At 37.6% G+C, this 57,671-nt stretch carries 36 protein-coding genes and 1 tRNA gene (2 of these 37 cut by a window edge); 21 read left to right on the forward strand and 16 right to left on the reverse strand.

The window, feature by feature from the left end:
* Positions 1 to 297, forward strand: the end of a protein-coding gene (locus B5V81_RS04590) for an ATP12 family chaperone protein (protein ID WP_212112319.1). Its footprint begins 501 nt before the window's first position; 297 of the gene's 798 nt are visible here — the last part of the coding sequence; its start codon lies off the left edge, out of view; its stop codon occupies positions 295 to 297.
* A gap of 24 nt (positions 298 to 321) precedes the next feature.
* Here B5V81_RS04590 and B5V81_RS04595 read toward each other — a convergent pair whose 3' ends face one another.
* From B5V81_RS04595 to uvrA, 4 genes are all read right to left on the reverse strand, one after another.
* Complete coding sequence (locus B5V81_RS04595; RefSeq protein WP_212112320.1) at positions 322 to 867, reverse strand: hypothetical protein; 546 nt, start codon at positions 865 to 867, stop codon at positions 322 to 324.
* Between the two features lie 154 nt (positions 868 to 1,021).
* A complete protein-coding gene (glnA, locus tag B5V81_RS04600; RefSeq protein ID WP_212112321.1) occupies positions 1,022 to 2,431 on the reverse strand; it encodes a type I glutamate--ammonia ligase in 1,410 nt (469 codons plus the stop codon).
* A 57-nt stretch (positions 2,432 to 2,488) separates the two neighbouring features.
* On the reverse strand, positions 2,489 to 2,827 hold the full coding sequence (locus B5V81_RS04605) for a P-II family nitrogen regulator (protein WP_212112322.1): 339 nt from the start codon (positions 2,825 to 2,827) through the stop codon (positions 2,489 to 2,491).
* 1,042 nt (positions 2,828 to 3,869) lie between these two features.
* Positions 3,870 to 6,785, reverse strand: coding sequence for an excinuclease ABC subunit UvrA (uvrA, locus tag B5V81_RS04610; RefSeq protein ID WP_212112323.1), 2,916 nt, complete (start codon positions 6,783 to 6,785; stop codon positions 3,870 to 3,872).
* Positions 6,786 to 7,119: 334 nt separating this feature from the next.
* On the opposite strand from uvrA, the gene ssb reads away from it, so the two are divergent.
* From ssb to B5V81_RS04645, 7 genes are all read left to right on the forward strand, one after another.
* Entirely contained in the window at positions 7,120 to 7,626 is a 507-nt protein-coding gene (gene ssb / locus B5V81_RS04615; protein WP_212112324.1) for a single-stranded DNA-binding protein, read from the forward strand.
* Positions 7,627 to 7,856: 230 nt separating this feature from the next.
* On the forward strand, positions 7,857 to 10,640 hold the full coding sequence (gyrA, locus tag B5V81_RS04620; protein ID WP_212112325.1) for a DNA gyrase subunit A: 2,784 nt from the start codon (positions 7,857 to 7,859) through the stop codon (positions 10,638 to 10,640).
* A 24-nt stretch (positions 10,641 to 10,664) separates the two neighbouring features.
* Positions 10,665 to 11,183, forward strand: a complete 519-nt coding sequence (gene coaD / locus B5V81_RS04625) for a pantetheine-phosphate adenylyltransferase (protein ID WP_212112326.1) — start codon at positions 10,665 to 10,667, stop codon at positions 11,181 to 11,183.
* A complete protein-coding gene (locus B5V81_RS04630) occupies positions 11,173 to 11,775 on the forward strand; it encodes a peptidylprolyl isomerase (protein ID WP_212112327.1) in 603 nt (200 codons plus the stop codon). Before coaD ends, B5V81_RS04630 begins: the two co-directional genes overlap by 11 nt.
* 18 nt (positions 11,776 to 11,793) lie before the next feature.
* Complete coding sequence (locus B5V81_RS04635) at positions 11,794 to 12,306, forward strand: peptidylprolyl isomerase (RefSeq protein WP_212112328.1); 513 nt, start codon at positions 11,794 to 11,796, stop codon at positions 12,304 to 12,306.
* A gap of 1,510 nt (positions 12,307 to 13,816) precedes the next feature.
* A complete protein-coding gene (gene tgt, locus B5V81_RS04640) occupies positions 13,817 to 14,935 on the forward strand; it encodes a tRNA guanosine(34) transglycosylase Tgt (protein ID WP_212112329.1) in 1,119 nt (372 codons plus the stop codon).
* Between the two features lie 1,129 nt (positions 14,936 to 16,064).
* Entirely contained in the window at positions 16,065 to 17,264 is a 1,200-nt protein-coding gene (locus B5V81_RS04645; protein ID WP_212112330.1) for an MFS transporter, read from the forward strand.
* Positions 17,265 to 17,306: 42 nt separating this feature from the next.
* On the opposite strand, the gene B5V81_RS04650 is transcribed toward B5V81_RS04645, so the two are convergent.
* The 3 genes from B5V81_RS04650 to B5V81_RS04660 all read right to left on the reverse strand — a co-directional run bounded on the left by B5V81_RS04650 (position 17,307) and on the right by B5V81_RS04660 (position 20,926).
* Positions 17,307 to 18,734: an MFS transporter gene (locus B5V81_RS04650; RefSeq protein WP_212112331.1), complete on the reverse strand. Its 1,428-nt coding sequence runs from the start codon at positions 18,732 to 18,734 to the stop codon at positions 17,307 to 17,309.
* Positions 18,735 to 18,851: 117 nt separating this feature from the next.
* Positions 18,852 to 20,066 (reverse strand): NADP-dependent isocitrate dehydrogenase, encoded by a 1,215-nt coding sequence (locus B5V81_RS04655; protein ID WP_212112332.1) that lies wholly within the window; start codon positions 20,064 to 20,066, stop codon positions 18,852 to 18,854.
* A gap of 785 nt (positions 20,067 to 20,851) precedes the next feature.
* Positions 20,852 to 20,926, reverse strand: a tRNA-Glu gene (locus B5V81_RS04660).
* Between the two features lie 1,312 nt (positions 20,927 to 22,238).
* Here B5V81_RS04660 and B5V81_RS04665 point away from each other — a divergent pair.
* Both B5V81_RS04665 and glpX read left to right on the forward strand, forming a co-directional pair.
* Positions 22,239 to 23,555: a homoserine dehydrogenase gene (locus B5V81_RS04665; protein WP_212112333.1), complete on the forward strand. Its 1,317-nt coding sequence runs from the start codon at positions 22,239 to 22,241 to the stop codon at positions 23,553 to 23,555.
* 136 nt (positions 23,556 to 23,691) lie between these two features.
* A complete protein-coding gene (gene glpX, locus B5V81_RS04670) occupies positions 23,692 to 24,678 on the forward strand; it encodes a class II fructose-bisphosphatase (protein WP_212112334.1) in 987 nt (328 codons plus the stop codon).
* A gap of 113 nt (positions 24,679 to 24,791) precedes the next feature.
* Here the strand turns inward: glpX and B5V81_RS04675 are convergent, their stop codons facing one another.
* The gene (locus B5V81_RS04675; RefSeq protein ID WP_212112335.1) at positions 24,792 to 25,898 is read right to left on the reverse strand and encodes a branched-chain amino acid aminotransferase; all 1,107 of its coding nucleotides are present in this window, start codon (positions 25,896 to 25,898) and stop codon (positions 24,792 to 24,794) included.
* Positions 25,899 to 26,203: 305 nt separating this feature from the next.
* Here B5V81_RS04675 and B5V81_RS04680 point away from each other — a divergent pair, with 305 nt between their 5' ends.
* Positions 26,204 to 26,491, forward strand: coding sequence for a hypothetical protein (locus B5V81_RS04680; RefSeq protein WP_212112336.1), 288 nt, complete (start codon positions 26,204 to 26,206; stop codon positions 26,489 to 26,491).
* 195 nt (positions 26,492 to 26,686) lie between these two features.
* Here B5V81_RS04680 and B5V81_RS04685 read toward each other — a convergent pair whose 3' ends face one another.
* From B5V81_RS04685 to B5V81_RS04695, 3 genes are all read right to left on the reverse strand, one after another.
* Positions 26,687 to 29,197, reverse strand: a complete 2,511-nt coding sequence (locus B5V81_RS04685) for an SPOR domain-containing protein (protein ID WP_212112337.1) — start codon at positions 29,195 to 29,197, stop codon at positions 26,687 to 26,689.
* Between the two features lie 150 nt (positions 29,198 to 29,347).
* Positions 29,348 to 31,105: an arginine--tRNA ligase gene (argS, locus tag B5V81_RS04690; protein WP_212112338.1), complete on the reverse strand. Its 1,758-nt coding sequence runs from the start codon at positions 31,103 to 31,105 to the stop codon at positions 29,348 to 29,350.
* 30 nt (positions 31,106 to 31,135) lie between these two features.
* Entirely contained in the window at positions 31,136 to 32,338 is a 1,203-nt protein-coding gene (locus B5V81_RS04695) for a deoxyguanosinetriphosphate triphosphohydrolase (protein WP_212112339.1), read from the reverse strand.
* Positions 32,339 to 32,449: 111 nt separating this feature from the next.
* On the opposite strand from B5V81_RS04695, the gene B5V81_RS04700 reads away from it, so the two are divergent.
* From B5V81_RS04700 to glmS, 5 genes are all read left to right on the forward strand, one after another.
* Positions 32,450 to 32,773: a HesB/IscA family protein gene (locus tag B5V81_RS04700; RefSeq protein ID WP_212112340.1), complete on the forward strand. Its 324-nt coding sequence runs from the start codon at positions 32,450 to 32,452 to the stop codon at positions 32,771 to 32,773.
* Positions 32,774 to 32,812: 39 nt separating this feature from the next.
* Entirely contained in the window at positions 32,813 to 33,796 is a 984-nt protein-coding gene (locus B5V81_RS04705) for an RgsD C-terminal domain-containing protein (RefSeq protein ID WP_212112399.1), read from the forward strand.
* Positions 33,797 to 33,845: 49 nt separating this feature from the next.
* Complete coding sequence (locus B5V81_RS04710; protein ID WP_212112400.1) at positions 33,846 to 34,631, forward strand: cytochrome c biogenesis CcdA family protein; 786 nt, start codon at positions 33,846 to 33,848, stop codon at positions 34,629 to 34,631.
* A 14-nt stretch (positions 34,632 to 34,645) separates the two neighbouring features.
* Positions 34,646 to 36,013 carry a bifunctional UDP-N-acetylglucosamine diphosphorylase/glucosamine-1-phosphate N-acetyltransferase GlmU gene (gene glmU, locus B5V81_RS04715; RefSeq protein WP_212112341.1) on the forward strand — a complete coding sequence of 456 codons (1,368 nt, stop codon included), beginning with the start codon at positions 34,646 to 34,648 and terminating at the stop codon, positions 36,011 to 36,013.
* A 172-nt stretch (positions 36,014 to 36,185) separates the two neighbouring features.
* Entirely contained in the window at positions 36,186 to 38,009 is a 1,824-nt protein-coding gene (gene glmS, locus B5V81_RS04720) for a glutamine--fructose-6-phosphate transaminase (isomerizing) (protein WP_212112342.1), read from the forward strand.
* A gap of 386 nt (positions 38,010 to 38,395) precedes the next feature.
* Here glmS and recG read toward each other — a convergent pair whose 3' ends face one another.
* Entirely contained in the window at positions 38,396 to 40,504 is a 2,109-nt protein-coding gene (recG, locus tag B5V81_RS04725; protein ID WP_212112343.1) for an ATP-dependent DNA helicase RecG, read from the reverse strand.
* Between the two features lie 374 nt (positions 40,505 to 40,878).
* Here recG and dnaE point away from each other — a divergent pair, with 374 nt between their 5' ends.
* Positions 40,879 to 44,367: a DNA polymerase III subunit alpha gene (dnaE, locus tag B5V81_RS04730; RefSeq protein WP_212112344.1), complete on the forward strand. Its 3,489-nt coding sequence runs from the start codon at positions 40,879 to 40,881 to the stop codon at positions 44,365 to 44,367.
* Positions 44,368 to 44,557: 190 nt separating this feature from the next.
* On the opposite strand, the gene B5V81_RS04735 is transcribed toward dnaE, so the two are convergent.
* On the reverse strand, positions 44,558 to 45,805 hold the full coding sequence (locus B5V81_RS04735; protein ID WP_212112345.1) for an FAD-binding protein: 1,248 nt from the start codon (positions 45,803 to 45,805) through the stop codon (positions 44,558 to 44,560).
* 46 nt (positions 45,806 to 45,851) lie between these two features.
* Positions 45,852 to 46,100, reverse strand: a complete 249-nt coding sequence (locus tag B5V81_RS04740; protein ID WP_212112346.1) for a zinc-finger domain-containing protein — start codon at positions 46,098 to 46,100, stop codon at positions 45,852 to 45,854.
* Positions 46,101 to 46,425: 325 nt separating this feature from the next.
* Here B5V81_RS04740 and B5V81_RS04745 point away from each other — a divergent pair, with 325 nt between their 5' ends.
* Positions 46,426 to 48,609: an RNA degradosome polyphosphate kinase gene (locus B5V81_RS04745; RefSeq protein WP_212112347.1), complete on the forward strand. Its 2,184-nt coding sequence runs from the start codon at positions 46,426 to 46,428 to the stop codon at positions 48,607 to 48,609.
* Between the two features lie 6 nt (positions 48,610 to 48,615).
* Positions 48,616 to 50,133 (forward strand): exopolyphosphatase, encoded by a 1,518-nt coding sequence (gene ppx / locus B5V81_RS04750; RefSeq protein WP_212112348.1) that lies wholly within the window; start codon positions 48,616 to 48,618, stop codon positions 50,131 to 50,133.
* 271 nt (positions 50,134 to 50,404) lie between these two features.
* Here ppx and rnd read toward each other — a convergent pair whose 3' ends face one another.
* Positions 50,405 to 51,559 (reverse strand): ribonuclease D, encoded by a 1,155-nt coding sequence (gene rnd, locus B5V81_RS04755; RefSeq protein WP_212112349.1) that lies wholly within the window; start codon positions 51,557 to 51,559, stop codon positions 50,405 to 50,407.
* A 132-nt stretch (positions 51,560 to 51,691) separates the two neighbouring features.
* Here rnd and aspS point away from each other — a divergent pair, with 132 nt between their 5' ends.
* Positions 51,692 to 53,485: an aspartate--tRNA ligase gene (gene aspS, locus B5V81_RS04760; RefSeq protein WP_212112350.1), complete on the forward strand. Its 1,794-nt coding sequence runs from the start codon at positions 51,692 to 51,694 to the stop codon at positions 53,483 to 53,485.
* A 1,033-nt stretch (positions 53,486 to 54,518) separates the two neighbouring features.
* Entirely contained in the window at positions 54,519 to 56,768 is a 2,250-nt protein-coding gene (gene parC, locus B5V81_RS04765) for a DNA topoisomerase IV subunit A (protein WP_212112351.1), read from the forward strand.
* A 546-nt stretch (positions 56,769 to 57,314) separates the two neighbouring features.
* Here parC and B5V81_RS04770 read toward each other — a convergent pair.
* On the reverse strand, positions 57,315 to 57,671 hold the end of the coding sequence (locus tag B5V81_RS04770) for a multidrug effflux MFS transporter (protein WP_212112352.1). 900 nt of this gene lie beyond the right edge of the window; only the last 357 of its 1,257 coding nucleotides appear in the window; the start codon falls outside the window, past its right edge; the stop codon is at positions 57,315 to 57,317.

Genomic DNA, 57,671 nt, shown 5'->3' on the forward strand with positions numbered 1-57,671 from the left:
ATGCATGTGGAACAATCACCAGAAGCCATTCAAGCAGTGAGTCATTATTTGCGTAGCGTTGAGTCCCCTTATATGCTTGCCGCACTTCATATGATGACAACCTTAACGGGATCTGCTCTTATTGCTCTTGCGGTTGCTGCAGGAAAAATTGATGCCGATCATGCTTGGTCTATTGCTCATTTAGATGAGGATTGGATGATGGAACAATGGGGAATGGATAAAGAGACGATGGCACGCCGTGCTCACAAAAAAGTTGAATTTAACGCTGCTGTTACAATTGTCACAACTTGTTTATAGTTTTTTCAGTGTGTCTTCTTCCCATTACAGTATTTTTGTGACTTTTTGAGGACTGATTTTTACTTTTTCAAGTCCAGGAAATACTTCACTGGTTATACTTAAGATTGATTCGTCATTAGCTTGAATAAAATACCATTGATTATTATGAAGTAGAGCAATAATTTCAGTTTGAATAGAGCATTTTTTTCCAGCATTTTTTGTGGTTACAAGCTCAACGGGTATAACAAAATAAGGAATGCCATTATCAAGTGTCCCTTCACGTTTTTGTTTTGAGTCAATGTGGATACTTTCAATCTTATAATTTTCTGCCAACTGTTCGATTTGGCTTTTCATGATTTGTCGAAATTGTGATTGACTGAGATTTTTTTTAGCGGTTAAGCTGTTGATGATTTCGGGAGGGATAGCATTTAAGATGGCATTTGCATCGGCATTTTTAAGTGCTTTACTATAAGCAGAAGTTGCTTTTTCAAGGGATATGAGTCTTTGGTTTGTAATTGTATGTGCTTGAGTTGTTGATGTGATAAGGGCAATGCATGAAAAAATGTAAACGAGAAAACAAATTCGCGGCATTAGAAACCTTTATAATTAATTTGAAGAGATTCAAAATGATTATAAAGGAAAAGAAGATAAGCAAAAAGACTCTTGCACTCTTACACGCGTAGAATATCCACAAAAATAGAGGCTTTCGCCTCCATTTTAAAGTCAAAAGAATGTGTACGATTGTTTAAACAGAATAGTACATATCAAATTCAACAGGATGGGGCGTTGTTTCGTAACGTAGGACTTCTTGCATTTTCACTTGAATAAAGGAATTAATCTGATCATCATCAAAAACATCGCCAGCTTTAAGAAAGCCACGATCTTTGTCGAGTGCTTCAAGTGCTTCACGCAGACTTCCTGAAACGGTAGGGATTTCTTTGCGTTCTTTTAAGGGAAGATCATAAAGATCTTTATCCATAGCATGTCCAGGGTGAATTTTATTTTTGATTCCATCAAGACCAGCCATTAAGAGGGCTGCAAATGCTAAATAGGGATTTGCTGTTGGATCTGGAAAACGAACTTCTACGCGTTTTGAATTTGGTGAAGAACTCATTGGAATACGGCAAGATGCAGAACGATTACGTGCCGAATAGGCAAGAAGGACAGGAGCTTCATAACCAGGAACTAAACGCTTATAAGAATTTGTGGATGGATTGGTAAAGGCATTAATTGCTTTTGCGTGTTTAATAACACCACCGATAAAGAATAAACAGGTTTCTGAGAGTCCGGCATATTCATTTCCCGCAAAAATGGGTTTGCCATCTTTCCAGATGGAGATATGAACATGCATTCCAGATCCGTTATCACCAAAAATTGGTTTTGGCATGAAGGTTGCTGTTTTTCCATAACTGTTTGCTATTTGATGCACGACATATTTAAAAATTTGCATCTTATCTGCTTCGCGAACAAGCGTATCAAAACGAATACCCAATTCATGTTGGCCCGCTGCTACTTCGTGATGGTGTTTTTCAACATGTACCCCCATATCTTTGAGTGCTGTGAGCATTTCAGAACGCATATCTTGGCAGGAATCAATCGGCGGGACGGGAAGATAACCTCCCTTCATTCGTGGGCGATGTCCTAGATTGCCTGTTTCATATTCCGTATCATCATTGGAAGGAAGTTCACTTGAATCAAGTCTAAACCCTGTGTTGTAAGGGTCTGTTTTATAACGTACATCATCAAAGATAAAAAATTCTGCTTCTGGACCTATATTGATTGTATCTCCAATGCCTAAAGACTTCATATAAACTTCAGCCCTTTTGGCGATAGAACGAGGATCCCTACGGTAAAACTCACCAGAGACAGGATCAAGTACGTCACAAAATATGACCAAAGTAGATTGAGCAAAAAAAGGATCAATATGCGCTGTTTTGGGATCAGGCATTAAAACCATATCAGATTCATTAATTGTTTTCCAACCAGCAATTGAAGAACCATCAAACATAACGCCATCACTAAAGGTATCTTCGCTGATTTCTGCGATATCCATTGTAATGTGATGTAATTTTCCTCGTGGATCAGTAAAACGTAAATCAACAAAACGGATTTCGTTGTCTGCGATCTGTTTGATAATATCTGATGCGGTTGTCATATTCAATTTCCTTAATATGGCGTTGAGGGTGATAAAAAAGTAAATTTTTGTTGTCTATTAAAGAGCATCGATCCCAGTTTCGTCAGTGCCTATACGAATGGCATTATCAATGGAAAAGACAAATATCTTTCCATCTCCTATATGTTTGGTTTGAGCTGCTTTACGTATTGCATCAACAGTTTGTTCCAGTTTTTCATCGGATACAACAATTTCAATCTTTACTTTAGGTAGAAAATCAACAACATATTTCGTACCACGATAAAGTTCTGTATGTTCCTTTTGACTACCAAAACCTTTCGCCTCTGTTACTGTAATACCGTGTAGTCCAATTTTTTGAAGCGCTTCTTTTACTTCATCAAGTTTGAAAGGTTTTATAATGGCTTCAATTTTTTTCATGCTGAAATTATCTCCAACGTTATTTTGTCTTTTTAGACTGCATCACATTATATTGACAACTGTAAGATGTCCAACAGATACTTTGTGCACAAAAAGTCGACAATAATGATACTTTATGCTCTTGGAGGAGATTTTTTGTAGAATTAATGTGAAATATTGTTGTTTTGGAAAAAATCTTACACTTTCTTTTGTAAAGAATTAAAATAATATAATAAGAAATTTTATTTTTTTATTGAATAATAGGTTGATTTATAAGGATAATTATACAATTTTTCATATTGAATGAGAAATGCTAATAGCGTGAGATTTTTTCATTTTAGATTTTTTTAATCGTTACTCAATCAAAACAATATCTGTGTATATCCTAAATCGTACGCGTGTGTGGATAAAAATGATTAAGAGAGAAATAAAATGCCTATAATAGATGGCGTTTCAAATATAAGGGCTTTGGGGTAGTAATGGGGACTGGCTAATTATCATAATAGCGGCGGTTTGCTCCATCATTAAGTATAAAGGTGCTGATGTACAATGATGGATGTATTAATATATCATTCACAGGAGATGTTGTTGGGAGCACTGAGAGATGTTTTTTTTAACAAGTATTTGAATTGGCAATGCAAATATATTCCGTCTGGGGTATTCTGTCTTTTCGTGAGGCGCATGATCTTGTTAGAGAATGCTATAAACCAAAGCATGAAGCAATGCGCAATTCTCATTATAAGATCTCGCTGCGAGTGCTTTTGAAAATCATCAAGATAAGAATTAAAAGGAGCTGGTAAAAATGAATTTTTTATATCCTCAAAAATTTTTATTCTTCTCAAATTAGGCTGTCTGATCGTTTCAGATAGAAGCAAACAGAGAGGAGATTCAATTATGCATGCGTTCCTATTTGGCAATATGAAAACTGAAACAGCTTATAAAGTGCTATCGTTTCAGTTTTTGTTTCAGATATATTGCTGTATTGGAATGAGATATTAATTTACAGACGACAATAAAAGTGCAGGGTTTTTTTTGTATGCCATATCTTCAAGGGTCCGCTTTTTTAAGAGTTTGAATTGTAGAGAGATTGGCGTAGTAAAACATCTTTTAGAAATTTTCCCGTATAGGAAGCGGGAACTTTAATAATGTCTTCAGGGCGTCCAATTGCAACGATTTCACCACCGCGATCTCCACCTTCTGGTCCTAAATCAATAATCCAGTCGGCTGTCTTGATAACGTCAAGGTTATGTTCAATGACGATGACGGTGTTGCCTTGCTCGACCAGTTCATGGAGCACTTCAAGAAGTTTGGAAATATCATGAAAATGTAAACCTGTTGTCGGTTCATCCAAAATGTAGAGTGTACGTCCTGTTGTTTTACGTGAAAGTTCTTTTGCAAGTTTTACACGTTGTGCTTCTCCACCAGAAAGTGTGGTTGCTTGCTGTCCTACTTTTATGTAACCCAATCCTACTTTAATAAGGGTCTTCATTTTATTATGAATAGCGGGAACAGCGTGAAAAAACTCCTCTGCTTTTTCTATTGTCATATCCAAAATATCGGCGATAGACTGACCTTTGAATTTTATTTCTAATGTTTCTCGATTATAGCGTTTTCCTTTGCAGACATCACAAGTCACATAGACATCCGGTAAAAAGTGCATTTCAATTTTGATGACTCCATCGCCCTGACAGGCTTCGCAGCGTCCTCCTTTAACATTAAATGAAAAACGCCCTGCTTTATAACCACGGGCTTTTGATTCTGGAAGTTCGGAAAACCAGTCACGAATCGGTGTAAAAGCGCCTGTATAGGTTGCGGGATTAGAGCGTGGGGTGCGTCCAATGGGGGACTGGTTGATATCGATAACTTTATCAAGAAATTCTAATCCCTCAATTTTATCATAGCGAGCAGGACTGTGATGACTTCCCATGATCTGATGTGATGCTGCTTTGAAAAGTGTTTCAATAAGAAATGTTGATTTTCCTCCTCCAGAAACACCGGTTATGCATGTGAAGGTTCCAAGAGGGATATTTGCACTGATGTTTTTAAGATTATTGCCTTTGGCGCCGATGACTTTAAGGTTTTTTGATTTTGATATTTTGCGTCGCTCAGTCGGTATTCTAACAGCCATTTTTCCTGAAAGATATTGTCCTGTGAGAGAGGCTTGATTCTCTATAATTTCTTGCGGTGTTCCTTGCGCTATGATTTTACCACCATGAACACCTGCAGCTGGCCCCATATCGACAACATGGTCTGCCGTGAGAATAGCATCTTCATCATGTTCAACAACAATAACTGTATTGCCAAGATCGCGCAAATGGCGCAGCATTTCCAAAAGGCGTTCATTATCCCGTTGATGTAAACCGATAGATGGTTCGTCTAAAATATAAAGGACGCCTGTAAGACCAGAACCAATCTGGGAGGCTAATCGAATACGTTGGCTTTCTCCCCCTGAAAGGGTCCCTGAATTCCGAGATAAGGTAAGATATTCCAGTCCTACATGATTTAAAAAAGCGAGCCGTTCGCGAATTTCTTTTAAAATACGTACCGCAATATTACGTTGTTTTTCCGTGAGATATTGATGGATATTGGCAAACCAATCATCTGCTTTTAGAATAGAAAGATCTGATATTTGTCCAATATGCATCCCATGGATTTTCACAGCAAGGGCCTCTGGTTTTAAACGATAACCATGACAGGCTGGGCAAGGCGAAGAAGACATATAACGCTCAATTTCTTCACGGGACCAAGCAGAATCGGTTTCTTTCCAGCGTCTTTCCATATTGGGGATAATTCCTTCAAAAGGCTGAGTTGTTTTATGCGAACCAGAATCGTTTTTATAGATAAAAGAGATTTCATTTCTTTTTGTACCATAGAGAATAGCTTGTTGTGCTTCATCGGAGAGTTCACACCACTGGTCTGTGAGTTTGAAACCGTAAGCTTTTCCTAATGCGTCTAAGGTTTGGCTATAATAAAGTGAATCTGATTTAGACCAAGGCGCAATGGCTCCATCTTTTAAAGTAAGATTTTTATTGGGCACAATTTTCAGTGGATCCATTGCCTTTTTGATGCCTAGTCCATCGCAAAGAGGACAGGCTCCAAAAGGATTATTGAACGAAAAAAGGCGTGGTTCAATTTCTGGGATAGAGAAACCTGATACAGGGCAGGAAAATTTTTCTGAAAAAAGAAGTCGTTTGTGCGTATCATTTTTTGACTTATGAGCAGATTCTTTTGCTGTTTCTTTTTGTGCCAAGGGTTGGTCTGCCATTTCAGCAATGGCAAGTCCATTTGCTAGCTGTAAACAGGTTTCTATACTATCAGCCAAGCGAGAGGTGATATCCTTTTGTACAACAATGCGGTCTACCACCACATCGATGTCGTGTTTATACTTTTTATCAAGAGGTGGAATATCAGGGATTTCATAGAATTTTCCATCAACTTTAGCACGTTGAAATCCCTTTTTTAAAAGTTCTGTTAGCTCTTTTTTATATTCTCCCTTTCGTCCTCGCACCAAAGGGGCCATAATAAAAATTCGCGTTCCTTCTGGTAAGGACATAATTTGGTCCACCATTTGACTTACTGTTTGGCTTTCAATAGGGAGTCCTGTAGCAGGAGAGTGAGGAATACCAATGCGAGCGAAGAGAAGGCGCATATAGTCGTGGATTTCAGTGACAGTGCCGACCGTTGAACGGGGATTGCGGCTGGTTGTTTTTTGTTCAATGGAGATGGCTGGGGAAAGGCCATCGATACGGTCCACATCAGGTTTTTGCATAACTTCCAAAAATTGGCGTGCATAAGCTGAAAGGCTTTCGACATAGCGGCGTTGTCCTTCAGCGTAAATTGTATCAAAAGCTAAAGATGATTTCCCTGATCCAGAAAGCCCTGTTATAACAATCAGTTTATCACGAGGAAGATCGAGATCAATATTTTGAAGGTTATGCTCACGTGCACCGCGAATGGAGATATATTTTTGATGAGTCATATTTTATCCTTGGCATATGTGACAACAATTAGGCCTTTAAAAATGGAATAAAACTGTTTTTTTAGAATTACAACGTGCTTAATTGCTTTAACGCAGAAAGAAGGTGTAAGTTTTGTGAAAAGAAAAATACAAATGAGTAGCTTTTTATTCTCTACTGATGGAATAAACTATGCGTTGTTATCATATTTTGTTATAATTACACAGATCCAATATTGGGAAAGGATAACAACATCCATATTGAAGGTCAATTACAGAGCTGTAAATTGAAGGTCAAGATGGTTATAACTGTTATATAATAGACTATTTTACGAATTAAAATTTTGGAGTTTATGCGATGGCTGGTAGCCTTAATAAAGTTATTTTGATTGGTAATCTCGGGTCAGATCCTGAAATCCGCCGTTTGAATTCTGGAGATCAAGTGGCAAATTTGCGTATTGCTACTTCGGAAAGTTGGCGTGATCGGAATACAAATGAGCGAAAAGAGCGCACTGAGTGGCATAACATTGTTATTTTTAATGAGAACCTTGTCAAAATTGCAGAGCAATATTTAAAAAAGGGGAGTAAAATTTATATTGAGGGGCAGTTACAGACACGGAAATGGCAAGATCAAAATGGAAATGATCGTTATACAACAGAGGTTGTTTTGCAAAAATACCGTGGTGAATTACAAATGCTTGATGGGCGAGGGGGAGTGAGTGGGGAGCAAGGCGCTAGTCAAGGGGGCAGTTATAGTGGTGGCTTTGCGGATAGTAGCTCAAATCAGAGAAATACTTTTGGTCAAAATAATAGCCAAGTAGGAGAGAGTTTTTCTCACAAATTAGATGATGACGTCCCTTTCTAAGAGTCTTTAAATTATAGTATATTACGCGTTCTTTATGGTTTATCTGTTTCAGGTTTTTGAGGTTTTGTGAAGTAAAACCTGTTTATTATTAATAACTTTTAATAGTAATAAATAAGATCTTGAAAAATATTGTTAATTTTCTTTTTTGTTATGAGAGAGAAATTAGCATTTTTGTGTGTTTTTCGATATAAATAAAGTAAAATGATTCTTTTTTTGAAAGTTGTGTAATTGTGACCGATCTTACTCCACAGCCAGAACGTGATGTGCTGACCGGTATTGAGCCAATCAGTATTATTGATGAAATGCAACGCTCTTATCTCGATTATGCGATGAGCGTAATTGTCTCGCGGGCTCTCCCCGATGTCCGCGATGGTCTTAAACCTGTTCATCGACGTATCCTTCATGCTATGAATGAGATGGGGCTTGTTTTTAATAAGCCGTATCGTAAATCTGCTGGTGTTGTTGGGGAGGTTATGGGAAAATTCCATCCCCATGGTGATGCCTCGATTTATGATGCTTTGGTGCGTATGGCGCAGGACTTCTCTTTGAGAAATCCATTGATTGATGGACAAGGGAATTTTGGTTCTGTTGATGGTGATCCTCCTGCGGCAATGCGCTATACTGAGTGTCGTTTAGAAAAAGTTTCAGAAGAGCTTTTAGCTGATATTGATAAAGATACAGTTGATTTTCAGGATAATTATGATGGACGTGAACGTGAGCCGGTTGTCTTACCAGCGCGTTTTCCCAATCTTTTGGTTAACGGATCAGGGGGGATTGCTGTGGGAATGGCAACCAATATTCCGCCCCATAATCTTAGTGAAGTTGTTGATGGTTGTATCGCTCTGATTGATAATCCCAATATCACACTCGATCAAATAATTGAAATTATTCCTGGTCCAGATTTTCCTACAGGGGGGATTATCCTTGGACGTTCTGGTGTCCGTTCAGCTTATGAGACAGGGCGTGGTTCCATCATTATGCGTGCTAAAGTTGATATTGAAGAAATTCGCAGTGGTCGACAGGCAATCATTGTGAGTGAGATTCCTTATCAGGTTAATAAGGCAACGATGATTGAGAAAATGGCTGAATTGGTGCGTGATAAACGCATTGAGGGAATCTCTGATTTGCGTGACGAATCTGATCGTGATGGATATCGTGTCGTTATTGAGTTGAAGAAAGATGTTGTTGCGGAAGTTGTTTTGAACCAATTATATCGTTATACGCCGCTGCAAACTTCTTTTGGTTGTAATATGGTTGCGTTAAATGGGGGAAAGCCTGAACAAATGACGTTGCTTGATATGCTTCGTGCATTTGTTGCTTTTCGGGAAGAGGTTGTCAGTCGGCGAACAAAATATCTTTTGCGTAAAGCGCGTGAGCGGGCTCATGTTTTGGTTGGTCTGGCCCTAGCGGTTGCCAATATTGATGAAATCATAGCGCTTATTCGCAAAGCTCCCGATCCGCAGACAGCGCGCGTGCAATTAATGGAGCGACGCTGGCCAGCGATGGATGTTGCACCTTTGATTAAACTTATTGATGATCCCCGTCATATTATTCATGAGGATAATACTTATAATCTCTCTGAAGAACAGGCGCGCGCTATTTTGGAATTGCGCTTGCAACGCTTGACAGCCCTTGGGCGTGATGAAATTGCTGATGAATTGAATAAAATTGGCGTAGATATTGCTGATTATCTTGATATTTTGGCATCGCGTGTACGCATTATGCATATTGTTAAGGATGAATTAAGTGCTCTTCGTGAGGAATTTGCGACGCCGCGTCGTACCGTATTTGGCTTTGGTAGCGCTGAGATGGAGAGTGAAGATCTGATTGCGCCAGAGGATATGGTGGTAACGGTGAGCCATAGTGGCTATATTAAGCGTGTTCCTCTTAATACCTATCGTGCACAGCGCCGTGGTGGTAAGGGGCGTTCTGGTATGTCCACAAAGGATGAGGATTTTGTAACGCGGTTGTTTGTCGCCAATACGCATACACCGGTTCTTTTCTTTTCATCACGTGGGATTGTTTATAAGGAAAAAGTTTGGAGACTACCGTTGGGGACGCCGCAATCGCGTGGGAGAGCTTTGATCAATATGCTTCCCTTACAACAAGGCGAACGCATTACGACGATTATGCCTTTACCTGAAGATGAAGCAAGCTGGAGCGCATTAGATATTATGTTTGCGACAACTCGTGGGACTGTCCGTCGTAATAAGTTATCAGATTTCGTTCAGGTTAATCGTAATGGTAAAATTGCAATGAAACTTGATGAAGAAGATGAAATTCTTTCGGTTGAAACCTGTACCGAACATGATGATGTTGTTCTCACAACAGCCAATGGACAATGTATTCGTTTTCCAGTTGTGGATGTTCGTGTCTTTGCAGGGCGTAATTCTGTGGGGGTTCGTGGTATCAATTTGGCTAAAGGCGATAAAGTCATTTCGATGACAATCTTAGAGCATGTCGAGGCGACATCCATTGAGCGTTCTGCTTATATTAAGCGTGTGATGAATGAACGGCGTGCTGCTGGCGCAGATGCTGAGGTTGAAGATATTATCACTCTTGATGAGGAAGATGGAGGGGGTGAAACAGAGTTAACAGATGAGCGCTATGCAGAACTTCATGCACGTGAACAAATGCTTTTAACGGTGAGTGAATTTGGTTATGGTAAACGCTCTTCTTCCTATGAATTCCGGATTTCGGGACGTGGTGGAAAAGGGATTCGTGCAACAGATCCATCTAAAACAGCTGAAATTGGTAAATTAGTAGCGGCTTTTCCGGTGAAGGCGCAAGATCAAATTATGTTGGTTTCAGATGGGGGACAGCTTATTCGCGTCCCCGTTGAGGGAATTCGTACTGCTGGGCGCTCAACTAAGGGCGTGACGATTTTTAATACAGCCGAAGGTGAAAGAGTTGTATCGGTTGAGCGTATTTCTGAATCTGAGGATGATACGCGTTCATTAGAGGATGAAGGTGAGAAGCATATTGATATGGTCAATATGAATGAAGAAAAATAATTTTGAAGAGGATGGAGTGAAATTATGAAAATTGCTCTTTACGCAGGTTCCTTTGATCCTCTTACAAACGGTCATCTTGATGTTTTGAAAGGGTGTTTTGTGTTAGCTGATAAGGTGGTTGTTGCTATAGGTATACAAGCTAATAAAAAGACACTCTTTAGCTTTGAAGAGCGTGTTGGCTTCATTACACAGATAGGGAAAGACTTGCTCGGTGCAGATTTTAATCGGTTGCAGGTTCTTTCATTCAACAATCTTCTCATTGAGAAGGCGCGTGAAGTTGGTGCTTCATTTCTCATTCGTGGATTGCGTGATGGTACTGATCTTGATTATGAAATGCAAATGGCAGGAATGAATGGCATTATGGCTCCTGAATTGCAAACTGTTTTTTTGCCGGCAAGCGTTTCTGGACGTGCGATAACGTCTACATTGGTTCGTCAAATTGCCTCTATGGGAGGGGATGTGACACCATTTGTTCCGCCCAATATTGCACAAGCTTTGCGCTCGAAATTTCAGTCTTTAGGGGAAAAACATTGTGTCTCGTAGAATTTTTGCTGTTTTGATATGTGCTTTTTGTTTTTTTTCATTGCGTGCTATCGCTGATAATTCTAGCTCAGTAAGCTCAGACAATGATGCAAATCTTCTTATTTTATCTCTCAAAGATGGTGATGTGATTATTCGTTTGCTTCCTGATTTAGCACCAAAACATGTTGCGCAAATCAAAAAACTAACAGAAGAGGGAGCTTATAATAATGTTGTCTTTCATCGCGTTATTCCTGGTTTTATGGCACAAACTGGTGATGTAAAGTTTGGAAAAAAAGGTGGTAGAGATTTTGATCTGAAACGCGTTGGTATGGGAGGTTCAAATTATCCCAATATACCGGCTGAGTTTTCAAAGCAGCCTTTTAAGCGTGGTACTGTTGGGATGGCACGTTCACAAGATCCAGATTCCGCGAATTCTCAATTTTTCATTTGTTTTGGCGATGCTCCTTTTTTAAATGGTCAGTATACGGTTATTGGAGAGGTTATAAAGGGAATGGATGTTGTTGATAAAATTAAAAAAGGGACCGCAAGTAATAATGGATCTGTAACAAATCCTGATGTTATTCATGCTGCTACCTTACAAATCGAGAGATAAACCAAAGGAGTTTTCCATATGGCTGAGAATAAAAATCCAGAGAATACCTTAATTCTTGAGACAACGAAGGGCAGAGTTGTTATTGAGCTTTTTGCTGATTTAGCGCCTTATCATGTTGCACGTATTAAAGAACTTGTCCGTGAAGGTGCTTATGATAATGTTATTTTTCATCGTGTTATTGATGGTTTTATGGCTCAGACTGGGGATGTGCAATTTGGAAAAAAGGATAGTGAGAAATTCAATTTATCACGTGCGGGGATGGGAGGTTCAGAAAAACCAAATTTAACAGCAGAGTTTTCAAATCTTTCTCATAAGCGTGGTACAGTTTCTATGGCACGGAGTCAGAATCCAAATTCTGCTAACTCTCAGTTTTTTATTTGTTTTGCAGATGCTCCGTGGCTTGATCGTCAATACTCCATATGGGGGCAGGTCGTTGAGGGTATGGAAAATGTTGATAAAATTAAACGTGGTGAACCTGTTGCAGATCCTGATGCAATTACCAAAGCTGTTATTGCTGCGGATGAAAAATAGTATAAATCATACGCATTTCAATCGTAAATTGCTAAAAGGAAAACCTCTTTTCTGATCAATAAAGGCATATGAAACTATTTTGTAATATCATGCTTACCTTTCATATTTTCGAGACAAAAATTCTCCATTATTCCCTTCAATCTGATCTTCACGAATATGACGTGAAGGTTAGTAAAGGCAGCTGTCAGGATAAGAAAACGTCAAGCCATTTCTGTTAGAGTTGTTGTTTTGCAAAGTGTTTTATAAAAAGACGGCACTTCTCTTCGTTTCATTACCGGTTTCTTAATGGTTTTATGATGCTACTTTCCTGAAAAGGTATGTGCTTTTATTGCTGCTTGTATATCAACATCAATCTTCATGCGTCAGCATGATTGAAACACATATTGAGACGGATAAGAGCTAGGGAAGTGCCGTCATACAATTTTTCAGCTTAATATTATATAGTAGAGCCTTTGGTTGGGTTCTTCATAAAAAGCGTTTTTATTGTTTGATTGAATGAATTATCTTTTGTGTCTGTTCTTTTAAAAAGATTGATAAATCTACCTATGTGACGATATAAAATGAAGTTGTGTAATAAATTGTTGCACTGATGTGGACTGTATATAAGTTGGAGAGTTCTGTATTTTGAACGTTATATTGTACGAATGTATTTGCAAGATATTAAAAATAAAAAATATGATCTTTTCTATTTTCAAATAAAATGTTGCAAAGATAGGGGAATAAAAAAACTCTGAATAATTTTATAGATAAGTCGCATTATATACCAATATATTGGTTTATAATGGTAATTTATTGTTTTGTACATTAAAGGAGAGCTCTAAATATTGTAAGCTTCTCTTATTCAACCCTTTTAGTATTGATTTTTTCTCCACTTTATAGGGGGGCCTGCGCGTATCAGTTTGTATAAATAGTTCTCTTTCTCATGGTGGGGGATATCAGCTGAGTATTGATTGAGAGTGAATTAATCACGATCATTCTTTTGGTATGCCACAAGTGGGATTGGTGTATAGAAAAACGATGGGAATAAAAATGCCTCTTATGAATGTTCTTAAGTGCTAAGAGCGATATTGAGAGCATCTATAATGATGGTGCTAATTTGCATTTTTGTTAAGCGTGAGGATGGCTTTTCCCAAAATAAGAGTGCAGAATACTGGAAGTTGTACAATGTCATTAAAATTTTCTTCTATTCGTACAAAATTATTGCTTATGAAAGTATGTAAAGATGAGGTTATTGGGATAAGAATTTCACGGTTCTTTTAAGGCTTTGGTATGTTAAGTCTCGATCTTCTCGAGGTATGATATTTTTGTTATTTTCTGAAGCTAGATTCTTTCTTTATTATGGTGATTTCTTCACAACAAATGTTCTTTTATCTCGTTTAATTTTTTATGCTGGTTACAATGTCGATCGAATCAATAATTAATTCATGACGTTTATGACAATACTCGTAAGGGAGATATCTTTTTCTCTTCTATAGAGGTATGCGTTGGTGGAAGCAAAAAGACGAGAGTGATGATAAAGACATTTCACTATAGAAAAATTGCTCAAGATGGGTATGCGCGTCGAGGTGAAATTATTACCGGACGGGGATGTGTTCGTACACCTGCTTTTATGCCTGTTGGAACAGCAGGAACCGTTAAAGCTATGTATATGGACCAAATACGTGATCTTGGAGCTGATATCATTTTGGGGAATACTTATCATTTAATGTTACGTCCAGGAGCTGAACGTGTTGCGCGTTTGGGGGGATTACATGAATTTTCACGTTGGAATGGACCTATTTTAACCGATTCTGGTGGTTTTCAGGTTATGTCATTGGCGGGCATCCGAAAAATTACCGAAAAAGGTGTAATTTTTCGCTCTTACATTAATGGAGCCTACTATGAAATGAGTCCAGAGCGTTCTATCGAAATTCAAGGACTTCTTGATGCAGATATCCAGATGCAGTTGGATCAATGTATTGCATTACCGGCCACTGAAAAAGAGATGGAAGAAGCCATGGAACTTTCATTGCGGTGGGCACAACGGTGTAAAACAGCTTTTGGAAATCAGCCAGATAAAGCATTGTTTGGGATTGTTCAAGGTGGTGATAATATGAAACTGCGTGAACGTTCTGCTCGAGCGTTAAAAGAAATGGATTTAAAGGGTTATGCGATTGGAGGGCTTGCTGTTGGTGAGCCGCAGAGTGTTATGACAGCAGTGTTGGATGCTACTTGTCCGATCTTGCCAGAAGATAAACCACGTTACCTTATGGGAGTGGGAACACCCGATGATATTTTAAAAAGTGTTGCACGCGGTATTGATATGTTTGATTGTGTTATGCCAACGCGTGCAGGGCGTCATGGTTTAGCTTTTACGCGCTTTGGTAGAATTAATTTGCGTAATACACGTTATGCAGAAGATCCTCATCCTCTTGATCCACAGTCACTTTGTCCGGCGGCAAATGATTATAGTTGTGCTTATTTGCATCATTTGATCAAATCTGGTGAATCTCTTGGTGGTATGTTGTTGACTTGGAATAATCTTTTTTATTACCAACAACTGATGCAAGGAATTCGTGATGCCATTGAAGAAGGCTGTTATGCTGATTTTTGCACTGAAACGCGCGCTCTGTGGGCACAAGGACGCTAAAACACTCCTCATCTAATAGTGTGTTTTTTTACTTACAAATTTTACGCAAAAATGGAATTATAAATACCTTCCCAAAATATAAAGTTGCACTATCTTAAAACATCAAGGTGCACTTTTATGGGGCACATATTCTTTTTGTAATTATCATACAAAACAGAAACTGTTACTCCGGTACGCGCTACCTGATCCGGAGAAAAACAGTTTATTTCTGTTTCGGATCACTGTTTAAAGCAACAATGTTAATGAGGCGTTAGCGAACTCTTAAAGAAGTATGAAAATTGTATTTTTATGGGCTCATTTGCGTTTTTTATTGGGAAAGGTAAAAAATGTGTTACATGCAGCAGAACAGGTAAATTTTTAGAAACTTAAAAGAAAAATAAAATAATATTTAAAAGAGTATAATTTTAAATATTATAAAATATTGATAAGTATTTTTTTATTCTTTATTTATAAACTTTATACAATAATTAATATTATAGTACGTAAACACTTTAACATTTATAGATAATGTATTCAATAAAAAACTATCTTATATTTTTCCTCTATGAGATGAAATAGGAGGAATAATTCTAAAATATGATTATTTATCCAATGGAGAATTCGAGCACTATTATCATGAGAATAAAAAACTCTGCAGTAATGCATAAGGATGGCGTACTCATTGAAATTATCGCTTATCGATTTGGAAGGGGGGGATTCAGGTAATAAAAACGAAGAAACAATAAATTGGGAAGAAGTTTTATACTTGTATCAAGATAATGATGAGATATTGTTCACTTGTTTTGAATGTACTCTTTGATAAATTTTAAAGTTGTTTATAGTCGTGTGGTATATCTTTCTAAATTAAAGATTTTAGAATAAAATTAAAACTATTGAAAACAGAAGAAAAAATTTATTATCTGGTTGGGCTCATAAAAATAGTTAAATACATCTATAATCTATAACCGTTAGGTTTTTAAAAGGTCTTCCATTAAAGAATTTTACTTAAAACTCCATAAAATGCTTATATATCAGAATGTTTCTAAAACTTTATTGGGGATGATTTAGCGTGCGTGTAACAATGTTTTGAATTTTTATTTTTACGTATTACAGATGTCTATAGCTAAAACTTTTCTCCAGAAGTGATAACATGAAGGATTCTCATCAACAAAACATTCTTGCATTGGAGATTGATTCGAGAATACGGCGTTTAGCAATTTTAGCTCTTGCAGTGGGGAGTTTTGCTATTGGGACTGCAGAGTTTGTTGCAATGGGACTCTTGCCAGAGATGGCACGAAGTTCATATGTTGATATTTCTACTGCGGGTCAATATATTTCTGCTTATGCATTAGGGGTTGTGATTGGAGCACCTCTTTTAGCTGTTGCAACAGCTCAGATATCGCGCAAAACTGTTTTAATAGGGTTGATGTTTTTTTATGCTTTAGCAAATATTTCTAGTGCTTTTTTTTCTGATTTTAGCATATTAGTTGCATTACGTTTTCTTAGTGGTCTTCCCCATGGAATCTATTTCGGACTTGCGGCTATGGTTGCCGCTTCAATGGTGAAAACGAATGAACGTTCTAAAGCTGTTGGGTCTGTTATGCTTGGCTTAACGATTGCAACTGTTTTGGGAGCACCAGGGGCTACTTGGGTTGGTCAACTTATTGGTTGGCAGATTGCTTTTATCCTTGTGGGTATGATTGCTTTATTGTGTTGTTTGCTTATTTGGAATTTTTTACCTTGCGATTCAAGGACCTTAAGAACGAGTCCTTTACATGAAATGGGAGCATTAAAACAAAAGCAGGTGTGGATTCTTTTGGCAATGGTTTCGGTGGGAGCGTCAGGATTATTTTCTGTTTTCACTTATATTAAGTCAACACTCATGCATATTTCTGGTGTTTCGCTTGAGTGGGTGCCTTTTATCATGCCCTTAGTGGGATTGGGGATGGTTGTAGGAAATCTCTTGGGGCCTAAATTGGCTATTAAAATAGGCATTTCACCGATGATATTTTTTTCTATGCTTTGGAGCGTATTTGTTTTTTTTCTTTTTTTCTTTTTATCCTATGCTCCGTTAACAGCTGCAATAGGGTGCTTTTTGGTGGGAACTTCTTTTGCTGCTATGCCTTCTATACAAACAAAAATTATGGATGTTGCACTACAGGGACAGATTTTGGCAGGAGCATTAATGCAGTCTGCTTTTAATATTGCCAACGCTCTTGGTGCAGAAGCTGGAGCATTGGTTTTAAAATTGGGCTATAGTTATGAATATACAGCTGTTTTAGGGAGTGTTCTAACTTTGTGTGGATTAATGGTTTTTTGCATCTCATGGTCTATGGAGAAGCATGCTTAATATTTTTCTTATTTTGAATAAAGAAGGAATCTTTATAATTTTTTAGTTATTGGAATATCCTGTTGGATTTTTTAATATGCAGTAAGAAATGCGTAGCGCTAATGGAATAGCAAGGCAAAATAAAAGTCCCATGAGCACTATAAGAAGAGTTTTTGCTGCTAAGATCATTCCTATTGTTCCTCCAGGATTAAAGAGGCCAGCAAGATTGGTGATGACTCCCGCTAGAGTTGCACTTAAAGCCGCTGAAAATAGTTGTACAGAGGTAAGGGATTCACTGGCACGGAGAGCATCTTCATCATTTGCACATTGTAAGATCCTAGTGAGCAAATGGGGCCATGCTATGCCTGCACTAATCCCAATAGAAAATAGTGTTAAGCAAATAATAAAAATATATTGAAGGGTGGAAACTTCTGTTGGAATGAGCCATAAAAGAATAGTGATGCCTAACAGTTTTAATAAGGGGGAATATACGATGATGTTGCGAATTTTTTTTGTAGAGATACCAACACTTGAGAGGGCTCCACATGTCCATCCTAAGCTCATAAGTGCCGCTATATAACCAGCAATAAGTGGAGCTTGCCCATGAAGCTCTTGAAGAAAGAGTGGAAAATAAAGTTCCATACTATATACAACGGTTGTCATAACCAGTATCAATGCATAGACAGGAAAAATTTCAGAAGAAAAAGAAAAGGTTTTGTGTGGCAACATAGGATGAAGGGACGATGATTCGATTTTTGCTAGAACCAAGAGAAGACTAAATCCGATAACAAGCCCACAAATTTTTGCCATCGTCGACTCCATAGCCCCTCCAACAGAAATGATAAAAATCAATAAGGTGAGTGTGAGAAGTTGGAGAAGAGGGAGAGGGGATGTTGGGACATCGTTTTCATTCTTTTTGGGTAAAAATTTAAAGGCGATGAGTGAGAAGAATATAGCTAATACACCAATGATCCAAAAGGATGCGCGCCATAGGCCATAATATACAGAAAGCCCCCCGATCGCTGGTCCTAACAAGGTTGATATTCCCCACATTCCGGAAATAATACTTAATGCGTGTGACCATAAAGATGGGCTGAAAACGATACGTACCATAGAATAGGATAGGGATAACAAAGAACCACTTCCAAATCCTTGAATAAAGCGTCCTATTAAAAATAATGGCATAGAGGAAGAAATGCTGCACAGAAAAGTTCCTAGGGTAAAGATAAGTCCAGAGATAACATAAGCGTTGCGAGGACCTAATTTCCCTAATATTTTCGTTGCAAGTGAGGTCCCCACGAGTGAAGCTGTAATGAAGACAGTCGCTACCCAAGAATAATATGTTTCACTCCCAATATGATTCATAAGAGAGGGCAAAATAGTAATAACAATATAAACATTGGTGGCATGCAAAACCACCCCGCCCATAAACGTCAAAAAGCAAGGACCATTTTTACCCAATAAAAGCGCAGACCAGCTTTGTTTTTTCACTATTTTGCTATTTAATAAAAACTTATCCTTTTCTTTACTTATAAGGCAGTTCTTTAAATTTTCCAAGAGAAATTCAAAGCTCTAAATAGAGCTTTGAATTTTAATTTAAGTAATAACTTAATTATCCATTGCCTTTTTGAGATTTTCATCAATTTTATCAAGAAAACCTGTTGTAGAAAGCCATTTTTGTTTGGGGCCAATCAAAAGTGCGAGATCTTTAGTCATAAAACCTTCTTCGACGGTTTTAATACAAACTTCTTCCAATGTTTTAGCAAAGCTTTTTAATTTCTCATTGTTATCTAGTTTAGCACGGTGCGCTAATCCACGTGTCCACGCAAAAATAGAGGCAATGGAATTTGTTGATGTTTCCTCACCTTTTTGATGCTGACGATAATGGCGTGTTACGGTGCCGTGTGCGGCCTCTGCTTCAACAATTTTACCGTCTGGTGTCATGAGAACGGAAGTCATGAGACCAAGAGAACCAAAGCCTTGGGCAACAATATCAGATTGAACATCACCATCATAGTTTTTACATGCCCATACGTATCCACCAGACCACTTTAATGCAGAAGCAACCATATCATCAATGAGACGGTGTTCGTAATATAATTGACGGTTTTCAAATTCATCTTTGAATTCCGTATCAAATATCTCTTGAAAGATATCTTTAAAACGACCATCGTAAGTTTTTAGAATGGTATTTTTTGTTGAAAGATAAACCGGAACATTCCGCTGGAGTCCATAATTAAAAGATGCACGGGCAAAATCACGAATTGACTCATCAAGATTATACATCGCCATGGCAACTCCTGCGCTTGGGGCATCAAAAACATCATGCTCAATAACTTGATTATCATCACTGACAAATTTAATACTTAATTTTCCTTTGCCTGGGAATTTAAAATCTGTTGCCTTATACTGATCACCGAAAGCGTGACGTCCGATAATAATTGGTTTTGTCCAGTTAGGAACAAGGCGGGGGACATTTTTACAGATAATAGGTTCCCGAAAAATAACTCCTCCTAAAATATTGCGGATGGTACCATTGGGTGATTTCCACATTTTTTTTAGGTTAAATTCTTTAACACGTGCTTCATCAGGCGTGATGGTAGCACACTTTATACCAACCCCATATTTTTTGATAGCATTGGCAGAATCGATCGTTACCTGATCATTGGTTGCATCACGGTTTTCGACGGAAAGATCATAATATTTGAGATCAATGTCGAGATAAGGATGGATTAATTTATCTTTGATATATTTCCAGATGATACGGGTCATTTCATCCCCATCGAGTTCAACAACGGGGTTTTCTACTTTGATCTTTGCCATTAGAAGTCCTTTTTCTTTTAAGTGATATTACTTTATAGCACTTTCGGGTTTATAATGAAAAGTAAAAACAAGGGAAAAAGGGCATGTGGATATGGATGTTAGAATATATGATCAATAGAGTGTAAAATTGTATTGAAGCGTTTAATTCTTGAAAAGAAGTGATGTGTTTACAAACCTATAATCATTATATAACTGATAAAAAGTTCAATTAATCGATAAAGTGAGTAGATTACTAGGGGACAGAGGGATATTTTTATTATCAAAGTTTTCATTTAATTATTTTGATAAGTTGATTCTATTCTAAATTATGGTTTCTTGCGTTGTTTTCTGGCGTGAGGAAACATCTATTTTTCTATCGCCATTCGCCCTTTGATTCTAAAATTACAGCCTGTTTGTTTATAGAGAAATTTAATATGATACAAAGGTCCTGTAATGAGGAATGATTCATCTAAAATGCTGCTTTTGAAGCCAATTTCAGTTTTGAAGATTGAAAGAAATGCATAAAAGATGCAGCTGGTTTTAATTTAAAAATTCACAATACACGCATGAATACAGTTTACAAATTCGCTTTATAACAAGATAGAGTTCTCTAATTTATTATCATTAACTGTGCATAATAAAGCGCTGTCCTTGAAATGGAAGAAATAAATTAATCATAGGACAATTCTTGCAATCTCTTTACGGAGAGATTTCTTTGAACACTCTATTCCCTCACCTTTACTTACGTACCCTGCACCTTTAAAAAATATATAAAATCAAAAGATTACGTACAGTAAAAAGAAATATGGTACGCCCAAGGGGAATCGAACCCCTGTTTCCGCCGTGAAAGGGCGATGTCCTAACCGCTAGACGATGGGCGCAAACCAATGATGAGGCTTATAGAGAGGATCTTTTTACTTCGCAAGCCCTCTGGGGCATTTTTTTTGAAAAAAGTGTGCTTTATTGAATAATTTTTGAGTGTTTTTTGTTGGGATAATTTTATTTTCTAAGATTTTTTTCAGAAAAAATGTAGAGTTATCATGAGGGATAGAAAATTTTGTGCGAACATCGTATTTAATGAATGATATTTTTTGCATATTTTATTCATTTTTGTCTCATGCATGCACATGTGAATATTCTTTAACTTGCTTGAGAGAGCTTTTATACAAGAAGGCTGCTCATTTGAGCTTATCATAAAGAAAAACCCTATAATTTATGAAGTAGAAAGCCGTATTTATGAGCAAGTTAACAAATAGTACGAATCATACAAAAGTTTTCTTTTGAAGCATAAGCCATAAATTTCTTTCACTTTCACGAAAAGAAAGTTTGTATGATAAAATGCAAAAATATTGAGGAAGATTTTGTAAAATATCTTTAAAATTGTTTTTCCTCAACTTTTTATATGACTGTAAGAAATTTAATTGCTCTTTATTTGTTCTCTTAACCTTTAGAAAGTTCTTTATTTGAAATGAATCAGCGCAGCTAAAGAGTTGATTTAGATTCTTGTCATTTCAATTCATTTATTTTTCAAAGGAGTGGCAATAAATTGAAGTAAAATATCCGATTTTTGTAAATTTATCCTCCATGCACACGCACGAGTTTTTGTTTTTTACTTTAATGTAAAATTCTGTTTTGATACAGCGTTAAGAATTTTTGCATTAAAAAGCGATAGTTTAAGCTATATAACGGTAAGAAAGAATGTGGTATTATTTACTAATCTGCTTTATTTGTTCCATTCTTTGTACATATCATATGAGAGAGTGTTTTTTATTTAATATTTGTTGATTTAGAAGAGATGTTTTTTTTCATGCTGAGTTTTCAATCTTCTTTCGCGTGTTATTGATTTTTGTTTGAGAGATTTTTTTCTATCCTTTGTTGATAGAGTTTAGTTTTTATGAGAATTTTTCTACTTTAAAAAACAAGGCAATTTTTTATGGTAACTTGCATTTATGAGTTTTATAGATTTTCGTTCTGAATGAAATTTTTTATAAAGGTTATGAAATATCTTTGAAAAAGATAAATATTTATGTTTTTAGGAAGTTTTCTTGAATAAGCGCGGATAATTCTATTAGAAAAAATAAAATGGAGAGAACAGGGGATTTCTTTTGTTCTGATGAATATCAGTATTCTTTGTGTTGAGTGGAACATCATTTAAACGATTTTTCAATAAGGATAGGGGGCAGTGGTTAGATAATGGCAGAAGCTTTAAAGGTTGGTGTTGCAGGACTTGGTACGGTTGGTACTTCAGTTGTTCAAGCTCTATATGAAAAAGCGAATAGTTTAGCTTGTCAATGTGGGAGATCCATCAAAGTCGTTGCTGTTAGTGCGCGCGATAAAGGCCGTAATCGTGGAATTGATCTCAGTAATATAAGATGGTTTGATTCACCTGTAGAGATGGCGGCCTCTGATGAGATTGACGTTTTTGTCGAGTTAATTGGTGGTGAATTAGATGTGGTGTATACCGCTGTTAAGAGAGCACTTGAGGCAGGACATCATGTTGTGACGGCTAATAAAGCTCTTCTTGCTCGACATGGAGTAGAGCTGGCTATAATTGCAGAACAAAAAGGTGTCTTTCTTCATTTTGAAGCAGCTGTAGCAGGAGGGATTCCTGTTATTAAAGCGATGAGAGAATCTCTTTCCGGTAATCATATATCGCGGATTTATGGTATTCTTAATGGAACATGCAACTATATATTAACACGTATGTTTACGGAAGGTCTTTCATTTCAAGATTGTTTAGCAGATGCACAGAGACTCGGTTATGCTGAAGCAGATCCAACTTTTGATATTGAGGGAAATGATACGGCTCATAAATTAGCTTTGTTGACAAGTTTAGCATTTGGAACAGCTGTTTCGTTAGATGATGTTTATGTTGAAGGAATTCATAATATTTCGCAAATTGATATCCGAGCGGCTGATGAATTGGGGTATCGAATTAAGCTTTTAGGGGTTGCATTAAAAACGGATTCTGGAATAGAGCAACGCGTTCATCCAACAATGGTCCCAACATCCTCAATGATTGCACAGATCAATGGTGTAACCAATGCTCTTTCTATTCAAAGTGATCTATTAGGTGAATTACTGTTTTCTGGTCCTGGTGCTGGAGGAATGGCAACAGCATCAGCCGTTATTGGTGATTTAGCTGATATAGCAAAAGCACGTTCTGGTTTTCATTATGCTCCTGTTTTAAGACGGCCAGCATTAGAACTTTCTCCTCATCAAAAAGCACGTATTTCACATCATGCTGGTGGTTATTTTATTCGTTTAAATGTTCATGATCGTGCTGGTGTTTTTGCTACGGTTGCAAGGCATATGGCTGATAATCATATTTCATTAGAGTCGATTGTTCAAAGACCTTTTGTAGAAAATCAGATTGAAAAAACGATTATTTTAATCACGCATGAAACAACAGAAGTGAATGTACGACAGGCACTCGCAGAAATTGAAAAAGATGGACATCTTGTTGCAAAATCTCAATTCATTCGTATTGAACGTATGGCAGAGAATTGATAATTTATCTTGATAAGACAAGCTTGAATGCTTTTATCTCGTGTGAAAAGTTTTTATTTTTGCCAAACGCTTTATTCTTAGTAGCTTAATAAGGACTTATATTTTTTCTGGAATTCATTTGGTAGGATTTTTTCATATGCCCACAACTCAGAAGATTTTAAATGGACTTGATCGTATTTTGACGCTTGAATTGGTACGTGTTACTGAACGTGCTGCTGTTGCTGCTGCGCGCTGGCGCGGACGTGGTGATGAAAAGGCTGCGGATCAAGCTGCTGTAGATGCAATGCGGAGGGAACTTAATCGATTGCCTATTGAGGGGACCGTGGTGATTGGTGAAGGTGAGCGGGATGAAGCACCTATGCTCTATATTGGAGAAAAAGTAGGTCTTCAAAATGGATTGGCGATTGATATTGCACTTGATCCACTCGAGGGAACGACACTTTGTGCTAAAAATCTTGCTAATTCTTTGGCAGTCGTTGCAATTGCTGAAAAGGGTAACCTTCTTTACGCTCCTGATGTTTATATGAAAAAAATTGCTATTGGTCCTGGTTATCCAAGGGGAATCGTCGATATAGACGCTCATCCTGCTGATAATATCCATGCTCTTGCAAAGGCTAAAGGAGTTGCTGTTCATCAGGTTACTGTTTGTATTATGGATAGACCACGTCATGAAAAATTGATTGATGAAGTACGAGCAACAGGAGCATCAATTCGCTTGATTGGTGATGGAGATGTTGCTGCTGTCATTGATACAACGGATTCAGAAGAAACAGGTATTGATATTTATATGGGGATTGGTGGAGCACCAGAGGGTGTTTTAGCTTCTGCTGCTTTGCGCTGTATTGGGGGACAGATGCAAGGTCGTTTGCTACTTGATACAGAAGAAAAAATTGCTCGTGCAGCTAAAATGGGGATTAGTGATCCTAATAAGGTTTATACAATGGAAGAAATGGCAAAAGGTGACGTTTTATTCTCAGCAACAGGGGTGACGGATGGTAATATGCTTTCTGGCGTTAAATTCACACCTCGCTACATTCAAACGGAAACTCTTGTAATGCGTTCCCATACGGGTACAATCCGTAGTATTAAAGCACAGCATAGAGATCATTCAAAATTTGATTAATGTTTTCCTTTTTTGTCGCTACTAAAAAATAAAGAGATTTTTAGCGAATATGTACGCTTCCATGAAGGTAATGTATTCATGGAAGCGTTTATAGATGTGAGAATATCGTTTTATTACGAGAGCTGGACAGAATGTACCCAGCCGTTTTTATCTTCTATATTTCCTTTTTGAAGATCAACCAATTGTGTCCGAAGTTGCTTTGTAACTTCTCCAATCGTTTCATTTCCAATAATAAATTCTCCTCCTTTATATCGAAAACGGCCGATTGATGTGACAACGGCAGCTGTACCACAAGCAAAGACTTCTTTAAGATGTCCATTCTTTGCATCTTCTTGAAGTGCTGCAAAAGAGTAAGGGCGCTCTTCTATCGTTAATCCCATTTGTTTTACCAACTGTAAAATTGAATGACGTGTTATTCCTGGAAGGATAGCTCCATTAAGGGGAGGGGTTACGAGTGTATTATTGTCCATAATAAAGCAGACATTCATACCGCCAAGTTCTTCAATCCATTTATGTTCAATCATATCAAGGAAGAGCACTTGGCTACAATTGTTTTCAGTTGCACTTTTTTGTGCAAGTAAGCTGGCTGCATAGTTGCCACCACATTTGGCAGCACCTGTCCCTCCTGGACCAGCACGACTATACTCTGTTTCAATCCAGACACTGACAGGTTTTTCTTCTCCTTTGAAATAGGATTCAACTGGAGAGGCTATAATACAAAAAAGATATTCTTGAGAAGGGCGAACACCCAAAAAGTTTTCATTGCCAAACATAAATGGACGGATATAGAGGCTAGCATTGGGGTGATCAGAAACCCATTTTTGATCAACTTTTACTAATTGATGAACGGCATCTAGAAAAACATCTTTTGGTAATTCTGGCATGGCTAACCGTTTTGCTGACTCTATAAACCGTTGAGCATTGGCTTCAGGACGGAAGAGCAAGATGCGTCCATCTTTTGCACGGTATGCTTTTAACCCTTCAAAAATTTCCTGTCCATAATGCAAAACGGTGCTTGCAGGGTTAATTTCTAAAGCTTTGTATTGAGAAATAACGGCGTTATGCCAGCCTTTGTCTTCAGTCCATTGAATAGTACACATATGGTCTGTAAAAAATTGACCAAAGCCGGGATTTTTTAGAATTTCTTCGCGTTTTTCTTCTGACAGAGGGAATGGGTGCTTTTCTATTTTAAAGGGAAGTGACGATATGGGAGATTTCATAAAAAAACCTTTTGAGAATGTTTTATTTTTTATTAATAAAAATAATGAGATATTTCAATCATAACTCTATTATTAGCAAATCCTTTGTGTCAATGTTTTATTGCAGAACTCAAAGGGTTTTATTCTAGAATTCAAAGGCTATGGTAATATTTTAATTTTATTCTCGGCTCTTTTTTCTGACTTTATGAAGTAAACTGGAACTTTTATCTATAATTGTCGTTTTCTCAAAATAAGTATCTGAATAATTTCATATATGCATACTTTATAGAAATTAAAGATAAGGGAATTGAGAAAAGGAATTCACTATGATTGATAAAAATTATCACACATATGAAGAACGTATGGCTGCAGAAAGAGCTTCAGAAAGAAAAGATCATGAACAGCGTGTTTCAATCGCTAAGGGTATTTTTGCTATTCTTCTTGCATTGGTTATTATCTGGTTCATTTTTGGTTTTTTAGGATCTTTTTTTGCAAAATCTCCTGAACATAGTACACATTATAATACTCCAGAAGAAAGCCAGATCATAACAACGCCCCAAAAGGATTTAAATTCACCTCCTCCTGTACCTTATACCTATAAGAGTACGCAGTGATTTTTTCGTAAGCATAATCTTTTAAATAAGACGAAAACAGACACAGATTAAAGAATAAAGTCAGCTTAAATACATAAAAAAAGATTGAGACAATTTTAATTTTTTAAGCTTTCAATAAATCATTAATTGCTCTGCATAAATGGCCGGCCCTGAAATAAATCATACAACGGTTTTAACAATCGTTGTATGATTATTTTAGCGTGTAATGAAACAACTTCCACCAGAACTTTTAATGGTTTCACAAAGAATTATAGCTTCATTACGGTTTTGCGTTTGAATACGAACACGGTAAAAGGTTCCTTTTCCTGGTATAAAAGCCTGTTGAATATTTAAAGGACGGGTACCGATAAGAAAGCCAAATTTGGATTTCATATTTTTTAAAGAATCTCTAGCTAACTCATGCGTTGGTTGAGAAGAAAGTTGCACGTAATAACCCTCTGAATTTTGTGGTGCAACTCTGTTTGGTGATGTGGGACGAAATGCGGTATGCGTTTCAGCTTCTGCATTTCTCTCTGCATGAGAAGGAATAGGAATAAATTTTTCTTCAATACTTGGGCTAGAACTATTTTCGGCGATTATTTTATCAATATTATTTTTGAGATCATGATCACTTTCTTGGTCGTTTCTATCGGAATCATGCGATGAAACAACAGACGACTCCTGAAACTCGTCAGGAATTTGATCAATGGTTTCTGCAGATTGAGCAGTAGGTTTGCTCTCTGTTTGATGCGCGGGAGCAAGTGTCACTGTACCATCTTGATTGACAATAACGGTTTGTACTTCTCGCGTTGGAATCGTATGATTGATAGCTTGTGTGACGGCACCTTCAACATCAGATTCAGTTGAAGAAGATGGTGAAATATTTGGAGATTCTTTTGGATTGAATTCCTCTAAATTTTCAGGTTGTTCAGAGTTATCAATAAGAAATTGTTGTGTATTTTCTTGTTTCTCATTTTCTTCAGTCGTTTGTTTATAGACATCTAAATTATGGGCAACATCATTTTTTGTTTCAGTTGTTTCTGGTGTGAATTTAAAAGGTGTATTATCAGCGTGGATAATGACCGTTTTTTCATTTTTCTGTGATGGCATAAAAAAATGAGAATAACCAGAAAATCCAATGGCTATTAAAATAAAAAGAAAAATACCTTTGATGAAAATTTTACCAAAAATAGGACTTTTTAAGGGAGGAGGTGCTGAGGGATGCGCAGGGATTTCATCTGATCTTGTGTAGGGCGAATGCTCACTAAAAGAGGGGGAATTATATTCCATCTTGGCAGAAGAAAAATAGTCAGCATTTTGTTCTTTAGAGTTTATAGCCCCGCCTTCTTTTGGACTCTGCATAGTTTGATGAAAAATTTCATCGAAAGATTCATTTTTCTGTTGTTTTTGAGAAAAATCATCTTTCGGAACATTTCCTACATTGAGTACATCCGCAAATTCTTCTTCCAAACCACCTTTTGGTACATCGTATTCTGGGGCTTCATACGGGACTTCTGGAACCATAATAGGACCAGTTTTTTCTACGATTTCTTCTGAAAATTTATAGGTATCAACATTGGGAGGAGGAGTATTTCTGTGTGTATAGTTATGGGCAAAAGGGCTATCTGTTTGTTTTGTATTAAGAGGTTCTGATGAGGAAAAAAACTCATCTAAATTATTGGGGTTATATGAAATTTCTTTGTTTAGGTTAGAGATATTTTCAGCCTTATTATAAGGTGGAACTTTTTCGCTATACGTTTCTTGTTGAGAGGGACTTTCTTCAAAAAAATAAGGGTAATTGGTTGTATAATCTTCTTGTGAAGATTCTTTTAAATAAGATTGTCTGTCAACGTGTGTAGAATCCAAAGAAGAAGAGAAATCATTCGTTATTTGATTTCTTGCCGTGTTCTGTCTCTCTGAAACAAGGTTGGAAGATGGGAAAAATTCATTTTCTTTTGAATAAGAGGAGACATCCATATGATCTTCTGGTGTATGATCTTTTGGGGTCCAATTTTCTTTGTCCGTTGAAACTTCATAGGCAGAGGGACGGCTTATAGCAGTATCATAGAAGTTTTGATTGTCATCATAAGTTTTTTGTATATTTGCAGTTTCAGGCCGTTGCGAGGTTGTTTTTGAAAAATGATTAGTTTGTTCAATAGGTTCTGTTTCACTTCTCTTATTTTCACGTCTTTCAGATTCATCAAAAAAGAAATTTTCTGATTCTGATTGTGAGATCAAATTACTTTTTTCAAAAAAAGGATGAGAACTTGTTACTGTCTTTTTCTGTTGAGGTAATTGATTTTTTGGGATTGGTAATGGAGAAAGTTCGTCTAAAATTTGTTCTTCATCATGACTGGTTGGTGAAGAATATTTCTCTGAAGATAAATTATTTTGTCTTGAATGGTTGAAAGAATCAGTTTGTGCAATATCTGAGGCTGTTGCGCTGCTGGTTGTATGCGAGTTCCATTGCTTTTTTTGATCATCAAACGGTAAGTTGTGTGTTAAATTATTTTTAAGTTCTTCTTCTAGAAAAGACAAATCAAAATCATCATCATAGGATGATGTTTTAGAATGAGATGCTAAACGATCTGTCTCTAAAGAGGAGTGCTCATTTTGGTTTCCGCTTTGTTTGGGCGGATTAAAAATGCGCGTAAGTCTTTCTAAAGGATCATGGGGGGCATGATCTTGTTTTGTTTCGTGCGGATTTTTGCGATCGTTATCGCTCATAGCTTTTCTCACATAATGATTTGCACTTCCGTGCAATCAATGGTTAGTTTTGATTTGTTATGTTAAAATTATAAATTTTCCCCCTCTCATGCAAGGATACATGAAAAAGTTTACCATGAAATACCTATTGTATGTATTTATAGAACTTTTTCAACGCATTTCTATCGGGGCTTCGACTCCTATAATGCTAAGTCCTGATGATAAAATATTGATAACGGCTTGTATCAATCCCAATCTTGCAAAGGATAACTCTTTATCATTAGGCTGAATAAAGCGTAAATTGAGACTTTCGCTTCCTTTATTCCAATGGGTGTGAAAGCAGGAGGCAAGATCATAAAGATAAAATGCTAATCGATGGGGCTCTTTATGAATGACGGCTTGTTCAATGATACGCGGATATTCAGAAAGTTTGCGTATTAATAATATTTCATTGTCATCGATTAGTCGATGAAGATGGGTGATCAAGATGTCATTTGAAAAACTTTCAATATGGAGCACTTCTTGTGCTTGACGAAAGACTGAGTGACAACGTGCATTTGCATATTGTACGTAAAAGATAGGGTTATCTTTTGATTGTTCTGTTACTTTTGCAAAATCAAAATCAAGAGGCGCTTCACATTTGCGGTATAGCATCATAAAACGCACTGGATCGCGACCAACTTCTTCGACAACGTCTCTTAGAGTGACAAATGATCCTGCTCTTTTTGACATGCGTACGGGTTGACCATTGCGAAAGAGTTTTACCAATTGACATAAGAAAACACTTAATTTGGCTTTATCCCCAGAAATTGCTTTTGCCATGGCTTCTAGCCGCTTTACATAGCCAGCATGGTCTGCTCCTAGAATATAAATCATTTCATCAAAATGACGATTAAATTTATCTCGGAAATAAGCAACATCCGCAGCAAAATAAGTGTAAGAACCATCAGATTTTACCAAAACACGGTCTTGGTCATCACCAACATTTGTTGAACGAAACAAAGTTTGCTCGCTTGGTTCCCAATCTTCTATATTTTGTCCCTTGGGAGGGGGAAGTTTTCCTTTGTAAATATAACCATTTAAAGTGAGATCGTTAATGGTACTACGAATAGCGCGGGCATTATCTGCGTAAAGCATTCGCTCAGAGAAAAAGATATCATGATAAATATTAAGGGCAGCCAAATCCTCGCGAATCATGGACATCATTGCATGAATCGCTCGTTCTTTCACGATGGATAAGGATTCATTTTTATCCATGGTGAGGAGTTGATCACCAAACTCTTGAGCCAACGATTGACCCAATGGTATCAAGTATTCTCCAGGATAGAGCCCTTCTGGAATTTCATTAATTTTTTGTCCAAGAGCTTCACGATAGCGCAACAGTACCGAGTGAGCGAGAACTTCAATTTGTTGACCTGCATCATTGATATAATATTCTTTCGTAATGTTATAGCCCGTAAATTGCAACAAATTGGAGAGAACATCTCCAACAACGGCTCCGCGACAGTGTCCTACATGCATGGGGCCAGTTGGATTTGCTGAGACATATTCAACATTGATGCGCTTTCCTTGTCCCATTGAGGTACGACCATAAGAAAGGCCTAGTTCAAGCATATATTTTATAGCATCTTGCCAAAATAATTTTGTAAGCTTGATGTTGATAAAACCAGGGCCGGCAACATCAATATTTTCGATGTAGGTATCATTTTTAAGCAGTTCTATGATTTTATCTGCAAGTGCACGGGGACTGAGCCCTATAGATTTTGCAAGCACCATAGCAGCATTGGTTGATAAATGACCATGGGAGGAATCACGTGGGGGATCAACGGTGATTTTTGATAAATCTAGATCTTCTCCATTTTTTCCTTTTATATCAGATAATTCAATTGATTTCTTAATTTTCTTTTCGAAGTTTTTAAAGATATTCATATTTAGCTTCCATGATGATGCCAAAAGCTATTAAACGAAATGATCTGGATGGTCAAATAAGCGATGATATTCACGTAGAGCATAGTGATCAGTCATACCTGAAAGAAAGTCCGCAATGAGACGTGCTAACTCTTGATTTTTTAAGTGCAATGCTTTTTGACACCAACTTTCAGGCATTGTATCTGGATCTTCATAATAACAATTGAATAATTTTTGTACAATACATTTTGCTGCATTGCGACGGTTTAGAATTTGTTCATGGTAATAAAGATTTTCAAATAAAAAGTTTTTTAGTTCTTTTTCGTAAACAGTCATTGACGGTGAAAAGGTAACAATGGTTTGTTTTGCTTGGTGAATATCGTTTATGCTGGTTGGTTTGAGGCGTGCTAAGTTTTTGTATGATTGTTTGATAACATCTTCGACCATGGTTGTTATTTGTCTTCGTACAAGTGTGTAACCGCGTCGTGCTTGGTCAAGGTGGGGATGCTCATCTGTTATCTCTTTTAAGATTGCTGCTGTTAGTGGAACGTGTTCAAATTGATCGAGTGTTAAAAATTGCGACCGTAAACCATCATCAATATCATGGGCATTGTATGCGATATCATCCGCAATCGCAGCACATTGTGCTTCTAGTCCTGCAAAACAATCGAGTGCAAGATCTTGCTTTGCATTGTATTGTAAAATATCGGTAGGAACCTCTTTATTCTTTGCATAAGGACCTAAAAGAGGACCGTTATGCTTTACAAGTCCTTCGAGGGTTTCCCATGTAAGGTTGAGTCCATCAAAATTTGCATAGCGCTGTTCTAGTTTTGTAACAATGCGTAAGGCTTGTGCATTATGGTCAAAGCCACCATAATGAGCCATGGCTTCATTAAGAGCATCTTCTCCTGCATGACCAAAGGGCGTGTGTCCAAAGTCGTGAACAAGGGCAATGGCTTCGGCAAGATCTTCATCAAGATACAGGGCACGGGCTAATGTTCGTGCAATTTGAGAAACCTCTATTGAATGGGTGAGGCGGGTACGATAATGGTCGCTTTCATCAGCAATAAATACTTGCGTTTTATGTTTAAGACGTCGAAATGCATTAGAATGGATAATACGATCTCTATCTCGTTGAAAAGGTGTGCGTGTGGTGCTCGTTGTTTCATGGAATAATCGACCACGGCTTGTTTGCGGATGAGCACTGTAGACGGCTCGAGATTGGTAATTGAAGTTGATCGTGCCTATATCCATTGCAAGCTGTCCATTATCATCTTAAAATTGAGAGTTGTTTATGATGAATTAAGCTCCTGTTTATAACAATAGGATACTCTTTCTTGATGGTTTAATGCAAGGATATATAAAATGAATGTGAAAATTTCAGAGGCTGCTGCTAAGCAAATTGTGCAGATACTTTTGCGTGAACCCGATAAAATCGCATTACGTATTTCTGTTGAAGGCGGTGGGTGTTCTGGTTTTTCTTATAAATATGACTTGGTTTCTGAAATGTGTAAAGATGACCTGGTTCTCAAAAAAGATGGAGCAACTGTACTTATTGATTCACTCTCACTTCCTTTCATGGAAGGCGCTGAGATTGATTTCGTGGATGATCTTATGGAGCAATCTTTTCAAATCCATAATCCTAATGCTGTTTCATCATGTGGTTGTGGTGTAAGTTTTTCAATTTGAGAGTGGGGCGTTGCGATATTGTTTCTTGAAAAAAATATCATGTTGGTCAACAATATGAAAATGGCTAGTCTTGTAAAAATAATGCACCGATGTGTGCGATTATGCGTGGTGCTCACTTTATTGATCTGGAGCCACTGTGCTTTTTGTGAGGAAGGAGTAGATCAGCAGCAGGGACAATCACGGAGTTTTATTATAAAATCCCAAGAGCAGGAAAAAGAGAATTTAGCATTTCAGGCACAACTCATTTTGAATGCTCGATTGACAAATAGCCGTCAAGATATTGAGAAAGGACTTGTCTGGCGGGTTTATGCCCCTATTCTAGGGATTGATAATAAATTGCCATTAGTGGCAACCTATAAGGGGGGAAGTGCACGTTTTGATTTAGAGCCAGGAAGTTATCTTGTTCATGTCTCATTTGGTCATATGAGTGCTGTGCGCCATGTTCGTCTGGAAAATGGGCAGAGTCTTGTGAAAACTTTTCATCTTGAGGCTGGTGGTCTTATTTTAAATGCGACATTATTAAACGGTATCATCAATGAAAAGGAACTTCGTTTCACGATTTATGAGGATGAAAAAGAAAATGATGATACGGGGGTGATTTTATCAAATGTTAAACCTCAATCTGTTGTGCGTTTAAAAGCAGGTCGCTATCATGTTGCTTCCCATTATGGTTCCATTAATGCGACCGCACGTTCGGATATTCAAGTGGAGGCTGGTAAAATGACAGAAGTGACCCTTGAACATCAGGCGGCTCAGATTGTTTTAAAGCTGGTACGACAAGAAGGAGGGGAAGCGCTTGCAGATACAAGTTGGTCTCTGGCCAATGATTCTGGTGATATCGTTTATGAAACAGTTGGTGCTTATGTTTCACTCGTGTTAGCAGAGGGAGAGTATATTGCAATTGCTAAAAATAAAGATAAAATTTATCAAAAGGTTTTTTCTGTCGTTTCTGGTCATGATGAAGATATAAGTGTGGTGGCAAATGAACAAAATATGCAACGGATTGATGAAGATATAGATTGATCGTTGTTCATGGAACTAAACCGTGAATGAAAGATGGGGTGTGTGCGTTTTGATTGAAATTTCAACAGTTGGTGTGTTTTTTGCTGGGGCACTCTCTTTTTTATCGCCATGTGTTTTACCATTAGTTCCTCCTTATTTATGCTATATGGCAGGCATTGGTATTGATGACTTTCGTTCAGAAAAACGTGATGAGAAAGTCTTTATACGGTGGGCTTTATTATCTTCTGCTATTGCTTTTGTTCTCGGGTTTACCACTATTTTTGTTGCTTTAGGTGCTAGTGCAAGTACCATTGGTAAGTTCATCGGTTATTATCGTGATTGGTTTGCACTTGCTGCTGGGATTATCATTATTATTTTTGGTTTGAATTTTTTGGGTTTTTTTAAGCTTTCTTTTTTATTTCGTGAAGCCCGTTTTCAGACTCATAAAACACCTTCTGGTCCTTTAGGGGCTTATGTTATTGGCTTAGCTTTTGCCTTTGGTTGGACTCCGTGTATTGGTCCTATTTTAGGGCCTATTATAACGCTTGCTGGAACGAAAGAAACTGTGAGGGAAGGAGCTATTCTATTAGCAGTTTATGCGTTAGGTCTGGCTGTCCCTTTTGTGTTGGCAGCTTTGTTTTCTAGTCGTTTTATGCGGTTTTTAGCGGCTTTTCGTATTCATTTAGGAAAAGTTGAAAAAATTATTGGTGTTTTTCTTATTCTTACAGGAATTTTATTTTTAACAGGCTCTATGCAGGATTTTTCATTTTGGCTTTTAGAACATTATCCTTCGTTGAGTTATGTTGAAAATATTCGTTGGCACGATATTATGAACTTTTTTGGATTTTCTCGTTAGTCTTATGTGTTTTTATGGTTAGAAGTTGTCTTTCTATTGTTCTTGCTGCAGGTGAGGGAACGCGTATGAAATCGCCTCTGCCTAAGGTGCTTCATAAAATTGCTGGATTGCCTCTGATATGCCACGTTCTAAAACAAATAGAATTGGCAGGCTCTTCGCAGTTAGCTGTCGTTGTGGGATATGGTGCTCAAGAGGTTGCTCATATTGTTCAATCATTTGTAAAAAAAGATGTGATGATTTTTGAACAAAAAGAGCGTTTAGGAACGGCGCACGCTGTTTTATCGGCTCGTTTAGCTTTGCAAAAGGCAGTGGATGATGTTCTCATTGTTTTGGGGGATACGCCTCTTATTCAGAAAGAGTCATTGCACCAAATGCGTGCACAGCTTGCTGATGGAGCCGATGTTGTTTTTGCAGGCTTTCATACTCAAGATCCAACAGGGTATGGGCGCCTTCTCGAGAAAAATGGTCAGTTAATTGCAATTATAGAAGAAAAAGACGCGAGTGATGAGGAAAAAAAGATTTCTTTTTGTAATGGGGGAATGCTCGCTATACGTGGAAAATATGCACTTTCTCTTTTAGAGAAGGTTGATAATAACAATATGAAAAAAGAATATTACTTAACAGATATTGCTTCTCTTGCTTCGCGTGAAGGATTGGATGTGCGTGTTGTTGAGGTTCCTTTTGAAAATATTGTGGGAATTAATAACTGTCTTGAGCTATCGAGGGCTGATTCTTTGTGGCAAAAACGTAAAGCGCGCGATTTAATGTTATCGGGTGTTATATTCTTAAAACCAGAAACAGTCTATTTTTCTTATGATACAGAAATTGAACCAGGTGTGGTGATAGAACCAAATGTTTATTTTGGATTAGGTGTGAAAGTACAATCTGGTGCTGTTATTCGTGCATTTAGTTATCTCGAAGGTGCTGTGGTTGGTAGGGATGCACAGATTGGTCCCTATGCACGTTTACGTCCTGGTACAGAGTTGGCAAAATCGGTAAAGGTTGGAAATTTTTGTGAAGTCAAACAGGCTAAGGTAGGAGAATCTTCTAAAATCAATCATTTAAGTTATATTGGTGATGCTGAAATTGGTGCACATACCAATATTGGAGCTGGTACAATTACGTGCAATTATGATGGATTTAACAAATATAAAACCATGATTGGTGATCATGCTTTTGTTGGGTCTAATACGGCTCTTGTTTCCCCATTGGTGATAGGGGATGGTTCTTATATTGCTTCAGGAAGTGTTATTACTAAAGATATTCCTATGAACAGTATGGCTTTTGGGCGTGCACGACAGGTTATAAAAGAGGGCTATGCAACAAAATTTCGGGCGCGCTTTTTAGAGAATAACTCGACAGAAAATAAACAGAAAAAATGATGATTTTTAGTCTATTCCTTTGTTTTGTGTTGATCTAATGATGGATAGGAGATTTTCTCTTAAAGATTGCCGTACTCCATGTTTGAATTATTTTATACTTTATCGTTTTAAATGAAGGCTGTTGGATTGTTTTATAAGATTTAAATCTTAAGGTGTGGGTTGGAGCTTTTTAATGTGTGGAATTATTGGAATTCTTGGGAAGAGGTGTGTTACATCCTCTTTGGTTGAGGGATTAAAACGTCTTGAATATAGAGGGTATGATTCATCTGGAGTGGCAACAGTTTATAAAGGGCATCTTTATCGTGTACGTGCTGAGGGGAAGCTTGTTCATTTAGAAGAAAAATTAAGAAAAACACCTCTGGAGGGAAATTTAGGGATTGGTCATACCCGTTGGGCAACGCATGGAGTTGCTGTTGAACGCAATGCACATCCCCATGTGACTGAAAAGCTTGCGGTTGTTCATAATGGTATTATTGAAAATTTTGTGGAATTGCAAAAGGAACTCATCGAGGATGGTTATATCTTTGAAACAGAAACGGATACGGAAGTTATTGCACATTTAATAACGCGTGCATTAAAAAGTGGTCTTTCTCCGCAAGAAGCTATGCGTACCAGCTGGAAAAGGTTGCAGGGGGCTTTTGCTATTGCTCTTATTTTCGAAGGTGAAGATAATCTTATGATTGCAGCTCGTTCTGGTCCACCCTTGGCAATTGGTTATGGAAAAGATGAATTTTTTGTGGGATCAGATGCTATTGCTTTGGCACCATTCGTTGATCATATTAGCTATTTGGAAGATGGGGATTGGGCTGTTCTCACACGAGAGGGCGTTACAGTTTACGATGGAGACAATCAACCGGTAAAACGTTCTGTGACAACATTACTTGAAGAAGCCTTATTGATTTCTAAGGGTAATCATCGTCACTTTATGCACAAGGAAATGTTTGAACAACCTGAGGTGATTTCTCACAATTTAGCGCATTATCTTGATCTTGGAAATTATACCGTGCGCGCTTTTGAGAATTTGATTGATTGGACAAATATTCATCGTCTCCTTTTTGCAAGTTGTGGAACGGCTTATTATTCAACCTTAGTTGCACGCTATTGGTTTGAGAAATTTGCCGCTTTAAGTGTTGATAATGATGTTGCTTCCGAATTTCGTTATCGTGAACCTCCTATAACGTCTGATGCATTATCATTGTTTGTTTCTCAATCTGGTGAAACAGCAGATACATTGGCTTCTTTGCGTTATTGTCGTGATCGGGGTGTAAAAACAGCAACAATTGTGAATGTTGAACAATCAACAATGGCAAGAGAGGCTGACTTTATTTTCCCAACACTTGCCGGACCAGAAATTGGTGTTGCTTCAACAAAAGCTTTTACCTGTCAATTGGCAACGCTTGCTTCACTCGCTCTTAGTGCGGCTAAACAACGTGGTTATCTTACGGTTCAAATGGAACAGCAGTTGGTTCGGCAGTTGGCAGAAGTTCCCCGTATTTTAAATGAGGTGTTAAAATTAGAAGGAAAAATTGAATCTATTTGTCGTGATTTAGTGAATGCAAAAAGTGTTCTTTATCTGGGACGTGGAACTTCTTATCCAATTGCTTTGGAGGGCGCTCTTAAACTGAAAGAGCTTTCTTATATTCATGCTGAAGGTTATGCCGCGGGTGAGTTGAAGCATGGACCAATTGCGCTGGTGGATGAGACAATACCCGTTATTGTTGTGGCCCCTTATGATCGGTGGTTTGAAAAGACTTTTTCTAATATGCAAGAAGTGGTAGCGCGCAATGGTCGTATTATTTTAATAACCGATAAAAAAGGTGCAGAAGTAGCTTGTCTTAAGACTTTATCAACGATTATTTTACCAGATGTTCCAGAATTTATTGCCCCTATTATTTATGCTCTCCCTATTCAGTTAATCGCTTATCATACGGCTGTTTTATTAGGAACAGATGTTGATCAACCGCGTAATTTAGCAAAATCAGTCACGGTTGAATGAAAATAGATTATGTATTTCTGAATTTTTGGAAAACAATCAAGTGTAACATATCGATTTATAATGATAATTAATTTTTCTCTGTTGAATGAGAATATCGAAGACAGGACTTTTCATTCCAAATTCTTGATGACAGAATAAAAATATTTTCTTACCTATCAAAAAATGGACCAGCTGAGTGAATATAAGAGTAACAAGAGCGCAAAATGCTTCTCCTCTTTTAATGTAAAGAGTAATCTAGATTGGAAGAGAAGGTGCTGCTGTTGGTTTGTTATTCTTTCATGAAGCATAATGGTGTGGGGATTGCGTTCAGGTATTATGGGGGATTGGAAAGAAAATCATATTTGAATAGAGAAGTTTTTATTTTTTATCAAAAGTTTGTTCTAGAGTTATCCTGCTCGTAAGAGGCGTGCAGCGTTGTCGTGTCCGAAAAGATAAAGGAGCAACCGTAAGGCTTGTCCTTGCTCAGAGGAAAGATGAGGGTCGCGTTGTAAAAATAAACGTGCATCTTTTCTTGCTATGGATAAAAGGTCGCTGTGAACTGCAAGGTTTGCTATATGAAATTCAGGAACTCCAGATTGTTTTGTTCCTAGAAGCTCTCCTTCACCTCGCAAGCGCCAATCTTCTTCAGCGATTTCAAAACCATCTTCTGTATTGCGTATAATATTCAGACGTGTTGCTGCTGTTTTGGTTAGTGGATCTTTATAAAGTAAAATGCAGGAAGATTTTTTATTGCCTCGTCCTACACGCCCACGCAATTGGTGCAGTTGTGAAAGGCCAAAATGTTCTGCGTGTTCGATGATAATAATCGAAGCATCTGGAATATCGACTCCCACTTCAATGACGGTGGTTGCAACTAAAATACGTGTATTGCCGCATTTAAAAGATGCCATAGCAGCTTCTTTTTCTGCTGTAGACATTTTGCCATGGATCATCCCAACGCGTTCTCTAAAGCGCTCATAGAGAAACGTAAAACGGTTTTCAATTGAAGTGAGATCAAGAGCTTTCGACTCCTCTACTAAAGGACAAATCCAATAGAGTTTTTCTCCTTTTTCTAATGCAATTGCGATTCGCTCTATAAGCTCCTGCATACGTTTTAAAGAAAGCATTGCTGTTGTAATGGGTTGTCGTCCCATTGGTTTTTCTGTAATTTTGGAGACATCCATATCCCCAAAAGCTGTTAAAACAAGGGTGCGGGGAATGGGCGTGGCGGTCATGACCAGCATATCAGGCTTATTGCCTTTTTCTGTAAGAGAAATACGTTGATGGACACCAAAACGGTGTTGTTCATCGATAATGGTTAAGGCTAGATTGTTATAAGCAACACGATCTTGTATAAGAGCATGGGTTCCGATGACAATAGAGACTTGACCGGATAAAATATCATTTAAGATATTTGTCCGCAGTTTTCCTTTTTCTCGTCCTGTTAAAAGCGTTGTTTTTAAGCCGATCTTTTCGGCAAGAGGGGCAATAGTGGAAAAATGTTGCCGAGCAAGCACTTCTGTGGGGGACATTAAAGCTGATTGTCCTGAATTTTCAGCAATTTGTGCCATTGCCATTAATGCAACGACAGTTTTTCCTGCACCTACATCGCCTTGGAGTAGTCTTAGCATCGGTTCTGGTGAAGCAAGATCATTGGCGATATCTTCTACCGCTTTTATTTGTCCCGTTGTGAGTTGAAAGGGGAGGATATTGAGCAATTTTTTCGTATAAGTTCCTGTTGATGGTCGAGAAGTGCCAACAAGAGATTTGGTTTTCAAACGCACAAGGCCTAGCGCCAATTGACAAGCGAGCAGTTCATCATAGGCAAGACGTTTGCGTGCTGTACTTTCTAAGGAGAGATCATCGGGATTAATGGGGGCATGGATACGGCGTAAAGCAACAGAAAAGGAAGAAAAATTTTGCTGCTTTTTAACATTTTCGTCTATCCATTCTGGGAGGAGTGGAATAAAATCAAGAGCGTTTTGTATGGCACGTCTTAGTGTCTTTGCAGCTAGTCCGGCGGTAGAGGGATAAACAGGTTCGATGAGAGGAATTTGATTTGATTGTTCGCTCGGGATGATATGGTCGGGATGCGCCATTGAAAGTTGCCCATTAAACCATTCAACTCTTCCTGATACAATGACTTTTTTTCCTTCTGGGAGCTGTTTTTTTAGCCAAAGAGGTTGAGCATGAAAAAAAACTAAATTTATTTTTCCTGTTTGATCATGGGCAATAACACGATAGGGAATTTTGTTATGACTACGGGGTGGTGGTTGGTGTTGATCAATAACAATTTCGAGCGTAACAATTTCTCCTTCTTTTGCACAAGCAATGCTGGGACGCGTTCTGCGGTCTATAACGGAATGGGGCATTAATTGAAGAAGGTCAATAAGGGTTGCTTCACGTTGTGTAGGATTAACATTTAAAAGTTTTGTCAGTAAGCCGTAAACTTTAGGTGTAATACCAGAAAGGGTTCGAATAGAGTTGAAAAGAGGGGTAAGAAGATTTGGAGGCATGAGGAAATTTAACCTGCTCTTTTTGTTTTTTCTAGACCTTTAGAAGAGCTTTTTGGGGATAAAGTCATTAAAGAGGAGGTTATTTTATTTACACATTGCGTTGTAAGAAGAGAAATTATCTTTAAAAGAGAAATAAAATAAAAAAATGCAAAAATGAAAGTGCTTATGGTATATTTTGCTTCTTTTTATGTGAGGCGTTTATTTGCTGTGAATAGAGGCACTTTCTTGATAGAACTCTCTTATAAATAACAATAAAATTAGGATATTTGTCCTATGTTGGACGATGAATTTATAGCTTTAAAGTTATGCTCGCCTGAAATTTTTTCTTTAAGGGATGCTGTTTGGCATTGAGTTTATAGTAGGAAATTGTGAGAGTGGTCAAAGATAAAAATAAAATGCAAGAGTACAAAAATTCTCTTCCTCGCTTTATTCATTTGAGAGTGCATTCAGCTTATTCCTTGCTCGAAGGAGCTTTAAAAATCCCACAAATTATTCAACAGGCGATTTCAGATCGTGCACCAGCGGTTGCTATTACTGATACCAATAATTTATTTGGTGCTTTAGAATTTTCGCAGTATTGTCTTTCTCATGGGGTTCAACCCATTATTGGTTGTCAGCTTACCGTTGATTTTTGTGATGAAAATGATCATTCACGTTTGGTTAAAGGACGTAATGCTTCTGATTTCTGCTCTATTGTTCTGTTCGCTGCTAGCGAAACCGGTTATGCTCATTTGGTTCGTCTTGTGAGCCGTGCTTATCTTGATAAATGTGATACTGATCCTCCTCATATTAAAGTTGATTGGTTGTCAGAACACAGTGAAGGCATAATCGCTTTAACGGGTGGAAAGGGAGGACCTATTAATCGTTCTTTGTCAGAAGAAAAAAAAGAACGCGCTGTTGAGTGCTTAATTTATTTAAAAAAAATTTTTTCTGATCGTCTTTATGTGGAATTACAACGGCATGGCTCTTATGACCGAAGAGTAGAAGCAGACCTTATTGAATTGGCTTATGCGCATGAAATTCCTCTTGTTGCAACGAATGAAGCCTTTTTTCTGAAGAGAGAAGGGTATGAAGCCCATGATGCGTTGATGGCTGTTTCAGAAGGACAAATCGTCTCTAATCCAGATCGAAAAAGGGTGACGCCAGATCATTACTTGAAGTCACAAGATGAAATGGTTGCACTGTTTTCTGATCTTCCAGAAGCTTTAGAAAATAGTGTTGAAATTGCCTTGCGTTGTCATATTGCCACGCCTCTTCGAAAACCGATATTGCCTCGTTTTATAGAACAATCTTCTAATTCAGAAAATACTTTAGAAGCAGAAGATAGTGAATTGTTAAATCAAGCTAAAGCTGGTTTGAAGATGCGGCTTGAAACAATTGGATTGGCTGAAGGGTATACGATTGCAGATTATGAGCAGCGGCTTGATTATGAAATTTCAGTTATTACGCGTATGCAATTTTCTGGATATTTTCTTATCGTTTCAGATTTCATAAAATGGGCGAAGATTCATGATATTCCTGTTGGTCCAGGGCGGGGATCTGGTGCTGGTTCACTTGTTGCTTATGCATTGACGATTACCGATGTTGATCCATTGCGTTTTTCTCTTCTTTTTGAACGTTTTCTCAATCCGGATCGTGTTTCGATGCCAGATTTTGATATTGATTTTTGTCAAGAGCGGCGTGAAGAGGTTATTCAATATGTTCAAAAAAAATATGGACGTGATCAAGTTGCTCAAATTATTACCTTTGGTAAGTTACAGGCACGTGCCGTTTTGCGTGATGTAGGGCGTGTCTTAGAAATTCCTTATCGTCAGGTAGATTATCTTACCAAATTAATTCCTGCTACGCCAGGAAGTCAGGTAGAATTGGCTGATGCGATTAAGGATGAACCTAAATTTGAAGAAGAAAAGAAAAAAGATCCCGCCGTGGGACGTACATTAGATATAGCACTTCAGTTGGAGGGACTTTATCGTCACGCTTCAACGCATGCCGCTGGGATTGTTATTGGAGATCGTCCGCTTTGGGAGCTTGTCCCGATGTATCGTGATCCTCGTTCTGATATGCCTGTTACACAATTTAACATGAAGTATGTAGAACAGGCAGGGTTGGTAAAATTTGATTTTCTTGGGCTAAAAACACTGACTGTTTTGAAAATGGCCGTTGATTTTGTGGACAGAAAGAAGATCAAAATCGATTTGTCAAATATTCCTCTGAATGATGAAGCAACCTACGCTATGATGGCACGTGGTGAAACGGTTGGTGTATTTCAGGTGGAAAGTTCTGGTATGCGCAAGGCGCTGATTGGAATGAAGCCAGACCGTATTGAGGATATTATTGCGCTGGTTGCGCTTTATCGTCCTGGTCCCATGGAGAATATTCCAACCTATAATGCACGCAAACACGGGGAAGAGGAAATAGCTTCTATTCATCCTAAAATAGATCATCTGATTAAAGAAACACAAGGTGTTATAGTCTATCAAGAACAGGTGATGCAGATTGCTCAGGTGCTCTCTGGTTATTCGCTTGGAGAAGCTGACTTATTACGGCGCGCTATGGGGAAAAAGATTCATGCAGAAATGCAAAAACAGCGTACGCGTTTTGTCAATGGTGCTGTTGCTGGTGGTGTTGATAAAGAGCAAGCTGATATTATCTTTGATCTTTTAGCAAAATTTGCCGATTACGGATTTAACAAATCACATGCGGCTGCGTATGCAATTGTTTCTTATCAAACAGCTTATATGAAAGCCAATTATCCCGTTGAATTTTTAGCGGCTTCAATGACGCATGATATGACGAATACGGATAAACTCAATGATTTTCGGTGTGAGGCATTAAGGCTGGGTATTGAGGTTATTGCACCTTCTATACAAACATCTCATCGCGTGTTTGAGGTTGGTGATAACTGTATTTATTATTCTCTTGCTGCCATTAAAGGGGTGGGAGAAACGGTTGTCGATCATATCGTCGATTGTCGTGGAAATAAAATTTTTAAAGATCTGGAAGATTTTTGTGCGCGTGTTGATCCTCGTATTGTCAATAAACGTGCGATGGAAAGTTTAGTTTGTGCTGGTGCTTTTGATTGTTTTAATATTGCACGTGAAGTTTTGTTAGCCAATCTTGGAACACTTCATGCACGGGCACTTCGTATTCTCGATGACAATTCTAGTGGGCAGGTTGATATATTTGGTATGGCAGGCGGATTAAAAGAGCCATTGATTTTATCCCAAACGACTCCTTGGTTGCTATCTGAGAAACTTTATCGAGAATTTCAGGCAATAGGCTTTTACTTTTCTGCTCATCCATTGGATGAGTATCAAGCTATTCTTGCCAAAAAACGTGTTCAGACTTGGAGTCATTTTGCCAATGCTGTTAAAGGGGGGGCAACGGCTGCACGGCTTGCTGGAACCGTTGTGGCAAAAAATGTGCGCAAAACAAAATCTGGTAAAAAAATGGGAGTTATTCATTTTTCTGATACAAGTGGACAATATGAGGCCGTTCTCTTTTCTGAAGCACTTTCGAATTACGAGGAAATGTTAGAACCTGGAAAATCTTTTATTATTACGGTGAGCGCAGAGAATCGCTCTGAAGGGATTAGCTTGCGAATTGAGACAATTCAGTCTTTGGAAAAGGAAGCATTACAGCAGCATAAAATGATGCGTCTTTTTATAAAAACAGTTGATATGCTTCCACAAATTGAACAAAATTTAAATCTTGGGGGAAATGGAGAGGTTGGCCTTATTTTGATACAAGAGGATGGCTTGCGAGAAGTTGAAATTGCGCTTCCAAAGAGATATAAGGTAAATTCACATGTCGCGAATGCTATGAAATTAATTCAGGGTGTTGTCGATGTCGAATTGAGTTAAAACAAGACTTAAAGATAAGAGGCTATTGGAGGAGATTTTTGCTTTTGGAAAAGTTGAAAGTTGGGTTTTGAAAACCAGATAGGGATCGCGAAAGATCTTGCTTTTGTTTGAGTCAATTATGATGGGCTTTTCGTATCATAAAGTCAAAAAATCTCTTTCCTTGGTAATATTCAAAGTACTGGAAAGAATTTTATAGGCTTTTATCGCGATTTTTTATAGAATTCATCGCATCATACATATAAAGCCAATGGAGGCTTGACATAATGCTCTCTGGTGTACGAACTTTCATCATGAGATTACGAGCGATTGCTATAGGCCCCGTTGCATGATAAGCTAATCTGTTGAAATTACCGCGTTTTTTTACTGCTGCAATACGGGGAATGCGAGTTTTTTCATAAAGTGAAAGAGCTTGCGTTAATGAAAAATCTTTCAATGAAAGTGCTGCTGCTAATGTGGCTGCATCTTCGATTGCCATCGCAGCTCCTTGTGCTGCAAAAGGTAAAGCTGCATGTGCACAATCACCAACGAATACTTGTCTCTCTAAGCCTAGAAAACGGTTTTGTTTCATGTGAAAGAGTGGCCAATATCTCCATTCATCAATATGATCAAAGATTTGTAAGATTTTTGAATTCCAACCCTTAAAAAGAGATTTGAGTTTTTCTTTATCTCCTTTATGGTCCCATCTTTCTTTCGAATTTTCTCCATGTGTAATAGCGACAAAATTTACAATTTTTTCTAACGGTTGAATGGGGTAGACAACAAGATGATTGTTTGGTCCCATCCAAGCTGTGATTGTCTTCATATCGTGCAATGAAGAATAAAAATTTTGAGGAAGATTCTCACATGCTGTTGTTGCACGCCAAGCAATAAAACCACTAAAATTTGCTTTTTCATGAAAAGGAGATTGTTGCCGTAACGTTGACCAAACGCCATCACATCCGATCAGGAGGGGCGTTGAATAAAGTTGTTCTGTTGCTGTATCTATTTTAATTGTTGTTATTTCAATGTTGGTTACCGATTGGGTAGAAGATACAATCATTTCTCCTGCTTGGTATTTAATCAGAGGATTTTCAATCACTGCATCATATAAAACTTTTTGTAAAGCCGCGCGGTGAATCGTTATATAAGGATTTTTCCAATATTTTTCTGTTAGATTGATAAGATGAGTACGTAGACGTGTTTTTAAAGATATTCCATCTTTTAACTCAAGAAAATGTGGGATTGTCGCGACTTTAGTGAGTTTGTTAAGAAGGTCCCAGTGTGCGAGAATAGATGTTGCATTTGGAGTCAGTTGAATGCCAGCACCTATCGTTTCAAGTTGTTTACACTTTTCGATAATGGTGCTTGCAATTCCTTTATGAGCAAGCGCTAAAGCTGTGCTTAAACCAGCAATCCCTCCTCCAACGATGATGGGTGATTGCTCCACAAATGATTTCATATTAAATAAGCAGAATTAAAAGAGTGATAGAAAGTCCGAAAACACATTATAGTGGCTCATCTGGATGATATAAACATCCTGTTGGGTTTGTTTGATTGTATGAGAGTGAGGGAACATAACGGTAAAGAGTTGAGCAATAAGGGCAGATTTTCTCATTGGCTGCTCCCATGTCGATAAAGATATGAGGATGATCGAATGGTTGTGTAGCGCCTACGCACATAAACTCTTTCACACCAATTTCGATTGTTTTATATCCAAGATCATTTTGAAAATGGGGAATATTATGATCAGCCATGGTATAAAAGCTCCGGAATAAATTATCTCATCAGCTGTGATGAGGCTCTTCTATTTTGTAAGCGTGAGTTTGTAATAATACTTATAATAATGCAAGATGCTTTTTAAGACAAAGTGTTCTTCTTTTATGCTATATGAAATAATCATCATGTTTTTGGCATTTTGCAGATGGAATTTTTTTCTAAGTATTTTTAAATATTAAATAAAAATATGATAATAAAAATTAGATATTGATGCATTATGAGGATGCTAACATATTATAGAATATTATGTGAAGTATTTCGTTAAGGGTTTTAGAAAGTATAAAAGAAGATTAATGAGAATATATGGAACAGAGGGTGGCAGATAAAGTTTCTATATCGGATATCACGATGAAAAATCCGGCACGGTTTATTAATCGAGAGTTTTCATGGCTACAATTTAATAATCGTGTTTTGATGGAAGCGGCTAATTCGAAACATCCTTTATTAGAACGGCTACAATTTCTTTCGATTTCAGCAACAAATCTTGATGAGTTTTTTATGGTGCGTGTGGCTGGTCTTGCGGCCCAAATTCGTGCTCATGTTACAACGCGCAGTGCAGATGGGTATACTCCACAGGAACAACTTGATGTTGTGCTCGCTGAGATTTCACAGTTGCAGGCTCATCAACTACAGGAATTGAATGTTTTACGTAATGAATTAAAAAAGAATGATATTGAAATTATTTGTTCTGTTGAACTTTCAGAAATTGAAAAATCATGGCTTGAAAAATATTTTCTTGATAAAATTTTCCCTGTTCTAAAACCTTTATCTGTTGATTCTACGCATTCTTTTCCCTTTATCCCTAATTTAGGGCTTTCTCTCGCGCTGCAATTGTCTGAAGAGACGGGGCAACACATACCACGTATAGTGTTATTGCCCATTTCAATGCTTTCGAGGCGTTTTATTCTTCTTCCTCAAGAGGGGCATCATTTTCGTTTTATTGCGTCTGAAGATGTTATTTATCTTTTTATCAAATATCTATTTCCTCACGATGAGGTTAATGGAATGGGTACATTTAGAGTGATTCGGGATAGCGATATTGAAGTAGAAGAAGAAGCTGATGATCTTGTTCATTTTTTTGAAAAAGCGCTTAAAAGGCGGCGGCGTGGGCAGGTTATTCGCGTTGAATTTGACGCAAAAATGCCAGAAAATTTGCGCCAATTTATAGCGAGTTGTCTTGCTGTTCCTGATAACTGTATTAATGTTCTTGATGGATTTTTGGCACTTAATATGGTATCAGAGATTGTTTCTATTCCCCGTGATGATCTCAAATTTATTCCTTATATCCCTCGTATTCCAGAATCTATTCACAAACATAATGGGGATTGTTTTGCGGCTATTCGTGAAAATGATATCGTGATTCATCACCCTTATGAGACATTTGATGTTGTGGTCCAATTTTTACGTCAAGCTGCTTGCGATCCTGATGTTGTGGAAATCAAACAAACACTTTATCGTACATCAAATGATAGTCCAATTGTTCGTGCTTTAATTGAAGCTGCTAAACGAGGAAAGTCTGTGACTGCTTTGGTCGAACTTAAAGCACGTTTTGATGAGGAAGCTAATATTCGCTGGGCACGGGATCTTGAATGTGCTGGGGTTCAAGTTATTTTTGGTTTTATTACCTTAAAAACACATGCTAAGATGTCTCTAGTTGTGAGACGTGAAGGAAAACATCTTTGTTCTTATGTTCATCTTGGAACAGGAAATTATCATCCCGTTAATGCTAAAACTTATACTGATCTTTCTTTTTTTTCCAAGAATGATGATATCGCTCGTGATGTTGTGTTATTGTTCAATTATATTGCGCAATATGAGCGTCCACATGAAACAATGAAGATTGCTTTTTCGCCCTTAACATTGCGTAGTCGTATCTTAGAGCATATCGAAGAGGAAATTGCTCATGCACAACAAGGAAAGTTCGCTGCTATTTGGATCAAAGTGAACGCATTGGTTGATCCTGAAATTATTGATGCTTTATATCGTGCTAGCCAAACAGGGGTACAAATTGATTTGGTTGTAAGGGGGATATGTTGTTTACGTCCTCGTATTCCAGGAGTTTCAGATAATATTCGTGTAAAATCAATCGTAGGGCGTTTTCTTGAACATAGTCGCATTTTTTGTTTTGGGAATGGTCAGGATTTGCCCAATGAAAATGCACTTGTTTACTTAGGCTCTGCTGATATGATGCCTCGTAATCTAGACTACCGTATTGAAATATTGGTTCCAGTTTTTAATAAAATGGTGCGACAGAGGATTCTTTTACAAATTATGATCGCTAATCTCATTGATAATCAACAAAGCTTTGATATACTTAAAGATGGAACATCGAAACGTATCACACCGCAGATAGGTGAAAGTCCGTTTAATGCGCAGGAGTATTTTATGGCCAATACAGGTTTTGCGGGGAAAAATGAGTCTTTTGAATCTTCCATTTCGCGCTTGGTTGCGTTGCATCGGCAACAAGCTGAAATGCATAAAGACTGAAATCCAATGACATATAGAGATGCTCAAGGTCGGCTAAAAGGGCGGAAGCCTGTTGCTGTTATTGACATTGGATCGAATTCTGTTCGGTTGGTGATTTATGAGGGGCTTGTTCGCTCACCAACAGTTTTGTTTAATGAAAAAATTCTTTGTGGTCTCGGTCATGGTGTGGCAAAAACGGGATTTTTAGAAGAAAAATCGATGAAAATGGCGTTGCAAACGTTGAAACGATTTCGTACGCTTTGTCGACAGATTGGAGCAGATGAGGTCTATACTTTAGCAACGGCAGCAGCACGAGATGCAAAAAATGGTGTAGAGTTTATTCAAAGTGCTGAAGATACTTTACAAAATAAAATATATCTTCTTTCAGGAAGTGAAGAAGCTATGTATTCAGCCTATGGGGTTGTTTCTACTTTTTATCAACCAAAGGGTATTTCTGGGGATCTTGGGGGTGGAAGTCTTGAATTGATTGATATTGATCATTCTGATGTCGGTGAAGGGATAACGCTTCCATTAGGTGGTTTGCGGCTGCAGTATATGTCAAATAATGATAATGCTATCGCTGCAAAAATTGTACATGAGCAATTTTATAAATCTTCTATTGCGCGTACGCGTAAAGGTAGAGCACGTGATTTTTATGCCGTAGGAGGAACATGGCGTAATTTGGCAAAACTCCATATGGCAATGAAACACTATAGACTTCCTGTTATGCATGGCTATGAAGTTGAAGCTGCTGAAATGGAGAGCTTTTTACACCTTGTAGCAAGCGGCAATATTGATAATATGAGAGGGATTGCGGCGGTTTCACAGAATCGTCGAAAACTTCTATCGTATGGGGCAATTGTCCTTATTGAGCTCATTCAGTGTATGGAGTTTGAAAAGATCATTTTTTCTGGTGCTGGTGTTCGTGAAGGTTTTCTTTATTCACGCTTGCCGCAGACGATTCGACTTTCAGACCCTCTCATTGCTGCGTGCACAGAAATGGCTATTTTACGGGCACGTTCACCAAAACAGGCAGAAGAACTTATTGATTTTACGACGAATGCCTTTAAAGTTTTTGGAATTTCAGAAACTGAAAATGAATGCCGTTATCGTCAAGCGGCTTGTCTTCTTGCGGATATTGGTTGGCGTATACATCCAGATTATCGAGGCAATGAAGCAGCCAATCAGATAGCATTAGGATCTTATCCAGGAATTTCTCATGAGGGGCGCCTTTATGCCGCGCTGGCTGTTTTCTTTCGCAATACGAGTTTACTGGTTGATAAAGAATCTCTTCCCATTTTTCAATTAGCAACGCAAAATATAATTGAGAAAGCACGTATTCTTGGTGAAACGATGCGTATTGCTCATCTGTTTAGCGCTTCTGTTGCAGGAATTTTACCTCATTTATTTTGGCATAAAAAAGCAGATCATATTGTTTTGCAGATTCCAAAGAATTACGCTGGATTATTGGGAGAACGTCCGCTTGGACGATTAAAGAAGTTATCAAAATTAATCAAACAACCTCTTGCTTTTGAAATTTCTTGATTTTTCCTTCTAATTTATTCGCATTTTATATCTTAAAAGGTTAGCTATTTTAGTTTCTAGGCTCGTTCATTTTTAATGATTGGATTGCAGTTTCGATAAGGATTTTTTATATGATAGGATAATGTAAGACACTATCTTTTCATGTGTCTCTATCACGCTAGGCTACTATTTTTTATGAGGTACGCTTTTAATTTTGCATTCATTTTGACATAAAATAAAACCCTCTTTAGAAGATCTTATGGAAATCTCAGATATGTGGGGGAGAGATAAATTAAAGCTGTTTTGTGCTTATTTTTCCATTGTTAAAGTAAAACCCTATCTGTCCCTTTAGCAGTTGTTCAGCTTTTTGACCAAATATTTCATAGCGCCAGCCATTCATAGCGGGAATATTTTTCTTTATTCCTCCATTGGCGATTTTTTCTAAATCATTAGATGTGGCAATAATTTTAGGGGCAATACTGTTTTCGTTTGCAACAAGTTTTAATAATACTCTGAGCAGATCGATAGCAGCGGATGTCGTATCGTTGAGTGGATTATGTTTAGGAATAGGGGGTAAAGTAGAAAGATCAACCTCTAAGCCTTCGTGGACCGCCTTGATTAATGACGACGCAATTGAACATTTATCCCAATTCTTATGAAGGCTGCGTAACCGTTTTAACGCAGCTTCATCTTTTGGTTGTTGGGTTGCTATTTCTATGAGACATTCATCTTTCATGATATGGCGACGTGGCATATTGTATTTTCGTGCTTCACGTTCACGCCAAGCTGCTATCTTTTGTAATACAGCAAGTTCACGCGGTTTTTTAACTTTTCCTTTTACTTTTTTCCATGCTTCATCTTCTGGTATATCATAGGTTTTAGGATTTAAGAGGATTGCGATTTCATCATCCATCCAATGAGTCCGTTGATTTTTTTCTAACCTTTTTTTTAAGAGGAGGTAAACATCTCTTAAGTAGGTTACATCAGCAAGGGCGTAGAGCAGTTGTTTTTCAGAGAGGGGGCGACAACTCCAATCTGTAAAACGGGAGGATTTATCAAGATGATGCCCCGTACAGCGTTGTACAATTTGATCATAGGAGATCGAATCACCAAATCCACAAATTGATCCTGCTATTTGTGTATCGAAGAGAGGGGAAGGAATAACGCTTCCAAGATAATAAATCGTTTCAATATCTTGGCGGGCAGAGTGAAAAACTTTGACAATTTTTTTATCGATCATAAGGTCAAAAAATGGTCGTAAATCAATATCTGGTGCTATGGGATCAATCAGAACTGTAACATCTGGTGAGGCAAGCTGGATTAAACAAAGTTGAGGCCAAAAAGTTGTTTCGCGGATAAATTCAGTATCGACTGTTACAAAATCAGAGGTACGTAGAGCGTTAAGTGCAATTTCAAGATTTGCTGTTTGTGTAATAAGATTCATCATTTTATTATAATTCGATAAATTAAGTTTGTCTTTTATTGATTTTATTTTCGCGTTTTTATTCTCATATCTTGACAAATGGTACTTAAAAAGCGTTTGTAGCGCATGTGAATATTATAATCAAAGGCAAAAAACATGCACCGTTATCGCAGTCATCATTGCGCGGCTCTTCGTAAATGTGATGTAGGAACACAAGTTCGTCTTTCGGGATGGGTTCATCGTATTCGTGATCATGGAGGAATTCTTTTTGTGGATTTGCGTGATCATTTTGGAATTACACAAATTGTTGCGGATCCTGCTTCACCAGCTTTTAAAGTCATTGAAAAAGTGCGTTCTGAATGGGTTATTCGTGTGGATGGGGAAGTGCGTGCACGTTCTGATGAGGTTATTAATGCAACGCTTCCAACAGGTGAGATTGAAATTTTTGCACAAGAGGTAGAAATTCTTTCAAAAGCTGAAGAGCTTCCTTTACCGGTTTTTGGTGAGCCTGATTATCCAGAAGATATTCGGTTAAAATATCGTTTTCTTGATTTGCGTCGGGAGACTATGCACAAAAATATCATGCGTCGGACTGAAATTATTGCAGCTATGAGACGCGCTATGCAAAGTAATGGTTTTACGGAATTTACAACGCCGCTTTTGACAGCATCATCGCCGGAAGGTGCGCGTGATTTTTTGGTTCCAAGTCGTGTTCATCAGGGAAAATTTTATGCGCTACCGCAAGCACCACAGCAATATAAACAGTTGTTGATGATGTCAGGTTTTGATCGTTATTTTCAAATTGCGCCATGTTTTAGAGATGAAGATCCGCGGGCTGACCGTCTTCCTGGTGAATTTTATCAATTAGATGTTGAAATGAGTTTTGTTGAGCAGGAAGATGTTTTAGCAACTATGGAACCCATTATGCGTTCTATTTTTGAAGAATTTGCCGATGGAAAAACTGTGACACAAAACTTTCCTCGCATTTCTTATGATGAAGCAATGCGGAAATACGGTTCTGATAAACCTGATCTGCGTAATCCGATCATTATGGAAGATGTTTCTCAGCATTTTTATAATTCTGGTTTCAAAGTTTTTGCTCAGATTTTAGCAAATGATGAGAATGCACAAGTGTGGGCTATTCCGGCTAAAACGGGTGGAAGTCGTGCTTTTTGTGATCGTATGAATACATGGGCGCAAGGTGAGGGACAACCAGGGCTCGGTTATATTTTCTGGCGTAAGGAAGAAGGAAAATTTGAAGGAGCAGGGCCTATCGCCAAAAATATTGGTGAGCAGCGAACTGAAGCGATTCGTATACAACTCGGTCTTGAAAGTGGTGATGCTTGTTTTTTTGTGGCTGGGGATCCGAAAAAATTCGCATCTTTTGCTGGAGCAGCGCGCAAACGCGTAGGAGAAGAATTAAATCTTGTCGATAGAGAGAGTTTCTCTTTAGCGTGGATTATTGATTTTCCATTTTTTGAATGGAATGAAGATGAGAAAAAGATTGATTTTGCTCATAATCCTTTTTCTATGCCTCAAGGGGGAGAAAATGCTCTTGAGTGTCAAGATCCTCTTACGCTTAAAGCTTTTCAATACGATCTTGTTTGTAATGGTTATGAGATTGCATCCGGTGGAATTCGTAATCACTTACCAGAGATGATGCTGAAAGTTTTTGAACTGGTAGGACTTTCTAAGGAAGTTGTAAAAGATCGTTTTGGTGGTCTTTATCGTGCATTCCATTATGGGGCGCCACCTCATGGTGGCATGGCTGCAGGAATTGACCGCATCATTATGCTGTTGCAAGGTGTTAAAAATTTACGTGAAGTTGCTTTATTTCCTATGAATCAACAGGCACTTGATCTTTTGATGAGTGCTCCGTCTGATGTTTCTTCTACACAATTACGTGATTTAGGAATCCGCATGATTCCTGCTCACAAAAATAGTTCATAATGTTGATTTATGGATTTGTACCGTCCTTTCTCCGGAGTGTGAATTTTTGATGCCTTTCAAGGGCATATGTGTTGTGTATGGATTTAGAGAGGCAAAAAAAATACTATCGTTGTTAATCCTTCAAAAGGGATTGTTTCTAAAGAAATATCTCTCAATGCAGTCAATCTCGTTTTACGATGCTGGCTGCTGGCGAAGGATATAACTCAAAACCTCATGAGTGGTATAAAAACCGTTCTCCATAAAGGATAAGCTGTTATTCTACCTTCTAGTATGCAAATGGTTTCAGTATTTTTATTTCTTGCTTGGGTATTTGCTCTTTTCTTTCTAATAAGCAGGGAAATGATTATGATTGATTTATTATGAATAAATTGGAAATAAGAAAACTTTATAATACCCAGCAGTTTCATTTAAATTATAATTAATTATCTTTATATATCAATATATTATATTATTTATATTTTTTGAAGTTTTTACAATGTTGTAAAAGATAATTGTCTCTCTTCATGTTTATGAGAATAATGCATTTTTATATCTTATGGATTGAAACTTTGGGGAAGTGTATAAGCTTTGAACATTTTTTAGTTTTTTATAGAAAAACTGGATGTCCTTGCTATAAAATCTTTCTTTGTGATCAAGATGCTGTTTGAACAGTGCTTTTGTCGTTTCCAAAAGGATGCAATAGTTCTTTGTGAGCCATTAAATTATATCGTTGAATTTGGCAAAGCTTTCAATAAGCTTTTTGTTTAGAATAATTTATATTCAAATCAGTTTATTTTGTTTTTTTACCTCTTAAAGAGGACCTTGAAAGAAGTTTTCTATAATGTATTAAATATTTTCATATATTGTTTAGAACAAGAGGGGAGAGCATGTATAAATTTTTTCAAATTGATATAATTTTCTGTTCATGTTCTAATTACGGCATTTATTTTTATGTTGTTGACTTTTAATAAAAAAGTTTACTCATAAAAATTTGCATTAAATAAATCTTACACAATAGTTTCTTACTTATTGTGGGAATTTTTGTTCTAATATTATGTCTGATAAAATGAATTTACCTTTTGATAAAGAACATATTGAGCCAATAGAATTACGTTCTGCTTTACAGGAACGCTATTTGGCTTATGCGCTTTCTACGATTACGCATCGTGCGTTGCCTGATGTTCGTGATGGATTGAAACCTGTCCATCGGCGGATTGTTCATGCGATGCGTCTTCTCAAACTCAATCCTGGACAGTCTTATGCGAAATGTGCGCGGATTGTCGGTGATGTCATGGGAAAATTTCATCCTCATGGGGATGCATCTATTTATGATGCTTTGGTGCGCTTGGCTCAAAGTTTTGTGGTTCGCTATCCATTGGTTGATGGACAAGGCAATTTTGGTAATATTGATGGTGATAATGCTGCTGCTATGCGTTATACGGAAGCACGTATGACTGAAGTGGCTGCGTTGTTGCTTGAGGGAATTAATGAAAATGCTATTGATTTTCGTTTGACCTATAATGAAGAAGATGAAGAGCCTGTTGTTCTACCAGGTGCTTTCCCTAATCTTTTAGCCAATGGTTCTTCAGGCATTGCTGTTGGTATGGCAACATCTATTCCTCCCCACAATGTTGCTGAGCTCTGTGATGCGGCGCTACATTTGATTGCATATCCTGATACGCGTGATGAGGATTTAAATCAATTTGTGCTGGGACCTGATTTCCCAACCGGTGGTATTTTGGTTGAGCCTAAAAAGAGTATTGAGGAATCTTATCGTATAGGGCGGGGTTTTTTTCGATTGCGTTCACGTTGGCATCAGGAAACTGGTAGCCGTGGTTCTTATGTGATTATTGTGACTGAAATTCCTTACCAAGTTCAAAAGTCACGTCTTATTGAAAAAACTGCGGAATTATTGCTTGCACGGCGCTTACCAATGCTTGAGGATATTCAAGATGAATCAGCAGAAGATATCCGCATTGTGCTTGTTCCTAAAAATCGGTCGGTTGATCCTGAACTTCTTATGGAATCCCTTTTTAAATTGACTGATTTTGAAGTAAGATTTCCTCTTAATCTTAATGTTCTATCTTTGGGAAAAATACCGAATGTTCTCTCGCTGCGAGAAAGTTTGCAGCAATGGCTTGAACATCGTCAAGAAGTCCTTATTCGACGCTCTCATTATCGGCTTGATCAAATTGATAGCCGATTAGAAATTCTTCATGGGTATCTTATTGCCTATTTGAATCTCGATGAGGTCATCCAGATTATTCGTGAAGAGGATGAACCGAAAAAGAAGATGATTCATCGTTTTGAATTAACAGAAAATCAAGCAGAAGCTATTCTTAATATGCGCTTGCGTTCTTTACGGAAGCTTGAAGAATTTGAAATTCGTAAGGAGTTTGAAACTCTTAAAGCTGAAAAAGAAAAATTGCAGAATTTGTTAGATTCTTCTGTAAAACAATGGAAAATAATTTCAGAAGAAATTAAAAAAGTTCGCAAAACTTTTGGTCCTGAAACGCTCTTAGGAAAAAGGCGTACAACGTTTGAAGAAGCGCCAAGACATGATCTTGATGATATTCAACAAGCAATGATCGAAAAGGAACCGGTTACTGTTGTTATTTCTGAAAAGGGGTGGATGCGTGCTTTGAAAGGTCATTTAAACGATTACAAAGCGCTTTCTTTTAAAGAAGGAGATAGTTTAAAGTTAGCATTTCCAGCATTTACGACCGACAAGATTGTGCTGATAAGTACGGGTGGAAAGTTTTTCACTATTGGTGCCAATAGTTTGCCTGGAGGACGGGGACATGGTGAACCCATTCGTCTTTTAGTTGATATGGATGATGAGCATGATGTTCTTACAGCTTTTGTGCATCATGCAGAAGAAAAATTGCTCTTGGTTTCATCTTACGGAAATGGCTTTGTTATTCCTTCTGCAGAAGTGATTGCCAATACACGAAAAGGAAAGCAAGTCATGAATGTGAAATCTCCTGATAAGGTAAAGCTTTGTGTTCCGGTCAATGGTGATCATGTTGCTGTCGTTGGTGAAAACCGCAAAATGCTTATTTTTTCTATTGAACAAATACCAGAAATGAATCGTGGTAAAGGGGTTCGCTTACAACGTTACAAAGAAGGTGGTATTGTTGATGCCAAGACTTTTAATTTATCAGAAGGCTTAAGTTGGCAAGATACAGCTGAGCGAATCTTTAGCCGTCAAGCTGATGATCTCATGGAATGGATGGGAACGCGTGCAGGCGTTGGGCGTCTAGTTCCAAAAGGATTTCCAAAATCAGGAAAATTTACCAATTAAATAATAGAATGTTTTTATTTCAAGCCTATAAAAGCATAAATAAAAATACTATGTGTTTTTATTATATGATAAGATGTTGGTTTATATTAATAATTTAATATCATATTAAATGAAAGGCTCTAATACCCATAAGGTTTCTTATTTCAATTTTGTTCATGTTAAAATAGTCAAAATGATTTGTTTGCACATCACAAGTGGATTGGTGTTATAAATGGAAGTTTATAAATAAAAGAATAAAATATGTCTTTTATAGGCTGTCTCAAGTGCCAAGAGTGGTTGTAAAATTGGGAACTGAATAAATATAATAGGCTTACATGTTTCATAAGTGTGGGGGTGATAGAATGGTTTTATACATTTTATTATTTTACCACTATATTGTTCATGGGTTCTATCGTGAAATAATTTTATGCTTTGAGAGGTGTATTTTTAAAACAAATATGTGAATATTTAACACAAGAGTATCCTTAGAGGTATTCTGTTTTGTGTAAGAGAAATAATATCTTTCTTGTTCAAGAGAGGTGTTATTAATTTTGCTCGTAGCAGTGTCTATTCGTTAGGATTATGATGATATTGCCTAAAGAGATGACCATGTTCTGCCCATAAGACAAGCAAAATAGCAACAAGGCTTAGAAAGAAAAATCCTGCTGAGTTTGGGATGGTTGTTTCATCAAATTGTTGGGCAATAAAAAAGCTCAGTCCTGCACCGATAGATGTCTGGAGAAATCCGGATACAGAAGAGGCTGTTCCAGCAATTTTGCCTACAGATTCGAGGGCGAGCGTATTGAAATTGGCCATAATACCACCACAGGTAAACATTAATATACAATATAACGTCATATAAAAAGGAAAGGGAATAACACCGCCTGCTAAGATGGATCCAATAAACCAAACGCATGAAGTGCC

The sequence above is a fragment of the Bartonella queenslandensis genome (genome assembly GCF_018155095.1).
Classification (GTDB): domain Bacteria; phylum Pseudomonadota; class Alphaproteobacteria; order Rhizobiales; family Rhizobiaceae; genus Bartonella; species Bartonella queenslandensis_B.

What these genes read in the sequence shown, in the direction of transcription:
- B5V81_RS04595 (WP_212112320.1), bottom strand. Translation starts at nt 867, where the DNA reads ATGCCGCGAATTTGTTTTCTCGTTTACATTTTTTCATGCATTGCCCTT.
- glnA (WP_212112321.1), bottom strand. Translation starts at nt 2,431, where the DNA reads ATGACAACCGCATCAGATATTATCAAACAGATCGCAGACAACGAAATC.
- B5V81_RS04605 (WP_212112322.1), bottom strand. Translation starts at nt 2,827, where the DNA reads ATGAAAAAAATTGAAGCCATTATAAAACCTTTCAAACTTGATGAAGTA.
- uvrA (WP_212112323.1), bottom strand. Translation starts at nt 6,785, where the DNA reads ATGACTCATCAAAAATATATCTCCATTCGCGGTGCACGTGAGCATAAC.
- ssb (WP_212112324.1), top strand. Translation starts at nt 7,120, where the DNA reads ATGGCTGGTAGCCTTAATAAAGTTATTTTGATTGGTAATCTCGGGTCA.
- coaD (WP_212112326.1), top strand. Translation starts at nt 10,665, where the DNA reads ATGAAAATTGCTCTTTACGCAGGTTCCTTTGATCCTCTTACAAACGGT.
- B5V81_RS04635 (WP_212112328.1), top strand. Translation starts at nt 11,794, where the DNA reads ATGGCTGAGAATAAAAATCCAGAGAATACCTTAATTCTTGAGACAACG.
- tgt (WP_212112329.1), top strand. Translation starts at nt 13,817, where the DNA reads ATGATAAAGACATTTCACTATAGAAAAATTGCTCAAGATGGGTATGCG.
- B5V81_RS04645 (WP_212112330.1), top strand. Translation starts at nt 16,065, where the DNA reads ATGAAGGATTCTCATCAACAAAACATTCTTGCATTGGAGATTGATTCG.
- B5V81_RS04655 (WP_212112332.1), bottom strand. Translation starts at nt 20,066, where the DNA reads ATGGCAAAGATCAAAGTAGAAAACCCCGTTGTTGAACTCGATGGGGAT.
- B5V81_RS04665 (WP_212112333.1), top strand. Translation starts at nt 22,239, where the DNA reads ATGGCAGAAGCTTTAAAGGTTGGTGTTGCAGGACTTGGTACGGTTGGT.
- glpX (WP_212112334.1), top strand. Translation starts at nt 23,692, where the DNA reads ATGCCCACAACTCAGAAGATTTTAAATGGACTTGATCGTATTTTGACG.
- B5V81_RS04675 (WP_212112335.1), bottom strand. Translation starts at nt 25,898, where the DNA reads ATGAAATCTCCCATATCGTCACTTCCCTTTAAAATAGAAAAGCACCCA.
- B5V81_RS04680 (WP_212112336.1), top strand. Translation starts at nt 26,204, where the DNA reads ATGATTGATAAAAATTATCACACATATGAAGAACGTATGGCTGCAGAA.
- B5V81_RS04685 (WP_212112337.1), bottom strand. Translation starts at nt 29,197, where the DNA reads ATGAGCGATAACGATCGCAAAAATCCGCACGAAACAAAACAAGATCAT.
- argS (WP_212112338.1), bottom strand. Translation starts at nt 31,105, where the DNA reads ATGAATATCTTTAAAAACTTCGAAAAGAAAATTAAGAAATCAATTGAA.
- B5V81_RS04695 (WP_212112339.1), bottom strand. Translation starts at nt 32,338, where the DNA reads ATGGATATAGGCACGATCAACTTCAATTACCAATCTCGAGCCGTCTAC.
- B5V81_RS04700 (WP_212112340.1), top strand. Translation starts at nt 32,450, where the DNA reads ATGAATGTGAAAATTTCAGAGGCTGCTGCTAAGCAAATTGTGCAGATA.
- B5V81_RS04705 (WP_212112399.1), top strand. Translation starts at nt 32,813, where the DNA reads ATGTTGGTCAACAATATGAAAATGGCTAGTCTTGTAAAAATAATGCAC.
- glmU (WP_212112341.1), top strand. Translation starts at nt 34,646, where the DNA reads ATGGTTAGAAGTTGTCTTTCTATTGTTCTTGCTGCAGGTGAGGGAACG.
- glmS (WP_212112342.1), top strand. Translation starts at nt 36,186, where the DNA reads ATGTGTGGAATTATTGGAATTCTTGGGAAGAGGTGTGTTACATCCTCT.
- recG (WP_212112343.1), bottom strand. Translation starts at nt 40,504, where the DNA reads ATGCCTCCAAATCTTCTTACCCCTCTTTTCAACTCTATTCGAACCCTT.
- B5V81_RS04735 (WP_212112345.1), bottom strand. Translation starts at nt 45,805, where the DNA reads ATGAAATCATTTGTGGAGCAATCACCCATCATCGTTGGAGGAGGGATT.
- B5V81_RS04740 (WP_212112346.1), bottom strand. Translation starts at nt 46,100, where the DNA reads ATGGCTGATCATAATATTCCCCATTTTCAAAATGATCTTGGATATAAA.
- B5V81_RS04745 (WP_212112347.1), top strand. Translation starts at nt 46,426, where the DNA reads ATGGAACAGAGGGTGGCAGATAAAGTTTCTATATCGGATATCACGATG.
- ppx (WP_212112348.1), top strand. Translation starts at nt 48,616, where the DNA reads ATGACATATAGAGATGCTCAAGGTCGGCTAAAAGGGCGGAAGCCTGTT.
- rnd (WP_212112349.1), bottom strand. Translation starts at nt 51,559, where the DNA reads ATGATGAATCTTATTACACAAACAGCAAATCTTGAAATTGCACTTAAC.
- aspS (WP_212112350.1), top strand. Translation starts at nt 51,692, where the DNA reads ATGCACCGTTATCGCAGTCATCATTGCGCGGCTCTTCGTAAATGTGAT.
- parC (WP_212112351.1), top strand. Translation starts at nt 54,519, where the DNA reads ATGTCTGATAAAATGAATTTACCTTTTGATAAAGAACATATTGAGCCA.